47 protein-coding genes, 1 pseudogene and 1 other annotated feature are annotated in these 45,324 nt (G+C 55.8%); of the genes and pseudogenes, 9 read left to right on the forward strand and 39 right to left on the reverse strand.

The window, feature by feature from the left end:
• Positions 1-589 precede the first annotated feature (589 nt).
• A complete protein-coding gene (locus RWM61_RS11225; protein ID WP_314000703.1) occupies positions 590-2,251 on the reverse strand; it encodes an AIPR family protein in 1,662 nt (553 codons plus the stop codon).
• Positions 2,252-2,454: 203 nt separating this feature from the next.
• Between RWM61_RS11225 and RWM61_RS11230 the strand changes: the two are divergent.
• Positions 2,455-2,679, forward strand: a pseudogene (locus RWM61_RS11230) (DDE-type integrase/transposase/recombinase); the annotation flags it as partial.
• Between the two features lie 67 nt (positions 2,680-2,746).
• On the opposite strand, the gene RWM61_RS11235 reads toward RWM61_RS11230, so the two are convergent.
• From RWM61_RS11235 to ilvB, 14 genes are all read right to left on the reverse strand, one after another.
• Complete coding sequence (locus tag RWM61_RS11235) at positions 2,747-3,349, reverse strand: sulfite oxidase-like oxidoreductase (protein ID WP_314000704.1); 603 nt, start codon at positions 3,347-3,349, stop codon at positions 2,747-2,749.
• A complete protein-coding gene (locus tag RWM61_RS11240) occupies positions 3,346-4,659 on the reverse strand; it encodes an MFS transporter (protein ID WP_314000706.1) in 1,314 nt (437 codons plus the stop codon). The genes RWM61_RS11235 and RWM61_RS11240 overlap by 4 nt, the downstream gene beginning before the upstream one ends.
• A gap of 32 nt (positions 4,660-4,691) precedes the next feature.
• Positions 4,692-6,248 carry a leucyl aminopeptidase gene (locus RWM61_RS11245; RefSeq protein ID WP_314000708.1) on the reverse strand — a complete coding sequence of 519 codons (1,557 nt, stop codon included), beginning with the start codon at positions 6,246-6,248 and terminating at the stop codon, positions 4,692-4,694.
• Positions 6,249-6,349: 101 nt separating this feature from the next.
• Entirely contained in the window at positions 6,350-7,723 is a 1,374-nt protein-coding gene (locus RWM61_RS11250; protein WP_314000710.1) for an ATP-binding protein, read from the reverse strand.
• Positions 7,723-8,124 (reverse strand): hypothetical protein, encoded by a 402-nt coding sequence (locus tag RWM61_RS11255; protein ID WP_314000712.1) that lies wholly within the window; start codon positions 8,122-8,124, stop codon positions 7,723-7,725. Before RWM61_RS11255 ends, RWM61_RS11250 begins: the two co-directional genes overlap by 1 nt.
• A gap of 181 nt (positions 8,125-8,305) precedes the next feature.
• Positions 8,306-9,928 carry an anti-sigma factor domain-containing protein gene (locus RWM61_RS11260; protein ID WP_314000714.1) on the reverse strand — a complete coding sequence of 541 codons (1,623 nt, stop codon included), beginning with the start codon at positions 9,926-9,928 and terminating at the stop codon, positions 8,306-8,308.
• Positions 9,925-10,731 (reverse strand): RNA polymerase sigma factor SigI, encoded by an 807-nt coding sequence (sigI, locus tag RWM61_RS11265; protein WP_314000716.1) that lies wholly within the window; start codon positions 10,729-10,731, stop codon positions 9,925-9,927. The genes RWM61_RS11260 and sigI overlap by 4 nt, the downstream gene beginning before the upstream one ends.
• 130 nt (positions 10,732-10,861) lie before the next feature.
• Positions 10,862-11,284: a hypothetical protein gene (locus RWM61_RS11270; protein ID WP_314000718.1), complete on the reverse strand. Its 423-nt coding sequence runs from the start codon at positions 11,282-11,284 to the stop codon at positions 10,862-10,864.
• Between the two features lie 307 nt (positions 11,285-11,591).
• Positions 11,592-12,140 carry a peroxiredoxin gene (locus RWM61_RS11275; RefSeq protein ID WP_314000720.1) on the reverse strand — a complete coding sequence of 183 codons (549 nt, stop codon included), beginning with the start codon at positions 12,138-12,140 and terminating at the stop codon, positions 11,592-11,594.
• Positions 12,141-12,302: 162 nt separating this feature from the next.
• Positions 12,303-13,382 carry a 3-isopropylmalate dehydrogenase gene (gene leuB / locus RWM61_RS11280; RefSeq protein ID WP_314000722.1) on the reverse strand — a complete coding sequence of 360 codons (1,080 nt, stop codon included), beginning with the start codon at positions 13,380-13,382 and terminating at the stop codon, positions 12,303-12,305.
• 21 nt (positions 13,383-13,403) lie between these two features.
• Positions 13,404-14,948, reverse strand: a complete 1,545-nt coding sequence (locus tag RWM61_RS11285; protein ID WP_314000724.1) for a 2-isopropylmalate synthase — start codon at positions 14,946-14,948, stop codon at positions 13,404-13,406.
• A gap of 181 nt (positions 14,949-15,129) precedes the next feature.
• Positions 15,130-16,122 (reverse strand): ketol-acid reductoisomerase, encoded by a 993-nt coding sequence (ilvC, locus tag RWM61_RS11290; RefSeq protein WP_314000726.1) that lies wholly within the window; start codon positions 16,120-16,122, stop codon positions 15,130-15,132.
• A gap of 297 nt (positions 16,123-16,419) precedes the next feature.
• Positions 16,420-16,911 (reverse strand): acetolactate synthase small subunit, encoded by a 492-nt coding sequence (gene ilvN, locus RWM61_RS11295; RefSeq protein ID WP_314000728.1) that lies wholly within the window; start codon positions 16,909-16,911, stop codon positions 16,420-16,422.
• Between the two features lie 2 nt (positions 16,912-16,913).
• Positions 16,914-18,656 (reverse strand): biosynthetic-type acetolactate synthase large subunit, encoded by a 1,743-nt coding sequence (gene ilvB, locus RWM61_RS11300; protein ID WP_314000730.1) that lies wholly within the window; start codon positions 18,654-18,656, stop codon positions 16,914-16,916.
• Positions 18,657-19,340: 684 nt separating this feature from the next.
• Here ilvB and RWM61_RS11305 point away from each other — a divergent pair.
• Positions 19,341-19,820, forward strand: coding sequence for a GNAT family N-acetyltransferase (locus RWM61_RS11305; protein WP_314000732.1), 480 nt, complete (start codon positions 19,341-19,343; stop codon positions 19,818-19,820).
• A gap of 38 nt (positions 19,821-19,858) precedes the next feature.
• On the opposite strand, the gene RWM61_RS11310 is transcribed toward RWM61_RS11305, so the two are convergent.
• The 5 genes from RWM61_RS11310 to RWM61_RS11330 form a co-directional block, all read right to left on the reverse strand.
• Entirely contained in the window at positions 19,859-20,143 is a 285-nt protein-coding gene (locus tag RWM61_RS11310; RefSeq protein ID WP_314000734.1) for a hypothetical protein, read from the reverse strand.
• Between the two features lie 432 nt (positions 20,144-20,575).
• Positions 20,576-20,935 (reverse strand): 50S ribosomal protein L20, encoded by a 360-nt coding sequence (rplT, locus tag RWM61_RS11315; protein ID WP_314000736.1) that lies wholly within the window; start codon positions 20,933-20,935, stop codon positions 20,576-20,578.
• 49 nt (positions 20,936-20,984) lie between these two features.
• Positions 20,985-21,188, reverse strand: coding sequence for a 50S ribosomal protein L35 (gene rpmI, locus RWM61_RS11320; RefSeq protein ID WP_314000738.1), 204 nt, complete (start codon positions 21,186-21,188; stop codon positions 20,985-20,987).
• A gap of 56 nt (positions 21,189-21,244) precedes the next feature.
• The gene (gene infC, locus RWM61_RS11325; RefSeq protein WP_314000787.1) at positions 21,245-21,739 is read right to left on the reverse strand and encodes a translation initiation factor IF-3; all 495 of its coding nucleotides are present in this window, start codon (positions 21,737-21,739) and stop codon (positions 21,245-21,247) included.
• Positions 21,740-21,814: 75 nt separating this feature from the next.
• Positions 21,815-21,964 (reverse strand) — a sequence feature (ribosomal protein L20 leader region).
• A gap of 62 nt (positions 21,965-22,026) precedes the next feature.
• A complete protein-coding gene (locus RWM61_RS11330) occupies positions 22,027-23,265 on the reverse strand; it encodes a glycosyltransferase family 2 protein (RefSeq protein WP_314000740.1) in 1,239 nt (412 codons plus the stop codon).
• Between the two features lie 650 nt (positions 23,266-23,915).
• Here RWM61_RS11330 and RWM61_RS11335 point away from each other — a divergent pair.
• Positions 23,916-24,503, forward strand: coding sequence for a phosphatase PAP2 family protein (locus tag RWM61_RS11335; RefSeq protein WP_314000742.1), 588 nt, complete (start codon positions 23,916-23,918; stop codon positions 24,501-24,503).
• Here RWM61_RS11335 and trmB read toward each other — a convergent pair.
• Complete coding sequence (gene trmB / locus RWM61_RS11340) at positions 24,481-25,245, reverse strand: tRNA (guanosine(46)-N7)-methyltransferase TrmB (protein WP_314000744.1); 765 nt, start codon at positions 25,243-25,245, stop codon at positions 24,481-24,483. The two genes, RWM61_RS11335 and trmB, sit on opposite strands and share 23 nt — an antisense overlap.
• 155 nt (positions 25,246-25,400) lie before the next feature.
• Entirely contained in the window at positions 25,401-25,595 is a 195-nt protein-coding gene (locus tag RWM61_RS11345) for a hypothetical protein (protein WP_314000746.1), read from the reverse strand.
• 467 nt (positions 25,596-26,062) lie between these two features.
• Between RWM61_RS11345 and RWM61_RS11350 the strand changes: the two genes are divergently transcribed.
• From RWM61_RS11350 to RWM61_RS11365, 4 genes are read left to right on the forward strand one after another with little or no spacing between them, the layout of a single operon-like run.
• Complete coding sequence (locus tag RWM61_RS11350) at positions 26,063-27,046, forward strand: TIGR01212 family radical SAM protein (RefSeq protein ID WP_314000789.1); 984 nt, start codon at positions 26,063-26,065, stop codon at positions 27,044-27,046.
• Complete coding sequence (locus RWM61_RS11355; protein ID WP_314000748.1) at positions 27,046-27,639, forward strand: class I SAM-dependent methyltransferase; 594 nt, start codon at positions 27,046-27,048, stop codon at positions 27,637-27,639. The genes RWM61_RS11350 and RWM61_RS11355 overlap by 1 nt, the downstream gene beginning before the upstream one ends.
• An 18-nt stretch (positions 27,640-27,657) precedes the next feature.
• Positions 27,658-28,065 (forward strand): VOC family protein, encoded by a 408-nt coding sequence (locus RWM61_RS11360; RefSeq protein WP_314000750.1) that lies wholly within the window; start codon positions 27,658-27,660, stop codon positions 28,063-28,065.
• 21 nt (positions 28,066-28,086) lie between these two features.
• Entirely contained in the window at positions 28,087-29,052 is a 966-nt protein-coding gene (locus RWM61_RS11365) for a type I phosphomannose isomerase catalytic subunit (RefSeq protein ID WP_314000752.1), read from the forward strand.
• 31 nt (positions 29,053-29,083) lie between these two features.
• On the opposite strand, the gene RWM61_RS11370 is transcribed toward RWM61_RS11365, so the two are convergent.
• Both RWM61_RS11370 and RWM61_RS11375 read right to left on the reverse strand, forming a co-directional pair.
• A complete protein-coding gene (locus RWM61_RS11370; RefSeq protein ID WP_314000754.1) occupies positions 29,084-29,638 on the reverse strand; it encodes an NAD(P)H-dependent oxidoreductase in 555 nt (184 codons plus the stop codon).
• A 242-nt stretch (positions 29,639-29,880) separates the two neighbouring features.
• Positions 29,881-30,213, reverse strand: coding sequence for a hypothetical protein (locus tag RWM61_RS11375; RefSeq protein ID WP_314000756.1), 333 nt, complete (start codon positions 30,211-30,213; stop codon positions 29,881-29,883).
• A gap of 124 nt (positions 30,214-30,337) precedes the next feature.
• On the opposite strand from RWM61_RS11375, the gene RWM61_RS11380 reads away from it, so the two are divergent.
• Entirely contained in the window at positions 30,338-31,159 is an 822-nt protein-coding gene (locus RWM61_RS11380; RefSeq protein WP_314000758.1) for a DUF2935 domain-containing protein, read from the forward strand.
• A gap of 56 nt (positions 31,160-31,215) precedes the next feature.
• Here RWM61_RS11380 and RWM61_RS11385 read toward each other — a convergent pair whose 3' ends face one another.
• The 6 genes from RWM61_RS11385 to msrA all read right to left on the reverse strand — a co-directional run bounded on the left by RWM61_RS11385 (position 31,216) and on the right by msrA (position 37,203).
• Complete coding sequence (locus RWM61_RS11385) at positions 31,216-32,133, reverse strand: NAD(P)-dependent oxidoreductase (RefSeq protein WP_314000760.1); 918 nt, start codon at positions 32,131-32,133, stop codon at positions 31,216-31,218.
• A gap of 35 nt (positions 32,134-32,168) precedes the next feature.
• Complete coding sequence (locus tag RWM61_RS11390; protein ID WP_314000762.1) at positions 32,169-33,104, reverse strand: aldo/keto reductase; 936 nt, start codon at positions 33,102-33,104, stop codon at positions 32,169-32,171.
• 28 nt (positions 33,105-33,132) lie between these two features.
• Entirely contained in the window at positions 33,133-34,056 is a 924-nt protein-coding gene (locus RWM61_RS11395; protein WP_314000764.1) for an aldo/keto reductase, read from the reverse strand.
• A gap of 27 nt (positions 34,057-34,083) precedes the next feature.
• The gene (locus RWM61_RS11400) at positions 34,084-34,824 is read right to left on the reverse strand and encodes a Gfo/Idh/MocA family oxidoreductase (RefSeq protein ID WP_314000766.1); all 741 of its coding nucleotides are present in this window, start codon (positions 34,822-34,824) and stop codon (positions 34,084-34,086) included.
• A 287-nt stretch (positions 34,825-35,111) separates the two neighbouring features.
• Positions 35,112-36,116 carry a LacI family DNA-binding transcriptional regulator gene (locus RWM61_RS11405; protein ID WP_314000768.1) on the reverse strand — a complete coding sequence of 335 codons (1,005 nt, stop codon included), beginning with the start codon at positions 36,114-36,116 and terminating at the stop codon, positions 35,112-35,114.
• A gap of 136 nt (positions 36,117-36,252) precedes the next feature.
• Positions 36,253-37,203 carry a peptide-methionine (S)-S-oxide reductase MsrA gene (msrA, locus tag RWM61_RS11410; protein ID WP_314000770.1) on the reverse strand — a complete coding sequence of 317 codons (951 nt, stop codon included), beginning with the start codon at positions 37,201-37,203 and terminating at the stop codon, positions 36,253-36,255.
• A 162-nt stretch (positions 37,204-37,365) separates the two neighbouring features.
• Here msrA and RWM61_RS11415 point away from each other — a divergent pair, with 162 nt between their 5' ends.
• The gene (locus RWM61_RS11415; protein WP_314000772.1) at positions 37,366-37,698 is read left to right on the forward strand and encodes a LytTR family transcriptional regulator DNA-binding domain-containing protein; all 333 of its coding nucleotides are present in this window, start codon (positions 37,366-37,368) and stop codon (positions 37,696-37,698) included.
• Between the two features lie 180 nt (positions 37,699-37,878).
• Here RWM61_RS11415 and lepB read toward each other — a convergent pair whose 3' ends face one another.
• The 9 genes from lepB to RWM61_RS11455 form a co-directional block, all read right to left on the reverse strand.
• A complete protein-coding gene (gene lepB, locus RWM61_RS20275) occupies positions 37,879-38,130 on the reverse strand; it encodes a signal peptidase I (RefSeq protein WP_399538442.1) in 252 nt (83 codons plus the stop codon).
• Positions 38,131-38,295: 165 nt separating this feature from the next.
• Positions 38,296-38,907 (reverse strand): hypothetical protein, encoded by a 612-nt coding sequence (locus RWM61_RS11420; protein WP_314000774.1) that lies wholly within the window; start codon positions 38,905-38,907, stop codon positions 38,296-38,298.
• A gap of 101 nt (positions 38,908-39,008) precedes the next feature.
• Positions 39,009-39,512 carry a hypothetical protein gene (locus tag RWM61_RS11425; RefSeq protein WP_314000776.1) on the reverse strand — a complete coding sequence of 168 codons (504 nt, stop codon included), beginning with the start codon at positions 39,510-39,512 and terminating at the stop codon, positions 39,009-39,011.
• 581 nt (positions 39,513-40,093) lie between these two features.
• Positions 40,094-41,140: a FecCD family ABC transporter permease gene (locus RWM61_RS11430; protein ID WP_399538444.1), complete on the reverse strand. Its 1,047-nt coding sequence runs from the start codon at positions 41,138-41,140 to the stop codon at positions 40,094-40,096.
• Entirely contained in the window at positions 41,137-42,108 is a 972-nt protein-coding gene (locus RWM61_RS11435) for a FecCD family ABC transporter permease (protein WP_399538446.1), read from the reverse strand. Before RWM61_RS11435 ends, RWM61_RS11430 begins: the two co-directional genes overlap by 4 nt.
• 47 nt (positions 42,109-42,155) lie before the next feature.
• A complete protein-coding gene (locus tag RWM61_RS11440; protein WP_314000780.1) occupies positions 42,156-43,163 on the reverse strand; it encodes an iron-hydroxamate ABC transporter substrate-binding protein in 1,008 nt (335 codons plus the stop codon).
• A 33-nt stretch (positions 43,164-43,196) separates the two neighbouring features.
• Positions 43,197-44,009, reverse strand: a complete 813-nt coding sequence (locus RWM61_RS11445; RefSeq protein WP_314000782.1) for a hypothetical protein — start codon at positions 44,007-44,009, stop codon at positions 43,197-43,199.
• Positions 44,006-44,908 (reverse strand): ABC transporter ATP-binding protein, encoded by a 903-nt coding sequence (locus tag RWM61_RS11450; RefSeq protein ID WP_314000784.1) that lies wholly within the window; start codon positions 44,906-44,908, stop codon positions 44,006-44,008. The genes RWM61_RS11445 and RWM61_RS11450 overlap by 4 nt, the downstream gene beginning before the upstream one ends.
• A 228-nt stretch (positions 44,909-45,136) precedes the next feature.
• Positions 45,137-45,324 (reverse strand): hypothetical protein (locus RWM61_RS11455; RefSeq protein ID WP_314000786.1); only part of this gene is annotated, 188 nt, incomplete at its 5' end.

Genomic DNA, 45,324 nt, shown 5'->3' on the forward strand with positions numbered 1-45,324 from the left:
TCCTTTCGGTAAAGAGAGGGCAGCCGGTCTCCCCAATACCCTCCGCTTCCGTTCACCCTATTTGTTCTCCATTTCTTTGAGCTTCTTGTCCAGCGCTTCCGTTACCTGCTCGGGTGTCACCTTGCCAACGGCGAGATCCTGGATCGACACGACGAACTGTCCTCTAAGTGGGCTGCGAACTGAATCAGCGTCCGCTTCGCTTCCTCCAGGTTAAAGTTAAACCCGCGGGCTGCCTGTTGCATCACTTTATAGCTGGAGGCCGTAACTTCCTCCGTGATAGCCGATGTGGAACCCCGAATCGAGACGACACTAAGCAAATAGAGCAGTAGCAGATTGACGCCGAGATAGGAAAAAAGCATATTCCGGATTATGGTCCGGCTCCACAAATGTCGAAGCATGTATCGGAAAGTCATCGACCGTCCCCCTGACATCGTCTGTTCTTCTGAATGATATAACCGGATGAGATGGCTGTAAAGCCGAAGATTCAGGAAACGCCGGCCGGTCGTTGAGCCGCCGAGCAAGAGAAAAGACGCCTCTGCGAAAGAGACGTCTGTCGATTGAGCTACGTGTCGGTTGTTCTTCCAAACTGCTATAATATCTTTTCTAATAAAAACCCGCTTCTGAAGGTTGATGACAATCGCCTTGGATCGATGTTCTGGTAACCTTGCGGGTACATCTCTGCAAGCGCACCCATAATACTATTATTAGCGCGTGTGTATAATGCTTCTTTGTTGTTTTCAAAACTTGACCTTGCCGCCTCGAAATTCTGATGGTTCAGCTTGGGAAGCTCGATTTTTAGGTCTTCCAACAAAAGTTTACCGATTATAGTGGACATGAAGTAATTGCTGTATGGCAAATGAGGATATTGGGAAACAAGAATATCACGTTTTCTTTGACTGTCGCAATATCTGAATATCAATACGGCAATAACTAATTGCGCGGCATTTAGATCATTGAAAATTTCAGAATAAAATTTGCCGAACAGCTCATTTCGTTTATATTTTGCAATGTGCGGCTGTTTTCTCCATATCGCAAATACTGCTTCTGCAGCTACCGATGATGGAATGGAATCGCCGAATGAAACTCCGCTATCACGCTTTCTTTTATAAGAGTAGCCCAGCTGTTCCACAGCGATCTCCAACTGCTTTTGATGGGTTTCATTTGCCCGCAAATCACGCAGGTCTACAGGGTTTTGACTGTTTGTGGCAAAGGTAATATCGGAAAGCATTTCATCGTGCTCTTCTCCGGGCAATTCGTATAATCTAACCAAAACAAAGCACTGTGAGAAATCGACTTCCGGATATTCCCTTAGAGTATGTAAGATGGTTTTACTTGTCTGTCCTCCATTGATGATTTGAAGGTCTTTGACATTGACAAGTCTGTTTTCTTCCGTGAACTTGTTATAATTAAACTGGCTGCAAACCATGGTTATGCCATTGTTGAAGAAATAAAAATTAGGTTTTTTATCCGACGTTAACGTCTGCTGAATATCCGAGTTCACCCTATTTTTATGTATACCCAAATGTCTTCTAATGTTCTTTTCCAATAGTGCGTCCCCATGTTTGTCCATTAAGTTCGCTATTTCCCGAACATTCATCTTGCCGATAGCGACCCTTTTGAAATTAAAATCTTCAACCACACTTTTGCCGGAAAGCGTGATCGTCTCGTTTATTTGGGTTTTTCGCTGTATTTGATTGACAATGTCCCGATGATTGTAGTGTTCGAAGGAAATTTGATCGTTGGCTATTTCGCTAATATGTTGATTGCCTTCGGCATTCCACTCGATACCGTTATTCATCATCACGCATCTTATATCCGGTATGTATCCATCCATTATTAATGCGCGAATCTCGGTAACCTTTTGCTGTAAAAGGTGATTCATCATCAATTCTTTCGTCGGGTTAAAAATGGACTTGATCGCATTTGTTACTCTCAGCACACTGTTGGCCGGAAAATTGGAATCATTCGCCAGTTCAAATTTATATTTAGCTTGAAATATGACAACCGGAAAGCTAACATTATCGTTGTCCGTATCCCCTATATATACTGCGTCTACTCCCGAATCATTTCCGCCATCTGTAAGTAAGGAATCCGCTTCGGAAGGTTCGATTCCCAAATAAGAGGAAACCCCTAACAGGGTAAAAGCTCTCGATATTTTCTTATTTAAATCATTATCCTCATTGAACCATTCCGGATGTTCAGCTACCATTTTTCGTGCCCACTGGTCCACGATTTGCTTAGCAATGTCCATTGCTTCACCTTCCAAATCCTGTTTGATCTTATGATAATGAAATACCTGACCAAACACAAGAGCTTAGTCGTTCATGAAACCTGCGCACAAGGGATTTAAGCAAAAAAACTTCACAAGGAATGAATTACGGGAAATGCAAAAGCAGATACGTGACCTGCAAGAGGAGAACGAAATCTTAAAAAAGGCCATGCACTTCTTCGCGAAAGGCAACAACGAACTCGAAGCATAGCCTGCCCGTTCAAGACAACGTGTTAAACCAAGACTTTACGGCAAGCAAACCCAATGAGAAATGGGTAACGGACATGACCTATGTCGCGACAGGGGAAGGCTGGCTCTACCTGGCGAGCGTAATGGACTTATACTCCCGTAAGATCGTCGGATGGCACATGAGCGACCGCATGACGAAGGAACTGGTGCTGCAGGCGCTCAAACATTTTAAATCAAATAAAATGAACCCATTCAACTTCTGGCTGAATGGGTTCATCATTTACCTACTCAATCAAAATCATATCTTTGTGATAGCCACGGGTCTCCGTACATATGATATCCGTTCCGCTCCCAGAAGCCCGGCTTGTCCGCCGCCATGAACTCGATGCCGCGCAGCCACTTGGCGCTTTTCCAGAAATACAGATGCGGCACGACCATGCGCACGGGATAGCCGTGCTCCGGCGTCAGCAGCGCACCGTTGTGCCGGATGCCGAGGAACGACGTATCGCGCAGGAAATCCTCGAGCGGCAGATTCGTCGTCCACCCCTGCTCCGCATGCAGCATCACGTACTTCGCCTCCGGCTTCAGCTTCACCTTGTCCATAATGGCCGATACCGGCACGCCCTCCCAGACGTTGTCCAGCTTCGACCACGTCGTGACGCAGTGAATATCGTTGGCGAACTCCTTCATCGGCAGCTTCATGAACTCCGAATATGGGATGCGCGCCTCCTCCTCGACAAGTCCGAACATGCGCAAATCCCATTTGCTCATATCCCTGTAATAAATAACGTCGCCGTAATGGAGCACCGGAAACCCGTCGGTTACCCGCTGGCCCGGCGGCACCCGGTCCGCCCGCGAACGGAAAGGGTTCTCGATAACGTTGTCGCTCATCCTGAAATAACCTCCTTCGATTGGCTTCCCGCGCGTTTCCCGGAACGCGAAAGCACGAACGGCCCTACCGCCAAAGCCAATACCAGCAGCGCCGCGCCTGTAAACAAGGATACCCCATAGCTTTGCACCCAAAACGCGCCGCCCTGGATCCGTTCGTACAGCGCGCCGCCCACCATCGGGCCGATAAACCCGGCAAGGCCGGTCACCCCGGCGAAAAAGCCGATGTACATCGGACGGTCGGCCTTCGGCGTATCGCCGATCAGAAAGTTGAACGTGAGCAGGTTGTAGCCGCCTTGACCGATGCCGAGCGCCATGTGCACCAGGATTAGAACCGGCAGAACAGGCAGCACCTCCAGCCCGATCCAAAGCACGCACGATAAAGCGATAAGCGGCAGGCTCCAGAGCAGCAGCGTAATCGTCGCAAAGCGAGCATTGAGATTACCCCAATAGTAATAGCTGACCATCATCACGATCATCTGCACGGCGGTCACGAGGGTTACCTGCGACTTACTGATCTGCAGCACCTCAAGCATGACGTACGAAAAGAGCGGTACAACGATGTTCTGGAGCAAAATAAACAGCGCGATAAAAGCGGTTGCGAGCGTGAACGAGCGGTCCATGAGCGGCTTGAAAAATTGGCCCATGCCTCCCGGCTCGGCGGACTTCTCGAACGGCGGGTTCGGATAGCGGAAAAGCTCGATCGCATTCCATACGGTGGCCGCCCCTGCAATCACATAAAGAATCACAAAGCCGGCCCCCTCCGAAGGAGCCCATTCGAGAATTTGCCCTGCAGCGAGGAGGCTCACGCCGGCGAAGGCGAAATGGATCGTATTCCGTATCCCGAAATACCGTCCTCTCACCTGTGCCGGCACCATGTCCGAGATTACGGACGACCAGACAACCCCGCCGATGGACGCGTTAAGGAAGGAGAATAAGAAAAGAGCGATAAACACCGGCACCTGCAGCCGGTCCGGCATGAGAAACGGAATAACCCCGGTCGCTACCCAGGTCGACCGGTGCAGAGTCCCGATCAGCGCCATCCAGTACTTGCGGTTTTCCATCCGCTGCATGAGGAACGCCGCCGCGATCTGGACGATATTGGCCAGCGGCGGAATCGCCAGCACCAGTCCGATCTGCTGGGAGGTCGCGCCCATGAACAGCAGATAAGCGGTCAGAATCGGCCCGCCCAGCATGTTGCCGACAAGCGTGGCCGGAATGCCTTCCCATACGGCGAGCCGGAGCGCCTTCCGCTGCTCGGAGCCGGGTCCTTTTCTGGAGCGGGGCCATTTGAAACGTTGCATGAAAGCCATACGATGTTCTCCTCACGATGTCGGTAATGCGATTATACTCCGGGACCGGTGTCTTGGCGCAGCACAAATTCCGCCAGCGTCCTCGTCATGACGCCGGTTGCTCCCTTCGCCTCCCAGCCCCTCTCCTTGTACAGCCAAGCCGTGCCTCCGATGTCCAGATGAACCCAAGGCAGCGATTCGTTAAAAGCGCCGATGAACAGCCCGCCGGTAATCGTGCCGCCATGCCGGCCGCCGCTGTTTTTCAAATCGGCCGCGTCGCTCTCGATCTGTTTCTTGTATTCCGGGAACGAAGGGAGCGGCCAGATGCGTTCGCCGGTTATCTGGCCCGCGAGCACGATCTCCTGCATCAGGGTGTCGTCATTTGTAATGGCGCCTGTCGCGACATCGCCCAAGGCGACCATAACGGCACCCGTCAAGGTGGCTACATCGATCAGCCGGGTGGCGCCGCGCCGGATCGCGGTCGTCAAGCCGTCCGCCAGCACGAGGCGGCCTTCCGCATCCGTATTCACGACCTCAACCGTACGGCCGCTCATCGTGGTCAACACGTCCCCCGGCTTAAGGGCACGGTCGGACGGCATATTTTCCGCCGCGGGAACAACGGCCACCACATTGACCTTCGGCTTCAGCTCGGCGATGATGCGCATCGCGCCCAGCACCGCGGCCGCGCCGCCCATGTCGGAGATCATCTCCTCCATGCCGTCCGCCCGCTTCAGCGAAATGCCGCCCGTATCGAACGTGATGCCCTTGCCGATCAGTCCGATTTTGTCTTTATCGTCCGGCGCGCCCTCATAGTGGATGACGATCATCCGCGGCGGATTGACGCTGCCCTGGCCAACGCCGAGCAGTCCGCCCATTCCCTGCTCGGCGGCGGTCCACTCGTCGATCACCTCGATGTCCAGGCCGAGATGGTTCGCAAGCTGCTCCGCTTCGAGCGCCAGCATCTCGGGCGTCAGCATGTTGCCTGGAAGGTTGGTCAAGTCCCGCGCGAAACAGGTCGCTTGCCCGAACACGAGTCCACGGTGCATGCCTCTCTCCCACTCGGAGACGCTTTCCGCCGGCCCTCCGTTTCCTTCCGCGTCCGGCATCGTAAACGTGACGGCCACATCCGTCTCCTCCGCCGTCTCCTTCCGGCGCGCCTTGCGGGAATGAAGGCCGAGCAGCAGCCCTTCCGTTAAAGCTTGCGCAGCCTGCGCCGTCTTGCATTCCGAAGTGCCGACGAATACATGGCCGTCCACCCAAACAACGACGCTGCCCGCCTTCAGCTTCTTCACGACGCGGGCGGCCGCGGCGCCGGCTTTCCGCAGCGTTTCAGCCGTATGGCTGCCGCCGATCCCGACAAATACGGCATGCTCGGCATCCGTGAGGCCAAGCGTAGGAAGCAGCTGCGTCTCTCCGGCTTCCGCCTTGAACAGCCCCTTCTCCGCATACCGCCTCGCCGCTTCCTCCAATTGGGCAGGGAAGCCTGCGCCGGCGCCCGCAGCGGACGGGGACGTCCCTTGCTTGAATCCGTCGCCCGCAAGCCGCACGATAACCTCCGCGTTCCGCAGCGCCTCGGCTGCGTTTGCCTCCAGTCGAAACCGAACCTCCATCGTGATGACACCCTCCTCACAGGCAACCCGGCGGGCTTCGGCGCCGCCGGGCAATATAGGTAAAATGAAAAAGAATCGGACTCTACCCCGATTCTAATCGTTTAGGATACCGAAGGCAAATGAATCTTGAACTCGGTCCCTTCGCCCGGTGTGCTTTCCACATGAATCGTTCCGCCATGATTGCGGATGATCCGGTAACTGACGGAAAGTCCGAGTCCGGTGCCCGCTTCCTTCGTCGTAAAAAACGGATCGAACAGCCGTCCGAGCGTTCGCCGGTCCATCCCTTTGCCGTTGTCGCGGACCATAATGACGACGTTGCCGTCTTCTCTGTACGTCGCGACATCAATCCGCCCCTTGTACTCCTCGGTCATGTCGCCGATCGCATCCAGCGCGTTTCGCACGAGATTCAGGATCACCTGCTTGATTTGCTTCGTATCGATCGCTACCTGAAGATTCTCTTCGTAGGACTCGTAATGGATCTCGCAGCCCTTCATCAACGCTTCGCTGTCGGACAGCAGCAGAACCTCTCTAAGCAGCGTGTCGATCTCCACCGTCCGGACCATGGGAGCAGAAGGCTTCGAGGAATTCAGAAACTCATAAATAATGTCGTTCGCGCGATCGATCTCGGTGAGGATAATCCGAGCGTACTCTTCCTTGCCGAGTCCCGCCAAATGCGGCCTGAGCAGTTGAATGAAACCGCGTATCGACGTAAGGGGATTGCGGATCTCATGCGCGATCGCCGCCGCGATTTTGCCCAGCATGGCGAGCTTGTCGTTCTGGTAGGCGCTCTGTTCGATCTGCTTGTACTCGGTTACGTCTTTTACGCTGATCAGGTAGTCGCCGTCCAGCTCATCGGCATAAGTGCCCGTCAGAAGCAAATGTCGGCCCGCTTCGTCCTGAATCTCATAATACCGGGAGCGTTGCAGCACCATTTCGCGATAGACGCGCAAAATCGTCCGTTTCGCGCTTCGCTTCAGATCCGGGCGGGACAAAATGTCGCGGAGCGTGCAGCCGACCAGCATTTTCCGGGGAACATCGAGCAACTTCGCCATCTTCAGGTTGATGAACGACAGAATCCCGTCCGCATCGAACAACGCGATCCCGCTGTCCATATGCTGCAGGACGTTCTCGTATTTATTTTTTACATTCTGAAAAGACAAATGCGATTTGAACAGCATCTCCCGCATTTCGGTAAAAATCCGCTCGTTCTGATCGCTGGGCTGGACCCGAATCCGATAAGCGACCATAAGCTCGATCAGGAAAATGAAGGAGCGGTTGTACAGCGCCAGCGCCTCCTCCGACTCCACATTGGCCACAAGCGTCTGCATCGTCTCTTCGTGCAGCGCGATGATCTCTTCCGGATGAATCCCTTGAAGCAGCTTGCCGAGCTGCGTAGCCTCGAACAGCGAAGCTTCGTTGCCTTCCCTTACATACTCGGCTAACGCCGGAAAATAGTGCTTGCGAAGCGCGCCCATCATTCTTCCTCCCCTGCCGCGGTTGCCGGGCAGGGGACACAATCGTCCGATTCCGCCGCCTTCCGCCATTTGCGGAACGTAATGCGGGTTTCGTCGGAACGGTTGCGGTTGACGTCCAAATCATCCACCAACTGGGCGGCCCATTCCGCGTCCACGGACGCCGCATTTCTATGCCGTTCGTACATGCTTACTTCGATTCCCGCCTTTTCCTCTTTCAGAAAATAATCGATAGTCATGCGGCACACATCCGCTATTGCAATAAGCTTTAACGCCATTTCCGAAACTGCGAATGCCAACTTCGTTTGATCCACCAGACCGAAACCGAGACTTTTGGCCATCTCGCGCGCCCGTTCGCGTGCTTGAATCGCATCGGACGGTTTAGTGATGAGGAAGGTTTCCAAATTGCGTTCGCCTCCGCTTGTATAGCGTTATCACTCAATGGTTCCAACCTGTCTTGTCTTTATCATAATTATGTAAAGAATTGGAGTCAACCGGAGACTTTGTCGAAAAATGCGGAATGCCGGGAAACAAAAAACGGTAAAAGCAAAGGCTTTCACCGTTTTTCCGCTTTCGCGACTTCCGCTAATCGTCGTCCCGTTCGTCGCGCTCACCGGTTTTAAGCCGGTCTTGGCCGCCGTCTTCTTTATCCCGCTGACGCTTTACGCTATCGCCGTTACCTCGACCGGCCCGCTTGTTCTCGTCTTCATCGTCATCGCCGCGGTTCACCGTATTGTTCCGCTTATCCCCGGAAACGTAATCGCGGCGGCCGTCGGAAGCTTCTTCGCTTCCATCGCGCCCGCCTTTGCCGGAGCCGGTCGAATCGCCCTTCGCCCTTGTTCCGCCGTCGCTCTTGCTATCGCTGTCGGACTTGCCGGCCGGCCGCCGGTCGTTATTGCCGCCGGACTCATCGCCGCGGCCCGGTTCGTCATCCTCATTGTCTGCTTGTTTGCCGTCCAAGGGCTTATTGATCCACCGCTGATTCGGCTGCTGCATCGGGCCGGAAGACTTGACGGTTCGGTTTGCCCCGTCATCCGAACCGTCGCCTTTTGTCCGCTTGCCGCTATCCCGTTCGCCATCGTTATGATCGTCGTCCCGCCCGCGATCGCGGGCGTCGCCATCGTCGCCGACGTCGTCTTCGCCGCGGTCTCCGCGCTCGTCATTATTCTCGTCATCTTCCCGCTGATCGTCTTCAACAGCATCCTTCTTGGCGCCTTTCCTACCGTCCTTCTTGTCCTCATTCTCCTCGGCGCGATCCTCGTTCCCGCTGCCGCGGCGATCCTTCACGCGCTCGACCCGTTCGATGTTCGTCTCCGTTTTCGGTCGAACCGCCTCATTCCCGGCGTCGTTCGTTTCCTTGACGTTCGCCTTGGCCGCTTCCTTCTCGATCTTCAGAAGCTTTTTCAGCTCCGCTTTAACACCGTCATCGTCCGCCGCCGCGCCGCCGACCAGCGCCTGGACGCCGCCAAGGCTTTTCACCGCGTTATGGATCGACGTTTGCTTCAACGTCTCCAGCTCGAGCGGCGACGCTCCCTCTTTGTTCGCGAGCAGATAAACGGCCATTTTGCCTGGGGAAACCCCTCTTGAGATCGACGCTTCGCGCAGCTCCGCCGGCGCCTTCAGATGGGTGATTTGCACGGGCGCAGCCGTTCCGCTCGCCTTGACGGTTTGCGTCACCGCTTTGTCGACCGCGGCGGCGACTTCATCCTCGAAACCCGCCGAGATGCCGCCGTCGATCAGGATGCTTGTGATGAAAATATCGCCGTCGTTAAGCTCCAGATAACGGGCGTCGTTGACTTTCTCGATAATCCGGGACGTTACTTCCTCAATCGGCTTTCCCTTATAGGCGACACCCGCGATCACCGCGGCGCCGTCGGCGTTCAAAGCCCGCAGCTTCAGCACATCCCGGTCGGCCGCAATGGCGAACTCGATGCTCGGATTGATATCCATCGCCACATACGCCGCCACCTTCGGCCCGCCGAACGGCCATGCGCGGGGAACGGCCAGAGCCAGGAGCAGAATGACCGCCGCCGCGGCGACCGCCGGCATCCATACCGGCCGCCGCAACGGGCCGGTGCTCGCATCCCCGAACTCGATCTCTTCGCCTACCCTGCGATGGCGACCCCCCGGCACCTTCCGGTACGAGCCGTCCGGAGTGAGGACTACGCAAAACCTTCTATGCACTTCCAGCACGATGCCCCTGTTCATAGTCCCGCTCCTTCCACGGTTCGGTCGGTCGTTCCGTCCGGCAGCTCCAGATATGCCTGCAGATGCGGATAATCCCCTTGCATAATGATCGCCGCGGCGATAATGAACTTGCGGTTGCGCTCCAGCGTCTTGCGGGACACCGCGCTAAGCAAGGTCAGCTCCTTGATCGGCAGCTGCCGCTTCACCTCGAGCAGCGCGAACAGCTGGGCGTCCGACGCGAGACGGGCGCCGATCCCGTACAGCATCGCCCGCGAGTCGGCGTGTTTGGGCGATTTGTCGGCCAGCTCCATAAAAGAAATGCCGAACGGCTTCAGCCTCGCCGTAAAGGCTTCGATCTCGTATCTTCGCAGCTCCGATTGCCGCTCCTTGTCATAAACAGCAAGCGCCTCGCCCGTTTCCACCGGATTGACCGGCGTATCCTCGTCGTCCTCCGTATCGAACGCGCTCATCGGCACCGTGTGCGCATGGCGCTGCTCTTTTCGGACATAATCAATCAACCGGCGGCGGATGACGGTTTCGGCAAAGCCGAGAAACGACTTGCCGGCGGTCGGCGAGAATTGGTCGATCGCCTCGTTGAATGCGGAGAGCGCAATGCTGAACTCGTCGTCGCAGGTCGGATCGATATATCGTTTGCAGAACCGGCTGGTCACCTTGGCGATGTACGGCCGGTAAGCCGCGATGAACGTGTCGCGCAAACCGGGCTCGCCCTGGACGATCCGCTCCACGACCGATTCGGGTGACGCTTTCTCCCCGTTCCCGGCTTCGTTTCTGCCGAAAAACCGTTTGATCAATAGGAGTAACAACCGCTCCACCTCTTATGTACATCATTCGTTAACAGGCCGCTCCTTAAGGGGGCAGACCGAATATTTCCCGAAGGACTTTGAACGCAGCAGCAAGAAAAAAAGCCTCCCTCAGGAGGCGGGCGGGTTCACGTCAGCGAGATTCCGAGGGACGGCGTCGACGAAGCTTGTTCCGCCTGCCGTTCAATTTGATCAGCCGTTTCTTGAGCTGCTCTTCCCAATCGGTATCCCCGAGCTGCTTGGCGAAGCTCAGCAGATCGAGCGCCATGTCGATTTGACTCATGACCACGTCCATCGGATCCTCGTTCTCGTGGTTTACGCAGTTTTCGAGCAGCGCGTTACCTTTTTGCTCCACGTAATCGTGGAAATCGACCTCCGAAGCGCCGTCTCCGTGCGCGTATTCGGCCAGTATCTCATATTCGTTCTCTGCCAGGTAATGGATGTCCACCCGGTGGCACACCGGACAGAACAGGATCGGCACGTTATGAATGAGCGTCCGGTAATGTTTTAACGTGCCTTTCGTGCCGATCATACTGGCGCCGCAGCAGAAGCTCATGCCGTCACCCCCATACTTTTACCCATTCGATACCCGCCGCGTTCCCGGCGAATCACATCTTCATTGCCATGTACCCTACCTATTCGCGGCGGACGGGTCGAATTCCTGCACGACGTTTCGACAAATGCCGCCGGCAGCGACCGTCGAGCACCGCCGGCCCAATCCCACGGCCGAAAATGATCGGCACAAAATCATCCCAAGTGAAGCGAAGCTCTGCAGCGTATTCCCATTCCTTTTCGGGGATCCCGCCAACAAAAAAGAACCCGTACCCTGTGGTGAAGGGTAGCGGGTTCTGCTTCCGTGCGGCTTATTTCGCAACCAGGGTCGATTGGCCCGGTTTCCAGTTCATCGGGCACAAGCCGCCCGATTGCAGCGCTTGAAGCACGCGCAGCGTTTCGTCAACGCTGCGTCCCACGTCGTTATGGTTAACGACCTGGTACTTCAACTCGCCTTCCGGATCGATGATGAACAGGCCGCGCAGCGCGATGCCTTCTTCTTCGATCAGGACGCCGTAGTCGCTTGCGACTTTCTTCGTCAGATCGGCTGCCAGCGGGAAGTTCAGTTCGCCGAGGCCGTTGTCGCTGACCGGCGTGTTGATCCATGCGCGATGGCTGTGTTTGCTGTCCGTGCTGACGCCGAGAATTTCCGTGTTCAGCTTCTTGAACTCGTCGGCAGCCAAGCTCAGCGCCGTAATTTCCGTTGGACATACGAACGTGAAGTCCAGCGGATAGAAGAACAGGACGAGCCATTTGCCTTTGAAATCGGAAAGCGAAGCCTTGCCGAAATCTTTGCCGTTACCCAGCGCGGTTTCCATCGTGAAGTCCGGAGCCGGGCGGCCTACCAAACGTTGTGCCATGAGCAGAATCCTCCTTGCGCGTTAGCGTATTTTCTTGGAGCCCGCCGCCTCGCCGGCAGCCTGGCTTACAAGATATGATATTATCACTGGTCAAGAATAAAGTCAACCTTATACTCATTATTTATTTATATTAATTACAAATAAATTTATTATAGAATCCGTTTATTTGCGCATCGCCGCAACGATAAGCTCGCCCATCGCCTGCGTGCCGATCGCTTTGCGCTTGTCCACGGCAATGTCACCGGTCCGGTGGCCGTCGTTCAGCACTTCGGCGACGGCATCCTCGATCGATTTTGCGGCATCCTCGTAGCCGAACGTCAGCCGGAACATGAGCGCCACCGACAGAATCGTCGCGATCGGATTCGCGATGCCTTGGCCTGCAATGTCGGGCGCCGAGCCATGCACGGGCTCGTACAATCCGAACGCGCCTTCGCCCAGCGAAGCGGAGGACAGCATGCCGATCGAGCCGGTCAGCATCGCCGCTTCGTCGCTCAGAATGTCGCCGAACATGTTCTCGGTGACGATGACGTCGAAGCTGGACGGACGGCGGAGCAGCTGCATCGCGCAGTTGTCGACAAGCACATGCTCCAGCTCGACATCCGGATACTCCGGGGCGATCCGGTTGACGACTTCGCGCCACAGGCGCGACGTTTCCAGCACGTTTGCCTTATCGACAGAGGTCAAGAACTTGCGGCGCTTCTGCGCGATTTCAAAAGCCTGGCGAACGATCCGCTCGACTTCGGCTACATTGTATACGCATGTATCCACCGCTTCCTGTCCGTTCTCGCCTTCGCGGCGGAACTTCTCGCCGAAATAGATGCCGCCTGTCAACTCGCGCACGACGATCAGGTCGGTGCCTTCCAGCACCTCCGGCTTCAGCGTCGAAGCTTCCTTCAGGCAATCGAAGATCGTTGCCGGGCGAATATTCGAGAACAGGCCGAGCGCCTTGCGGATGCCGAGCAAGCCGGTTTCCGGACGAAGCTCCTTCGGGTTGTTGTCCCATTTCGGGCCGCCGACGGCTCCGAGCAGAACGGCGTCCGCTCGTTTGCACATGTCGAGCGTGTCCTGCGGCAGCGGCGTTCCTTTCTCGTCGATGGCAATGCCGCCGAACAAGCCGTGCTCGAACGAGAACTTGTAGCCGAACAGCTCCTCGGTTTTATTCATCACTTTAATCGCTTCCGCGACTACCTCCGGTCCGATGCCGTCTCCGGCGATAACCGCGATTTTTTTCACATCAGCCATTATACCCTTACACTCCTTTGATTAAATCAAGCTCATTTTATCTCGGCGGCCCGGCGATTGGCGCTTGTCGATCAGCCGGTTAAGCGCGTCCATGTAGGCGCGGGCGCTTGCTTCGAGAATATCGGTGCTGACGCCGCGGCCTTGGGCGGAAACCTCGCCCTGCTTCAATACGACGTGCACCTCGCCGAGCGCGTCCTTGCCCTGCGTTACGGATTTGATCGAATAGTCCTCGAGTTCGACCGTTTCGTCCGTCAGGCCGTCAATCGCGTTGTAGATCGCGTCGACCGAGCCGTTCCCTTCCGCATTCCGCTCCGAGATGCCTTTGCCGGCAACCCGGATCGACACGGTCGCGTGCGGAACCGATTGGTTGCCGTAGCTGACCTGAAGCTTCTCCAGCGTGTAGACCTCCGGCGTGTCGATCAGCTTCTCTTCCAGCATCGCGCGTATATCTTCATCGCTCACATTCTTTTTGCGGTCGGCCAAATCCTTGAACTTGCCGAACGCCGCGTTCACCGCGTCTTCACCCAGATCGTAGCCGAGATCGATCAACTTCTCGCGGAAGGCGTGGCGCCCCGAATGCTTGCCGAGCACCAGCTTCGATTCGACGAGGCCGATCGTCTCCGGCGAGATGATTTCGTACGTCGTCTTCTCCTTCAGCATGCCGTCCTGGTGGATGCCGGACTCATGCGCGAACGCGTTCGCGCCGACAATCGCCTTGTTGCCCGGAACGACCATGCCGGTCAGCTTGCTGACGAGACGGCTCGTCTTGGCGATTTCCTTCAGGTTCAGCGTCGTTTGGGCGCCGTAGAATTCCGCCCGCGTCGCGAGCGCGAGCGCGACCTCTTCGAGCGCCGTATTGCCGGCGCGCTCCCCGATGCCGTTGATCGTGCCTTCGACCTGGTCGGCACCGTTCTCGATGGCCGCGAGCGCATTGGCGGTCGCCAGGCCGAGATCGTCATGGCAATGCGCGCTCAGTTGAATGTTCTCGATGCCGTTCACATTCTGCTTCAGCGTCTTGAAAATGTTGCCGAATTCCGAAGGCGTCATATAGCCGACCGTATCGGGGATGTTGACCACGGTCGCACCCGCGCGAATCGCCATTTCCGTCACCCGGCACAGAAAATCGAGCTCGGTCCGTCCGGCGTCCTCCGGCGAAAATTCGATCTTGCTGAAATACTGCTTCGCATACCGGATCGCCGCTTCGGCCGCCTCCAGCACCTGCTCCTTCTCCATCCGCAGCTTGTGCTTGCGATGGATCGGAGAAGTCGCCAAAAACAGGTGAATGCACGGATCCTGCGCGTCCTTCAGCGCTTCGCGCACCGCGTCGATGTCCGGCGTGCGAGAACGGGACAGGCCGATGACCGTCGCGTTCTTAACCGCGCGCGCCACCGCATTGACGCCGGCGAGATCGCCGGGCGATGCGGCCGGGAAGCCGGCCTCGATCCGGTCGACGCCCAGCTTCTCCAGCTGCAGCGCGATCTCAACCTTCTCCTTCATGTTCAGGTTGACGCCCGGAGATTGCTCCCCGTCGCGCAATGTCGTATCAAAAATGTAGATTTTACGCATACCGCACCTCCGTGGCGTCTGCCTGCCGGGCAATACGCCGTTTGTCCGTAAGCGCAATATCCCGGCCCGGCGGCGCGGCGAAACCATGCCCCGCTAGGGGCATGGTTTCGCAGTGGTCCGTCCGTTCCGGGATCATTCGCCGACGATTTGTCCGTATCGGATTTCCGTTATATGAGCTGGCTTATTTCTTGATCCAGTGCATCAGCTCGCGCAGCTGGCTGCCCACCTGCTCGATCGGATGCTCGGCCTCGCGGCGGCGGGTAGCCGTCAGCGTCGCCTTGTTAGATTGGTTCTCAAGGATGAAGTCGCGCGCGAAGCGGCCGGACTGGATGTCCTCCAGCACGCGTTTCATTTCTTTCTTCGTCTCTTCCGTCACGATGCGAGGACCGGTGACATAGTCGCCGTACTCAGCCGTGTTGGAGATCGAATCGCGCATCGAAGCCAGGCCGCCTTCGTACATCAGGTCGACGATCAGCTTCAGCTCGTGCAGGCACTCGAAGTAAGCCATCTCAGGCGCATAGCCCGCTTCAACGAGCGTTTCAAAACCGGCTTTGACCAGAGCACTCGTACCGCCGCACAGAACGGCTTGCTCGCCGAACAGGTCGGTTTCGGTTTCTTCGCGGAAAGAAGTCTCGATAACGCCCGCGCGGGTACAGCCGATGCCTTTGGCATAAGCCAGGCCGATTGCCTGCGCGTTGCCGGTTGCGTCCTGCTCGATCGCGATCAGACCGGGAACGCCGAAGCCCTCCACGTACGTGCGGCGAACCATGTGGCCCGGCGATTTCGGCGCAACGAGCAATACATCCGTATGGGCGCTTGGCACGATTTGGCCGAAATGAACGTTGAAGCCGTGGGAGAACATGAGCGCGGCGCCTTTTTTGAGGTTGGGCTCGATCTCTTCTTTATATACGCGGGCTTGCGTTTCGTCCGGCATCAGAATTTGCACGACGTCGGCCAGCTTGGCCGCTTCCGCTACCGGAAGCACCTCAAAGCCGTCATTTTTGGCCTTGTCGGCGGATTTGCCGGCGCGCAGGCCGATGATGACCTTCAGGCCGCTGTCGCGCAGGTTTTGCGCTTGGGCATGGCCCTGGCTGCCGTAGCCGATAACCGCGATCGTTTTGTTCTGCAGAACTGCAAGGTCCGCATCTTTCTCGTGAAACAATTTGACTGCCATGAGAATAAAAGCCTCCTTTGATTTAAACCCTTTTGAACGGGTGCTCGAGGAGGGAGCCGGCGAAGCGGTTCCCCCGCTTGAGCACCCGTTCAAAGCGGGCATGGTTCCATATGTAAGGCCGCTGCCGTTACAGCGGCGGCCCCGCTTCCGCAATGCCGCAAAACAATCCCCAAAAAGTGACGTGATGCTCTGTAGCTTAATCCGGTTACTTTTCGGGGACCCCATTTAGAATAAAGGTACACCCATCCCGCCGGCATTGCAACCTTCCATCCGGCAATTCGCCGAAACGGCGATACTTTACTTCATCGATGCGTTGCCGCGCACCATGGCGGTGACGCCCGTGCGGGAAAGCTCGCGAATGCCGTACGGCTTGAGCAGCTCGGTCATCGCGTCGATTTTGTCGGAATCGCCGACAACCTGCACCATCATCGTGCTGGAGCCGATGTCGACCACCGATGCGCGGAACGTCTCCACCACACCGAGAATCTCGGGACGGGAGGCCGGCTCCGCATTGACCTTGATCAACGCGAGCTCGCGGCCCACCATCGGATTGGCGCTCAGGTCGACGACCTTGATCACGTCGATGATCTTGTACAGCTGCTTGCTGATCTGCTCCAGCGTGTTGTCGTCACCGGTGGTGACGATGACCATCCGGGACAAGCCCGGTTCTTCGCTTGCGCCGACGGTAATGCTCTCGATATTGAAGCCGCGGCGGCCGAACAGGCCGGATACGAGCTGAAGGACCCCGGGCTGGTTATTGACGAGTACGGCGATCGTATGCTTGCTCATTTCTACGCATCCCCCAGTATCATATCATCGATCGTGTTTCCTTGCGTAACCATCGGATACACATTCTCGCCCTTGCGGACGACGAATTCGACGACTGCCGGTCCGTCATGACGGAGCGCTTCCTCCCATGCCCGGCGCGCTTCTTCTTTGTTCGAAGCGCGGAAGCCTTTTACCCCGTACGCTTCGGCCAGCTTGACGAAATCCGGGCTGCCGGCAAGATCGATATGGCTGTAGCGATTGTCGTAAATGATTTCCTGCCACTGGCGGACCATCCCCAGCACGTGGTTGTTGATGATCGCCACCTTGACCGGAATGTTGTTGATCGAGCAGATCGCCAGCTCCTGCGCGCACATTTGCATGCCGCCGTCGCCGTTGATCGACACGACCGTACGGTCCGGATTGGCCATCTGCGCGCCGATCGCGGACGGGAAGCCGAAGCCCATCGTGCCGAGGCCCCCGGAAGTGACCCAGGAACGCGGCCGGTTGAAACGGTAATACTGCGCGGCCCACATCTGATGCTGCCCGACGTCGGTCGTGACGATCGCTTCGCCCTTCGTCGTCTCATGAATCATCTCGATGACCCACTGCGGCTTCAACTCGACATCAGAATCCGTGTAGCTGAGCGGCACTTCCTTCTTCCACCGCGCAACCTGCGCTCGCCATTCGTCGGCCTTGTCGGCCCGTTTGGCGTCCTTGTTCGCGAGCTGGAGCACCGTCTTGATCTCGCCGACGATCGGAATGTCGGTCGGCACGTTTTTGCCGATCTCCGCCGGATCGATGTCCATGTGGACGATTTTCGCGTTCGGCGCAAAGCCCTGCAGCTTCATCGTTACGCGGTCGTCGAAGCGGGCGCCGATGTTGATGAGCAAATCGGATCCTTGAATGGCCTTGTTGGCCGTATAGGTTCCGTGCATGCCCGGCATGCCCATCCACAGCTCGTGGCCGCTCGGGAAACCGCCGAGACCGAGCAGCGTCGTCGTGATCGGAATGTCCGTCTTCGTGACGAATTCGTACAGCTCCTCATGGCCGCCCGAGTAAACGACGCCGCCGCCTGCCAGAATGACCGGACGGGATGCTTCGGCGATCGCCTTGATCAGCTTGTCGACCTGATTTTTGTTCGGCGACACGGTCGGGTTGTAGCCGCGGATGCTGATCTCCTTCGCCGGCTTGAACAGCGTCGCCGCCGCGGACACGTCCTTCGGGATATCGATCAGTACCGGACCTTTCCGGCCGGTGTTCGCGATATGGAACGCCTCATGGATGATGCGGGGCAAGTCCTCCGCCTTGCGAACCAGATAGCTGTGCTTCGTGATCGGCATCGTAATGCCGATAATGTCGGCTTCCTGGAAAGCGTCGGTCCCGATCGCGCTCTGGACGACATTGCCCGTGATCACGACCAGCGGAACCGAATCCATGTACGCGGTGGCGATGCCCGTGACGAGATTCGTCGCTCCCGGACCCGAGGTTGCGATACAGACGCCGACCTTGCCGCTCGCCCTCGCATATCCGTCAGCCGCATGAATGGCCCCTTGCTCATGACGCGTCAGCAGATGGTTGAAATCCGAGAAACCGTGCATCGCGTCGTAAATGTACAGCACCGCGCCGCCCGGATAGCCGAATACGCATTCGACGCCCTCCAGCACCAGGCTCCGAAGCAATATTTCGGAACCCGTAATGACTTCGGGCTTCGACAGCCTTTCCATGATTTCCTCTTTTGACCGAAGCGTCGTATCTTGTGCGCTCATCCTGGTCATCCTCCTTCCGCATAGTCCGAAAATTTGTCCCGAAAAGCAAAAATGGCTGCGGCTTATTCCGCCGACCGGACGGTTAAGTCCGCTCGCATCGAACGTGTACGCCAAACGCGGCGGCTCATCCTCGGCTTGCATCCGTATCGCTTTCGATACGGCCGGCCGGGAGCCCGGGCATAAGACAAATGCTCTAAAACCAAAAAAGCCTTCCGCCCCTAACACGTATTCCGTGTTGAGGGACGAAAGGCATATCTTCCGTGGTACCACCCAGGTTTGTCATACATCTCGCAATGTACAACCTCGATAGGAAAGAAAACGGCGTGCACTCCGATCCTCTTACCTATGGCACTATAACGCGTGCCCCGCGATTTTCCCTAATAAGCGGCGCCTTTCAGGAAAACAGCTCCGAGGTGAGCTCGTAGAAAAGGGATTTTGGCGACGGTCTCAGCATGTTCCGTCCGCTCTCTGAGCAAAAGAGCCCTTAACACTTCGTCCTCATCATTGCCGATGTCGTATTAGCTTATCGTTAATTATATGCACTGCGGAAGCGTTCGTCAAGACTAATCTTCCCCCGGGCGGAAAAGTTATGCGGCGCCGGGCAACCGGCCCTTCTTCCGCATAAGATGCAACCAGCAGCCGCTCCCGCAGCGGCAAACATCCTGAATACGGGAAGGGATCATCATGATCAGATCATACAAGGCACGAACCGACACCGCCCACATCGTCCGGCTGATCCGGGCCGAGCTTGTCCCGCTGTCGCACCATGCGGGCTATGCGGGCCGCCTGTCCGACCGCGACCTGGCGTCCCGTTTGAAATGGGGAGCCACGTTCGTCGCGTCGCGCGAACGGCTCGCGCAGCCGGACGGCTTCATCCATGTCGTCGCCCGAAACGATGTGCTGGTCGTCGATATGCTCGCCGTCCAGCCGAACCGTCGGCGGCGCAGCCTGGGCCGGCGTCTGATGGCCTGCGGCGAAGCATACGGCCGTTCGGCCGGCTGCTCGAGGGCTTGCCTGTTCGTGGACCAAGGCAACGAGCGGGCGCATCGCTTCTACGCCCGGCTCGGTTATGCGACCGTACGCTACCTTCCCCATTACCGCTGCTTCGAGCTCGTCAAGCCGCTAAGCGGAGGCGGGTCGGCGCACCTTGCGGCAATGACCTGAACCGGACGGTCAGGACATTGCCGGCCGGGCTTGGCGGATCAGAACCAGAAACCGCCGCCGTACGGGTAGACGCCCGCTCCATACGGGCCGTAATAACCGCCGTACCCATAGCCGTAAGGCGCCGTTCCGATCGCCAGCAAATCGAACAGCACCAAAGGCAGAATCGCCTTCGTAGCGGCTTTGCCTTTTCCTTCCGCCTGCAGGAACAGCTTACCCGAACGGGCGCGGATCAGTTTGCCTGAAATGACCGCCCCGTCCTTGCGAAGCGCATATACTTTTTTGCCTACCAGCTTGCGTGCTTGCTCCATCGTTACGTCTTGCATGCTTTTCCCTCCCTTATCCGTTCTCCTCCATGCTATTCATACAGGGCGAACGCAACCTGTACCAATGTCCGTGGAGATCCGGAAAAGGGCGCAAATACAAGCTGGTCATCCTCATTCTCACTTTCTCCAAAAAAGAAAAGTAGACCGCCCTCGCCAAGGTGTTCGGTCTACTTTATGGTCCTGACATCGCTGCCGCTCTTCCAGCGGCTGTTGTGCGGGGATCGGTTGCAGCCGGTCCCTTTTCTGCTTCCAGCATACCATTTTTTCGCCGTGCCGACAACGTTGTTCCCTGCCCGCTTCCGGATCGTCCCACGAACGTTCACGCCCCTTCGATCGATCCGGGCGCCGATGGACAATTCCCCTATGACAGATGAAAGCCGCCCTCCGGGGGCGGCCTTGAAACGCCGGATGCGGCCTGACGGCCTACAAATCCTAGGCGTTGATTTTTTGCTTGGCGATGCCCGCAAGCGAGTTGAAGGCATTCGAGTCGTTGACCGCAAGATCGGCCAGCATTTTGCGGTTTACTTCCACGCCGGCCAGCTTCAAGCCGTACATGAATTTGCTGTAGGACAGGCCGTTCTGGCGGGCTGCCGCATTGATCCGCGTGATCCACAGCTTGCGGAAATCGCGCTTCCGCTGACGGCGGTCGCGGTATGCGTAGAGCAGCGACTTCATCACTTGCTCTTTCGCCGTTTTAAACAGTCTGTGCTTGGAACCGAAATAGCCCTTCGCGAGCTTCAAAATCCGTTTGCGACGACGCGTGCGGACGAATCCGCCTTTCACTCTTGCCATGAATAAAACCTCCTGTGGTATCTGCTAAATATATCGTTCGAGCCGTTGATTAACCTTTGATTTGGGACAGGCCTTGTTTCAGGCGAGCCACGTCGCCGGAAGCCATGAGCGGCTGGTTGTTCAGCACGCGCTTCTGGCGGCCGGATTTGCCGGAGAGAAGGTGGTTCTTGTAAGCTTTGTAGCGTTTCACTTTACCGGTGCCGGTAATTTTGAAACGGTCTTTCAAGCTGCTGTGCGTTTTCATCTTTGGCATGGGATGTTTCCTCCATCTTCATTACAAAATAGTCGTGCGCGATGCCGCCGCCGCGCCTAGTTGTTCTTCGGCGCCAAAATCATGATCATGCTCCGGCCTTCCAGCTTCGGCGCGCGCTCAACGACGCAGATGTCCGCCACTTCCTTCTGCAGGCGGTCCAAAATGCGCTGGCCGATGGCGGCGTGCGTAATTTCGCGTCCGCGAAAACGGACCGAAGCCTTGACCTTGTCGCCTTCGCCCAAAAACTTGACGACGTTCTTATACTTCACTTGATAGTCGTGCTCCTCGATGTTGGCGCGGAACCAGACTTCCTTCAGGTCGACGATCTTTTGGTTCTTGCGGGCTTCCTTTTCCTTCTTCTGCTGCTCGTAACGGAATTTACCGTAATCCATGATCCGGCACACCGGCGGCTTCGCCGTCGGCGCCACGTTGACCAGGTCCATGTTGGCGTCAATCGCCATCTGCATCGCTTCGCGAATCGGCTTGATGCCGATCTGCTCGCCATCGGGACCTACCAGGCGAACCTCTCTCGCCCGGATCTCGTCGTTGATCTGATGCTCTCTGCTAATAATCCTTCACCTCCGCCAAATGGTCGCTGATTTTCTATACACAGCCGGCCGCCGCATTCAAACAAAAAAATGCGGGTCGCCGGACCCGCATTCCATAATCGATCATCGAGGCGCTGCCTGTCCGCAATGCACAGGCGGCTTTCCGAATGATAGCGAACCGGCCGGCACAACCGGACAGGTGAGAAGCGGGTGCTTCTTCTTGCGCTAACAGCTATTCAACAAACACTAACAATTACTATAACACGCTGCCGAAGCCGTGTCAACGAATACTACACCTGCTTGCTCTGCACTTCCTCCAGCCGCAGTACGCGCGTATGCTTGGTGTGGCTCCACTGCTTGTTGTTCTGCGTGAAGAACGCATAGAATGTAATCGGCCACCAGGAGAGCAGGAAGAACGGCAGGGTCAACAGGTGGGCATACATTTTCCAGTTGTTGACCCGCTCGAGCGCAAGCGCCGCCGGAAACTGGATGATGCCGAAAAACAACGATACGCCGACTACCCAAACCGGCAAATATTCATAGATCGATACGAAAATATTACCGGCCGGAACGATGTTGTCCGTCCACATCATGACGCTGAGCAGAAACCCGAGCAGAACGTTATACACCGTGACGGAATACAGGGCCGCGTCGAATTTGACGAAGCTGCGTTCCTTGACGCTCTGCCAGAGAAGCGGGAAAAAGTAACGGCGGGCGACGTTGAAATGCCCTTGCATCCAGCGCAGCCTTTGGCGGGCCGACGCCTGGAACGTGATCGGCTTCTCGTCGTACACCTTCGCGTCGTAGTTCAGCACAGGGTGAACGCCGCGCCGGATGCACCTCATCGTGAACTCCAGATCCTCAACAAGGCTTGTGGCGCCCCACCCCATTTCCTTGAGCAGGCCGGACTCGAAGCACATGCCGGTTCCGCCGAGGAAATTCGCCATGCCGAGATTCGTGCGGGACTGCTGCCACAACCGGTTGCAGAACCAGTACGTGATGCCGTAAGCGGCCGTAACCCAGGAATCGTCCGGGTTTTTCGTGTCCAGATAAGCCTGGACGACCTTGTGGCCTTCGCAAAGATCGTTGTTCATGTGGATCAGGAAATCCGGATTGACGAGATTGTCCGCGTCGAACATGACGACCGCGTCATACGGCTTCGGCATGGCCCACAGCTCTTTGAGCATCCATTCGATCGCATGCCCTTTGCCGCGCAAATGCGGGTTCTGACGCTCGCACGCCCGGACGCCGTAGCTGCGGACGACGTCGGCCGTACCGTCCGAGCAGTTGTCGCAAATAACGAATATATCATACAGCTCTTTCGGATAATCGAGTTTTTTCAGATTTTCGAGCAGCGCGCCGACGACCTGCTCCTCATTGTGCGCAGCCACCAGAACGGCGAACGACTTGCGCGGCGCGTGCATGTTGCGCGACTTGCGCTTCATGACGCCGAACACCGAAATGACGAACTGATACACGCCGACAACCGCAACGACGATTTGCGCAAAAATCAGCAACACGTTGAACATATTTGATTGTGCCCCCTTAAGACCCCTTTTTTTCATACTCTCTCTTTACTTGCTATCGGCTTCTACGACGGCGCCGAGCTCTCTTTTTGGTTGCCGGCGCCGTCCGGCAAACTGCGTTTCCCATTTTCCACGGAATATCGCGGTTTGTCAAAAGCCGGATGGCCGCCGAACGTCCAGCTTGGAGACGAAAGCGGCAGGTTTACCGGCGCGCATCCCGGAAAAAAAGGGAATTTGGACCACGGCCCCCTTTTTCGGCCTCTTCTGTTCGTTCGACAGCCCGGGAGCCTGAAGGCGGCGCCATTACGCTATAACGTTTCCCGCGCACGCCCAAAACATCCCGGTCCTCTCGCGCGTAAACGGAAAAGCCGGTTTTTTTTCCTTACCCTGTATAGACGATTACGAACCCCGATCCGTTGCTTTGCCATGTGACAAAATGATGAACGTTCGATGCCTTTGCAACACGGGAGCCGCGACTACCGTAACAGCATTGCCAACTCATGCTATTTGTAAAACGGCGGTAACGAACGATAGCAGTGTGGTAAGATGCTATTAAGGACGACCGCTTGGCGAGATAAAGAAACGCCGCGACACTTTCTTATTCAAACGATAACATAACGAAAACAATCGGCGATTATGCTGGGGAGGTATCCATGAATAAAAACGACGGAGGGATGATCATGGAACGAATCCGCCGCTGGCTGCATGTGGGTGAGCATCGGATGCTGTTTTGGGCAAACCGCCGGTCTCTTAACGCTTCGATTAACCGTTGGCTGGGACGTTGGCTCGGCCTCGTTACCCATTTGGGCGGCGCGACGTTTACGATCGCCACATCGCTACTGATCGGGCTGCTCGCGCCGCAGCCGTGGAGCACCGCGGGCTGGCAAAGCCTCGTCGCGGTGGCGCTCAGCCACATTCCGGTCGCGATCGTGAAGCGCAAATTCAAACGTCTCCGGCCTTACCAGGCACTGGAGAAGGTCAATATAGGCCGAAAGCCGCTGGTGGATCCCTCGTTTCCATCGGGCCACACAACGGCTTTTTTTGCCTGGATGATGCCTTTATTCATGGCGGAAGCCGCACTGATTCCTTTACTGACGCCGTTCGCCGTCGCCTTCGGGATGTCCGTCGCCTGGTCCCGCATGTACCTGGGGCTGCATTATCCGTCGGACGTCATCGCGGGCGGACTGCTGGGATCGCTCACCGCCTTCGGCGTCTCGTTCATCGGATGGCTGGAAATTTAATCTCCGGCCCGCCGGCCGCATCCTTGCCTTTATCGGCGAGCGCGGCTTTTTTCGCTTGGCGGTGGGCGGCGAGCACTTTATCCCCGATGACGGCTTCCAGCCGGAAAATGTTTTTGCCTTTGGCGACGAACTTCGACTCGTACTCGGTCAGGACGAGATCGTCGCGCAAGCCGTCCTTATGCAAATCGAGCGCGATGTTGCGCAGCGGGATTTCCATGTCCGCGAAGCTGTTCAGAGAGAACTCAAACAGCGATTGCGAGTCCGTCTTGAAATGGATTTCACCGTTCGCGTTCAGCAACTCCCGATATTTCGCCAGAAAACGCGGGTGCGTCAGCCGCCGGCGCGCATGCTTGCTTTTCGGCCACGGATCGCTGAAATTGAGAAAAATCCGTTCGATCTCGCCGGGCTCGAACATCGTGTCGATCCCTTCGATGTTGGCGCGCAGCAGCGCAAGGTTCGGCGGCCGGTCATAGCCTTTCGGCTCCCAAACGGTCTTGGCCTTCTCGGCGGCCCGGCGGATCAGCTCGTCGTACATGTCGACGCCGATAAAGTTGATATCCGGGTTGCGGCCGCTCATTTCGCTGATGAATTTGCCTTTGCCCATCCCGAGCTCGACATGAATCGGCCGGTCGTTGCCGAAAAACGCCCGCCATTTCCCTTTATGCGGCGCCGCGTCAAGCACGATCGTATCCGGCTGCCGTTCAAGCTCCTCCCGGATACCTTTTCTCCCACGTAAACGCATAGTCATTCGTCCTCCATTGTAAGCTAGAACTATTGTGCCCAAGTTCGGCGCGAATGTAAAGGCAAAGGGGCCGTCCGCCGGGCACGAACCGTGCGCGCGTCTGCCGGCGGCCCGGCCAAAAGAAAAAGCCGGATCGCCTGGATCCGGCCGTGCGTTCAGTTCAGCCACTGGGCCTCGTTGTCTTTCTCAAGGTGGTAAGTATCCTCGAGCACCTCGTTCAGCTTCTTGCGCGCCGCCACCTCGACCTTGTGGTTCTCGTGGAAACGGACGCCCGTCAAAGCCATCAGTTCTTTGACCGTCAACTCTACCTTAACCTTGGCATCGCCCTGCGGAATTTTCACCGAATTCATTACGCATCACCTCATGAGAATAATTGTGCTTGATTCCCAGAAATCAACCGGCCGAAAATCCACTGTGAAAAAACGTAAATGTAAGGTTTTTTTATTGATTTCCCGCACTTTTAATATAACATATGGTGTAAGGTACCGCAAGCCTAAAAGCGTTTTCCGGCTAAATAAAATTTCCAACCCGCCGATTCCCGAATAGTATGCCCGAGCTCTTGACTGAACATGCGGAATTCGATACGGCCCCTCTCGTTTTCCGCGCTGCCGGCGGCCGGATCATTCAGGTTTTCCGCCTCGGCGCAAATGGCCCGAACAAGTTGGCACCCGCATCCTTTTCCGATATAATAATGGGGATTAGAGACGGCTCGCAAGCCGCAAAGGAGAGCACAGCCATGTCCACGATCTTCCCGTCGGCGCGCAACGAAGAGCCAGCCGAACCGGCGGCGGCGGAACCTATATTAACGGAACCTATAATGGAAGAAGGCATATCGGGGGATCGCCGTTACCGCGCGGAGGGCGCGGAACGGCCGCTCCTGTGGGACGATAAACGGTTCCATACGTGGAACCACGAAATGCGCCGCCGATTCGGCGGCAAAGTGTTCAAGGTCATGCTGGACGCAGGCTTCACCTGTCCCAACCGCGACGGCTCGATCGCCAAGGGCGGCTGCACGTTCTGCAGCGCGCGGGGCTCCGGCGATTTCGCCGGAAGCCGCCGCGACGATCTGGTCGTCCAATTCCGCAAAATCCGCGACCTGCAGCATCAGAAATGGCCGAATGCCTCCTACATCGGCTACTTTCAGGCATATACGAACACGTACGCGCCGGTCGACGAGCTGCGTGAATATTATGAAGTCATTCTGCAGCAGCCGGGCGTTGTCGGCCTGTCGATCGCAACCCGGCCCGACTGCCTGCCGGACGATGTCGTCGACTATCTTGCCGAACTGAACGAGCGGACCTATCTCTGGGTCGAGATGGGACTCCAGACGGTGCATGAGTCGACGTCGGAGCTTATCAACCGGGCGCATGACACCGCCTGCTATCTGGATGCGGTTGCGCGGCTGCGCGCACGGGGCATCCGCGTTTGCGCCCACATCATTTACGGGCTGCCGCAGGAGTCGCACGGGATGATGCTGGACACCGGCAGGGCGGTCGCCGCAATGGACGTGCAGGGGATCAAGATCCACCTGCTGCATCTCATGCGCAAAACGCCGATGGTGCGCCAATACGAAGCGGGCCTGCTTCGCTTCCTGGAGCGGGACGAATACGTCAAGCTGGTCGTGGACACGCTGGAGCTGCTGCCGCCCAGGATGATCGTTCACCGCTTGACCGGCGACGCTCCCCGCGACCTGCTGATCGGGCCAATGTGGAGCCTGAAGAAATGGGAAGTGCTCAATGCGATCGACGCCGAGCTGAAATCCCGCAATACGTGGCAAGGCCGTTTATGGAGCCTCGGCTGATGGGGTTTCAGTCCGTCCTGTCGATGGCGCATCGCCTGGTCGGCGAGCGGCTTTCATCCGGCGGCATCGCCGTCGACGCGACAACGGGCAACGGCATCGACACCGCTTTCCTAGCGAAAACCGTCGGTCCGAAAGGCACCGTCTACGGCTTTGACATCCAGAAGGCCGCTTTGGAGGCGACGCGCCGGCGGGTTGAGGGCGAATGCGGCGCAGGTCAGGTGCCCGGCCTGACGTTATGGCTCGCAAGCCACGAGCGAATGAAGGAGCTCATTCCGGCGGAGTCGCACGGCAGCGTATCGGCCGTCATGTTCAATCTCGGCTACTTGCCCGGCGCCGAAGCGGAAAACGCGCGAGCCGTCACCACCCGGACGGACTCGACGCTTGCGGCTTTGGAAGCGGCGATGGAGCTTCTCAAGCCGAAGGGCGCTCTAACGGTTGTCGTGTATCCCGGCCATGCGGGCGGAGACGCCGAGGCCGAAGCGGTGGCCGAGTGGGCGGAGCGCCTACCGGCGTCCCTCGGCCAGGCGGTCTATTACCGGATGGCGCAGAAGAAGGCCGGGCCTTATTTAATCGCGGTCGAGAAAAAATCATAGCTGAAGGAGCGATCCCGTATGGCGGTCAAAAAAATCGAGCATGTCGGCCTGATGGTGAAGGAAATCGAAAGATCGGTCCGTTTTTACACCGAGACGCTCGGAATGAAGCACTTGCGGACGATGACGCACACCAACGGTGTTATCCGTCTCGCGTTTCTGGCCTTTCCAGGGGCGGACGAAACGGTGCTGGAGCTGATCGAAGGCTACAACGCGGAGCTGCCGGCGGAAGGCAAGGTGCATCACATCGCCTTTACGGTCGACGGACTCGACGCGGAGGTAGAGCGGATCCGTTCCTTGCATGTGCCGCTGAGAGACAGCGAGATCACGCCGCTGCCGGACGGCAGCCGTTATTTCTTCTTCTATGGTCCCGACGGAGAGCTGCTGGAGCTTTTCGAGCCGGGCGATCAATCGAACCTGAACCTGTAGAGAGATGGAGTGAATGTTGGAATGAAACCGTACCCGCTGCAATTCAGACCTGAAATGAAGCACCGCATTTGGGGCGGCCGCGCGCTCGAGCGTTTCGGCCTGGAGCTGCCCGAAGGCTCGATCGGCGAAGGCTGGATGATCGGCGATCATCCGAACGGCACGACGAAGGTGATGAACGGGGAGCTTGCCGGCAGAGGACTGAACGAAATCCGCGAGCTCTACGGCAAGGAATTTTTCGGCAGCAAGGGCTTTTCGGAACGGAACGGCCGCTTTCCCCTGCTGATCAAGCTGCTCGATTGCAACGACGACCTTTCGGTCCAGGTGCATCCGACCGACGATTACGAGGGACTGCCGCCCGGCGAGCTCGGCAAAACCGAAATGTGGTATGTGCTGGACGCCAAGCCCGGCGCGAAAATCATTTATGGACTGAAGGAAGGCGTCGACCGCGAGACGCTGGCCGCCGCCATCCGGGAAGGCCGCATTATGGATACACTGCAGGAGGTGCCCGTCGAGGCGGGCGACGCGTTCTACATACCGGCCGGGACGGTTCACGCCTTGTGCGCCGGCGTCGTTGTGGCCGAAATTCAGCAGAACTCCGACACTACCTATCGGTTGTACGATTATAACCGCCCGGGCTTGGACGGCAAGCTGCGCGAGCTGCATATTGAGGATTCCCTCAACGTCATTGCCTATAACGACTCCGGCGCCACCCGGATGAAAACGGACGGCGTATGTCCGGGCGAATGGCTGCCGATCGCGAAGTCACCGTATTTTTTCGTCGAAAAAGGGTTGATTGACGCCCGCTGCAGCCTGTCCACCACGCCGGAAAGCTTCGTCATTCTGGTCATTGCCGACGGCCGGGGATTCTTGAAGTGGGACGGCGGCGAGCAACATGTGAATTCCGGCGAATGCTTTCTCCTCCCCGCCAACCTTGGTCCTTATGAGCTGGACGGCAAACTGACGGTCATCCGCAGCGTCGTAGCGTGAGGCTCTTTTTTCAAGACCATTTGCAGATCGTCTACCGCAAAGTCTTCATGGCGCCGCTCCAGGCAATGACCTGATCAAGCATGTTGTTTACCGACGTCTCGTGGTGGCTGGCCGGCTTGAAAACGCTGAAGTTCTCAAAATCGGTGAACAGCGAAAGCGCGACTTGAGCGCGCACGTCGGCAATCTGCAGCTCGGCCATGATCTGCCGGAGCTGCTCGACAGCGCGCGTACCGCCGGCGCTGCCGTATCCTACAAATCCCGCGGCCTTGTTGTTCCATTCTTTATACAAGAAATCGATCGCGTTCTTAAGCGCGCCGGAAGGAGCGTGATTGTACTCCGGCGTTACAAACACATATCCGTCGAAAGAAGCAATTTTCTCAGACCAAGCACGGGTATGCGGCTTCGAGTACTGGCCCATGGACGGAGGTACCGGCTCGTCGAGTAGAGGAAGATCGAAGGCGGCGATGTCAACAAGCTCGAACTCCGCATCATTGCGCTTCTGCGCGATTTCGTACACCCATTTGGCGACCGCTTCGCCGTTACGGCCTGGACGCGTGCTGCCGATGATGATCGCTATTTTGTTCATCGTTATTTTCCTTTCTTGTCGGAATTTCAAACCATCCGAATCCGGAGGTTCAATAATTTAATTAAAGCCCATCTAAATATTTGAAACATTCGTCAGTGAAATCACGTTATTTCACGAACGGTATAATTCTCTCCAACACATCCGGTTTTATGTAACAAAGGCCACCGGTAACGGCGGCCTTTCTGCTTATTGACGATTGATTATCGCAATTCACCGCTTATTCTAGTCCGATCAGACGTTTCTCATTCAAACAATACGGGGTCGATCAGCTCATCCGGATTAATCGAGGCATCCACCAGCTTCAAACCAACGAAAAATTCGGAAAATTCTCGAATCGTCTGTTTCGTTCTTTCAACATTTGTGACCAGAATTTCTTTTGCCTCCGCCTTTGTGAGCAGTTTGACGCCTTGCGCCATCGTGGCTACTTGTTCAACCGGCGTATCCATTGCCTTAGCGGCGATTTCAGCCCCTTCGTCAGGGTACTCATGGAAATAGTCTGTACCGGATTCAATCGCATCTACGATTTTACGCAGCTCTTCCGGATATTCGTCGATCATACGCTGCGTCGTCACCATGCCGTCTATGATCAACTCGGGCTTGCGAAAACCGATTCATTTTTTGCCTCTCTTGGGCGAATGACCAAAACCGCAACTCCCGCATATGGTAAAAGATCATTTTGTGCAGGAGGTTATTCAGAGTATGGCCGATGCTTTTGTGGTTCGCTCTCTTGACGAAATTCGGTTCTGGTCACGAATTATGAAGGAACATGCTCTTTTTCTTAAACTCGGCTTCCGCTGCGAGGATACGCAATTAATCGCCGAAGCCAATCAGTTTTACGCCTTGTTTGAATCGATCGAGAATCGGTCGAATGCCTTAACCGCCGACACCGACCCTCAGCAGATTCGACGGTTCAATCAGGAAGTTCACAGCGCGGTCTCTTACATTTGGGCGTTCAAAAGAAAAGTGCTGGGCCTTATTCTGTCCTGCCAAATGCCGGGCGCCAGCAATTTCCCTTTGTTGGTCGACCATACGAGCAGGGAAGCCAATTACTTTAGAAACCGGCTGGAAGAGCTGAATTTGGGTAGATTGGAACCGCTGCCCGACGCCATTATCGACGAGAACGTGTTTTTCCTGCGCATCATGGCCGACCATGCCAAGTTTATCGGGCATCTGCTCGATCCCTCCGAACGCCCGCTTGTTGAGAAGTCGCGGGAATTCAGCGATCAATTCGATACATTATTGTTCCAGGCCCGGGAAATCGACTCCATGCGGCCGCAATCGCAAACCGTTCCTCTGCTGGATCAATTTTTGGATCAGAACCGGGTATCGGTTAAATCGTTAAGGGACTTCAAAAAGACGGCCCGGGATTTGATTGAGGCGTGCCGGATCAAAAGCATTATCCATCCGCTGCTCGCCGATCATGTTTTCCGCGAAGCGGAACGCTTCCTGACCATCATCGACATGTTCGATCAACACCTGACCGGTATCGCTCCTCTCATGCCGGAGCAGCCTGCCCATTGACGGCCAAACAAAAGGCCGGGCCGAAAGGCAGCTTCAAGGCGCGGCCTTTTGTCATTTCATATCCCCCACCAAGGAAGATTGGCGTAGGGGTAATGACCTTCGTTGTCTGTCCGCAGCGCTTCATAGAACTCCCCGAAATTATATTGCGGCCGGTAACCCAGCATGTCCTTCGCCCGATCGATCGGCCAGTAGATGTGCACCCACATGGCCAGGAGCTCGTCGAGGTTCCCGCCTTTGGCGCGAACCAGACCGGCGAGGCCCGGATAACGCTCCTCGAGAAACGCCGCCGGCTCCGATCTCCACCTGGCAAATTCGTCCGGGGAAAAAGGCACCTCGGCCATAATATTGAAAGCCTCGTACGATATCGTCGTATTTTCCAGTCCGAGCAGAAACGACTGTGCCACATCCCGGTCATCCACACCGCCTTTCAACAGGCGGAAACCGTAGCGCAAAAAGTCTTCAGGGACGAACATGCCCAGCCGGTAGGCAATCGTCGAGATGCCGTGGGCGCGGCTGTAAAATTGCGCGAGCTCCTCGCACAGCTTTTTGCTCAGCCCGTAAAAATCGCCCGGCAGCGCCGGCAGCTCCTCCGAAACGATGCCGTAGCCCGCTTCAGGCTCCTTTACGCTTGCTCCATAAACGCCCATCGTGCTGCACAGCAAAATTTTGTTCACGTTGAACTGCTTCGCCGCTTCGTAAACATGATAAGTGCCTTCCACGTTTAACTTCCAATAGTCATCCCGCGGATAAGCGGACAGGTGAATGCCATGCAAAGCCGCAGCATGGACAACCGCATCCACCCCTTCCACCGCGCGGAACACATCCTCCTTGTTCGTGACATCGCCCTTGATGAACGGGAATGGCGCATCCATCTCCCGATAATCCATCATGACGGGCTCATAGCCTTTGTCGGCCAGCGCCGGAGCCAGCACGCGCCCAAGGTTGCCGCCGGCCCCCGTGATCAAAACCTTCATACAGATCCCCTCCGCTGGAATGGATAATACGCTGCTTATAACGGCGAAACCTCGCGGATCAGCTGCAGATCGTTATCCGAGAGCAGCGGCCGCACGGATGCGGATGCGTTGGACTCCGCCTGGACGGCCGTCTTGGCGCCCGGAATGGCCGACGATACGGCCGGATGGCTCAGCACATAACGGAGCGCAATCCGACTCAAGGAGCGTTCGCCCCCCTCCAATGCCCGCAAGCGGTCCACTTTATCCAGGCTGTCCTTAAACCACTGCTCGGACGGCCAGTTTTTGCGGATATCGCCCTCCGGGAAGACGATGTCCCGGGTGAATTTGCCGCTCAGAATCCCCATCTTGAGCGGCCCCCTCACAACCGCTCCGATTCCGTTGTCCTGCAGGTACGGAAGCACTTCCTTTTCCGGCGAGCGGTTCAGGATGCTGTAATCCAGCTGAACGGCATCCAACGCGCCTTCGCGGTTGAAATGCTTGATATAATCGATGCTTTCGGTGGATACGCCGACGCTTCTTACTTTTCCGTCTCTCTTCAGCGTGTCGAAAGCGCGCATGAACGCTTCCGTCTCCTCTTCTTTATCCCACCAGAGATGGCAGAAATAAATGTCCACATAATCCGTCTCGAGGCGGCGCAGGCTGGCGTCGCAAGCTTCGATCACCTTCTCCGGCGTATCGTAGACGGGCGCCCCTTGCGGGTCGCGGTGGTGCCCCCACAACCCGCCTTTCGTCGAAACGACGATTTTGTCCCTTCTTCCCTTGATCACCTTGGCGACGAGCGTTTCACTGTGGCCGCTGCCGTAAACGTCCGCCGTATCGATGAAGTTGACGCCGAGCTCCAGGGCCCGGTTCATCGCTTCGATGGACTGATTGTCGACCACCGGGCCCCACGCGTCTCCGCCGATCGCCCAAGCGCCGAAACCGATTTCGGAAATTTCAATACCCGTTCTGCCGAGTTTGCGATAATTCATGGTTGTCGTCCTCCTGCACCTGATAGGATTAATTGCTGACGTCTTGCGGATGGCCGGCGTCGATCAAATCGGCCGCAGCCGCATTCGAGATGACGTGCTCGACATTTTTGCAGCCCGGGATGACGGCCGTCACCGCGGGATGCTTCAGGCACCAGGCGAGCGACCAGGCGGCCAGGGACACGCCTTCCGGCAGCTCGGTGCGCTCGATCTCCTGCACCCGCTTCAATTGCTCGGCGGCGGCATCGGTATTTTTGCCGCGCGAGCGCCAGTCGTTCGCCGCAAACACGGCGCCCGGCTTGTATTTGCCGCCGAGGAAGCCGTTTGCCAACGGCTCGCGGGCCAGCACGCCGAGATCCTGCCGCTGGCAAGCAGGCAACACCTGCCGCTCCGGCTTTTGATCCAACCGGTTATAGACCAGCTGAATCACCTCGGATTTGATCCTTGTCGAGGCTTCGGTTTGATGGATGTTTTCATTGGAGCCGAGGGAGACGCCAAGATGACGGATTTTGCCCGCCTGCACTTGTTTATCCAACGCGGTCCATAAATCATCGTTATCGAAATACTCGTCGCCGCCCGAATGGAATTGGTAAATATCCACATAATCGGTTGCCAGCGCTTTCAGGGAATCGTCGAGCTGCTTCAGCACTTCCTGCGCGCCCCAATGATCCGTCCGGTCGACAAAGCCGTGGTAATGATGACCGAATTTCGTGGCCAGTATCCAATCCTCGCGCTTATCCTTCCGCAAATAATTGCCGATCAGCGATTCGGAGAGATGGTCCCCGTAGCATTCCGCCGTATCGATCAGATTGATGCCCAGTTCCTTCGCTTTGCTTAAAATGGCATCGGCCTCATCCTGCGCATACGTCTTGCCCCACTCCCCGCCGAACTGCCAAGTGCCTACGCCGATCACCGACACATTCAGGCCGGTGCTTCCAAGTCTGCGATACTTCATTAGCCGGCTTCATCCTTTCGACGACTCTTATTTAGTAAGCTTCATTTCTTCAATCACGCTATCTTCGTAAGCGTGTTTCTCCCCGCTGAGTATGTCCCGGACTTTCACGGGAACGCCGATCGTCGCAGACTCAAGCGCGGCAAAAACGACGCCGAGCGCTTCCAGCCCTTTGTCGGCGCTCGAGATCGGCGGCTTGCCGTCGGCAATCGCCTCCCATAACTCCACATAGGACTGCGCGAATGGATCGTGAGGCACGTCCGGCGCATACTGCTTTACCAATTGCTCCATCGTCAGGACGGCTCCGCCGTCGAGCGCCGCGTGCTTGCCGGGACGCAGACAGCCTTTGCTGCCGTAAAACCAGGTGCCCCAAGCGCGTTCGCCGTGCGCCGAGCTGGCGCACATCCAGTGGCCGAGCGCGCCGTTCTCGAAACGAAACACGGTCACCGCCGTGTCTTCGCCGGTCGGCTCAATCGTGACATGACCGTGGCTCAACGTTTTATGAAAAATGTCCGTGTAGGCGAACACTTCCCCGATCGAACCGATCACTTCCGTAAACATGTGCGCGTGATGGACGCCATGGTCGTTGATCCACCCCGCCCCGGCTCGGCCCTTCATGTGTCTCCACGGCGTGCCGCCGAAAAATCCGCGCTCCACGACCTCCGTCGTGGCCGTATAATCAATCGTCAGATACGGCCGGCCGATCACGCCGTCCTTCACAGCCCCCGCTGCGGCCGCCGCCTGCGCGCCCAGCACGATCGGCTCCGACACGGTGAGCACACGGCTAAAGCGGCTTCAAGGTGAACACCCCCTTCTCCATGTATGATCCGCTTCGGCCTTCGATGCGGAATCGATTCCGCATCCGGCGCAAAATACCATTTTTTTCGCGGCAAGCCTGATGGTTTAACACTTATCCTTTCGTATTAAACCACAGGATTATCACTCAAAGCAACGCCGGGGAATCGATTCCATTTGCTTTTAAGCTGTCTTTTTCTCGTTTTTGCACCCGTATTTCTTTCATTTTTATATTTTTTAGAATTGTATTCCGAGGCAGCCGATCACTCACTTGCGGTGCTTGACTCTCTTATATATAACTTCGTTTCGAATAGGATACGCCGGAATTTCACCTTGTCCCGTCCGATATCCAGACATTTGATGAGAAGCTTCACCGCTTCCGCTCCCATCAAATGAGTCGGCTGCTCTACGGTTGTCAGATTCGGTTCGATCACGGTGGAGAACGGATTGTTATCGAACCCCGCTACCATCACTTGCCTTGGGACCTGCAATCCCTGTCGACGCAGCGCCTTTATCACGCCTACGGCGATCGTGTCGTTTGCGGCGAAAATCGCCGTCGGGGGATCTGCCAGTTCAAAAAGCTGCTGGGTACAGCGGAAACCGCCCTCAGTTGTATAATCGCATTCTCTCATCAGCTGGTCATCAACCGGAAGTCCGATTGATTCAAGCGCTTTGCGATAGCCCGCTTTCCTGTCGCGGCAAATGATTATGTGCTCCGGTCCGTTAATAAAGGCAATGCGGCGGTGTCCGAGCGCAATAAGATGCCGCACTACCATAGCGGCCGAAGCCGTATTGTCGATGGCTACGGATGGAATGCAGTCGCCGTCCACATATTCATTGACAAACACGATTGGCCCGAATTGCATGTACGGAACCAGCGAATCGATCGGATTGCGCAAAGCGGTCAAAATGATGCCGTCCACCTGCCTGCTCTCGAGCATGCGAATATACTGCATTTCCCGCTCCTTACGGTCGCCGGTAATGCACAGCAAGATTTTATATCCGCGTTCCAGGGCAACCTCCTCCATCCCTTCAAGCAAACGTGAAAAGAAGGGGTTCGATATGTCCGGCACTAAAACGGCAATCAGTCTAGTCTCCTGTTTTCGCAAATGACGGGCAAAATGACTCGGCTCGTAATTTAATTGCTCGATGGCCGCCAGCACCTTTTTCCGGGTTTGCTCGTCCACTCTCGGCTTATCGTTCAGTACCCGGGAAACCGTCGTTCTCGAGACTCCCGCCAGTTTGGCGACATCCATTATCGTTGGCATTTCTCACCTCGTGTATGAAAGAAAAATCCTGTAGTATGCGGCAATGACCATTTTACTATACCATAAACCAGTCGAGAGGGATCAACATAATCGAGTTGATCATGCCTGCGGCTGTCATTGCAAATCCGCCGACACACTATTCCGTAAACAAAGACAGGTACTCCGCGTATCCTTCTTTCTCCAGATCCTTCTTGGGTATGAAACGAATGGCCGCCGAGTTGATGCAATACCGCAGGCCGTTCGGACCCGGACCGTCGTTGAACACATGGCCCAAATGAGAGTCCGCTTGCACGCTTCGCACCTCGGTGCGCACCATGCCGTGCGTCAAATCCACCTCTTCTTTCACCGCTGAGTCGGCCAATGGCTTGGTAAAGCTGGGCCAACCGCAGCCGGAATCAAATTTATCCTTGGAACTGAACAACGGTTCTCCCGATACGATATCGACATATAAGCCTTCACCCTTATGGCCCCAATATTCGTTGCGAAACGGCGGCTCGGTCGCATTGTTTTGCGTCACCTCGTATTGAAGCGAAGTTAACCGCTGTCTGAGGCTCGCCTGATCTTTTTTCATCCCCCAATGTTCCCGGATAAAGGCGTCGCGCCCCGAACCTTTCCTGTACATCTTGTAGCGCAATGGATTTTTCTTGTAGTAATCCTGGTGATAATCTTCCGCGGCATAAAACTCGCCGGCCGGTACGATTGCGGTCACGATCGGCTTATTGAATCGTCCGCTTGCCTGTAAAGCGGCTTTTGACGCTTCCGCTGCTTTCTTTTGTGCATCGGAATGATAAAAAATCGCCGTACGGTACGATTCGCCCTTGTCAAAAAACTGCCCCTCGCTGTCGGTAGGATCGATTTGCTGCCAAAAGATACCGAGCAGCTTCTCATACGAAATAACACTAGAATCGAATTCGATCCGGACCGCTTCCGCATGACCCGTGGTTTCCGAACAAACCTCCTCATAGGTCGGGTTCTCCACATGACCTCCCGTATAACCCGAGGTCACCTTTTTCACACCGGGCATTTGATCGAACGGGGTTACCATGCACCAGAAGCATCCCCCTGCAAAGGCAGCCAGTTCAGTCATTTGTATTTCCTCCATTCGTTTTCGAATTAATTTACGCAAAACCATCCGCGACTATAGGCTTCGATTGACCGTTTATCAGCTATTATAAATTATGGTTTCAATCGACTGCAAAAGGTGCTATAATGAAAGCGCTAACAAATCATTTCTTTAGGGGGGCCGCGAATGATGAGTGTAGCGCTGGAGGTTCGTAATCCGTACGAGCAGTTGGAGATCGAAGAGGACGTCCTTTTTTTCAAGCTTGGGGCGCCGGGCCTGGTTTGCTTCCATGGTCGCAACTATAATATGAAGAGAAGAATGACCGCGGAGCAGATTGAGCGGCTGACGGCGGAACCCGCCTTCTACCGGATCGGGCAAGGCTGCTATGTCAACGTGAACAAAATCAGCTCGATCGAGAACGACCGGCTTTATTTCGGCGACAAAGGACCGGACTCGAAAGTAATCCTCGTATCCAAGCGCCACCAGGCGGCGATTCGGAGCATGTTGGTACATGCGTGAGGGCAATCGATAAGGCATTGGAGTTGAAAAGCTTGCAAGCAAACAAGACACCGGACATTAGCTCCGGTGTCTTGTTTGCGTTTCGTCGGGAAGAAAGCCAGAGCTTCACCATCATTTTCAGTTCACAATGAAAGTAACTTCCCCTTTATTTCTTCTTCCCCTATAAAGCCCATGATACGGCTAATCCATACTGTGTGATCGATTATCCCCCATTACAAAATATGAATTTTCCGTTATTCTGTTTTGAAATGTAACTTCCTCTAAACGAAAATCATTAGTCTTAGTTCTTGAAAAAACACTTTCATGAATTCTTTCATTATTTATATAGAGTTGATTTCTCCGATACTCAATATTCTCACCAGGTAGTCCGATGATCCGTTTGACATAGAGACGATCTTCTTTTTCAACCGAATCACCCAGTTTCCACGTCACTTCTTCAGAAGTTCTACACTGATTTGATCTTCTGGATTACGGCGATTGATCTGTCCAAGACCGCTTCCTCGTACGCTCCGGATATTCCCCGAAAACCAAAGGCCGCAAGCCTCGTGAGAATACCGTTGAATGAACAGTCAACTCCTCGACAAGTTGGCTGCACACTCACTCTCCAGTCACATTGTTAAAAATCCTCTCAACAATCTTATTTTGATCATAAATCGGAATAAAGGAACTAATTGGTTGATAATGAAATGATACAAAATCGATTTGAACTTGTGAAGGCGGCGTGTCGAATATTATTAAGATATCGTACTTTATTGTGACGGAATTATCGGGGCTTTTAATTATTTTCTTTTCAAGTTCATTCCAAATTTGCTCTAATCTCCAGTCAGATATTTTTTCTAACACAATCTTCCCTCCAACGTATTCAGACCACCACCACGATAAGAATAATTCCCATATTTCCTTAAAACGTTCTTGCCCCTCAATACTATCCATAAACAACTGATTGAATTTTTGATAAAAAAGCTGCTCGATATCAAATACGGGAAATTCTCTGCGTTGATTTATTTTAGAATATTGCGAACTGAATTCGTTCCAGAGTTCTTCGAAGCTTTTCTGAAATTCTTTATTAGATAAAAATCCGCCACTTTGTTGAAAATAATAAGGAAATTTCTTATTCTCCTCCCACAAATTATCATAAAAATTTTTTGTGAATAACAGAAAATTTGGTGTTAAAGAAACAACATTACACAATTCGAAGTACTGAAACATCGTTGCAATTCTCCTCACACCATCCGTTTTCTCCATGATACAAAATCAAAAGGTAAATGGCTAGGCATGATTTGTGATATTCGTCGCCTAGCCAGTGTATATTAAACGTAATAAATATTAATACTACAATATGCCACGTATTCTAGACCTGATGCATCTTGGGCTGTTCCCGTTAGAGTTGCCTGGTAAGAAGTGTATTTAGCTCCAATAAAGGACTCAGTGCCCCCACAACTCCCGCCGAAAACGTCCCAACAACTTACTGGAATTGTGTCAACTATTTTGCCGCCTGAAGTTATGGTTATTTGGCCACTAAAGTTGTAAATCGTTGACCATCTAGGATCAACACTCCAAGCAAAATTTCTAGCATCTGCTAACCAATCGATACGGGATACACCGCCGCTACCAGTACATGTCGCATTTGGCATAACGACTCCGCCCGATGGGCTTGCTTCCGCGAGCAACTCCGACTGAAAAGCATCTGTGCACCCCTCGAGAACTCCATCAGTAGGTTCACCATTAAGCGTATCCGGGCTTTCAGAGTTCGCTAAAGCTGTTGATGGCAGGAGCAACACAACAACCAAGAGAAGAAACAACGCTTTCTTCATATTAATACCTCCAGTTTAGTTTTGATAACTTGATAAGACTAAAATTCCAACATATTGCTCACACCTTTTATATTGAATGCTGGCCAGCATTTCAATCACTCTTGATTTTTTTCTATATATGCTCAAATAACGTAAGGCTACCTCTTTGAACATCATAGAAGTCTGGCTACCGAATCGGTATCTGTGGCGACCCTGCAAACCATGTTTTTGAATGTCAATATTATTTAATTTTCTAAGTTTATATTGACAACCTCAATATGCATCTATTTTAAAAATATGCCAAGATCTATTTTTTGCTGTTAACTCGTCTTTTTTTGTCGGATATTTAAGACGAGCCTATTCAATGGTGATAGGCCCGTTTCATAGGTATGTCTACTTTGCACTTTATTCACTTTGATTCGAAGAACGAGAAATCCCAATAATACGATGCGGGTAATGGTTCGTCTCTGTCCAACGCTTATTGACGGAAATGAACTCATCAGACTTTCATGACAGCTTTTAGTCCTATCTCTTGACAGCCTGTAGTCCTCTTACCTAGGACAAGAGATTTATATCTAGCGATAAGAGCATGTCCAGCGATCCTACGAAGATGTCCTTAGCTTGACCAGCAGATAGATGAAATACGGGGCGCCGATCACCGCGACCACGATGCCCGTCGGAATTTCTTCAGGCTGCAGAATCGATCGCCCGATCGTGTCCGCCGCAAGCAGCAATAAGCCGCCGAGCAGCGCCGATATCGGCAGCAGCGCGCCATGCCTCGGGCCGACAAGCCTTCTTGCCAGATGCGGCGCGACCAGTCCGATGAAGGCAATGTTGCCGCCCAAGGCGACGCACGCCCCGGCCAGCGCGACCGCCGCGCCGAGCACGATGAATCGCTCGCGCGATATGCTCGCGCCAAGTCCGACCGCCGTTTCGTCGCTTGTCGTGAGCACATCCAGCGTGCGGGCTTTGATTAACAGGAGCGGAACAAGCACCGCCAGCCACGGCAGCAGCGCCTTGACGAACGTCCAGCTTGTGCCCCATATCGTGCCGGCCAGCCATAAGGAGACGAATTGATATTCGTTCGGATCCAGACGGATCGTCAGCACCAGCATGGCCGCCCCGATCCCCGCGGAAATGCCGACTCCCGACAAAATGAGCTGGGTCGTGGAGAGCCCTTTTCCCCTTATGTAGGAAAGCGCAAAAATAACGGCCGCGGCTGCGCCTGCCCCCGCAAAAGCAAGCAGCGGCAAAGCATATACGGGTATCGACTCATTGCCTGGGAAATACGCGACGACCAGCACGACCATCAGTCCGGCGCCGGCATTTATGCCGAGGATGCCGGGATCGGCCAGCGCATTGCGGGACACGCTCTGCAAAATACTGCCGGCCAGCGCAAGCCCGGCGCCCGCCAGAATCGAAAGGACGATGCGCGGAAGCCGGAATTCGAACAGGATCAAAGTCTGCTGCTCCGTACCGGCGCCGAGCAGCGTCCGGAGCACGTCAACCGGCGAAAGCCGGATGAATCCGGTGTTCAGGCTTATCAGCGTCGTCATCGCAATCATTACGGCGGCTGCGGCCATGACCGCAACGGGCCGGCCGATCCCGGGACGACCGCCCCCGACATAGGTTCCGTTCGGACGCTTCATTCCATTCTCCTCCTGTGGCGCCGGGTCAGATAGAGGAAAAACGGAACACCGATCAACGCAATAACGGCGCCGACCGGCGTTTCGAAATTCGGATTGACCAGGCGCGCGCCCATATCCGCCACAACCATCAACAGGCTGCCCAATACGGCGGAGCAGGGAATGATGAACCGGTAATCGGCGCCGACAAGGGAGCGGGCCATGTGCGGAATGATAAGCCCGACAAAACCGACGACCCCGACGGCGGACACGGCCGCTCCGGCTAATACAAGCACGACGATGGAGCAGGCGAATTTGACGAGCCCGCTGCGCTGGCCGAGGCCGGCCGCCACTTCTTCGCCCATGCCGAGTATCGTCAACGAGCGCGAAAGCAGGAGCGATACGAGCAGCCCCGCCGCCGTCCAAGGCGCAAGCAGTTGAACGTGCTGCCATTTCATCCCTGAGAGTCCCCCGGCGAACCAGAAATCCAGCTCTTGTCCGACCCGAAAATATAGAGCGACCCCCTGGCTCAGCGCCGTCAATAAAGCCGTGACCGACGCCCCCGCCAATACGAGGCGGAGAGGCGACATGCCGCCCCTCGCAAGCGCGCCGATTCCGAAGACGAGCCCCGTCCCCAAAGCCGCTCCGAGGAAGGAGAACCCCATCAATTGCTGGTAAGACAAGCCCGGCAGAAAAGAAAAGCTTAACGCGAGAGCGAACCCGGCTCCCGCATTGATCCCGAGCAGCCCGGGATCGGCCAACGGATTGCGGGTCATGCCTTGCATGACGGCGCCCGCAACCGCAAAACAGGCGCCCGTCAGGGCGCCTGCCAACGCGCGCGGAAGCCGCAGCTCCTGAATAATCTGATGCTGCTGCAGCGCCTTGTTATACTGAAACACGGCCTCCCATACGGTCAGGAAGTCAATATCGGCCGCGCCGACGGACACCGAAGACACAAGCGCAAGGAGCAGCCCCGCGATTCCGGCGAGCATGACGGCACCGAACGCCAGCGGGCGACTCCCCTTTTTATTGGCCTCAATCATTGGGTCAGACTGGATACGATAAACGCCAGCTGTCCCTCCATCGAAATCGGATCGTTGAAATAATAGCCGATCGGGTGGATGTTGAACACACGGTTTTGCTTGACGGCAGGGAGGCTTTTCCAAATCGCGCTGTCATACGTTGCGCTGCCGTCGCTGTCCATCGTCCATGTGCTTGTAAAAATATAATCGCCCGCAAACTCCGGCAGCTTCTCAAGCGAAATGTTCGTATAGCCCGGACCTGCATCGATCGTTTCTTTCTTGGTGAGTTCCGTCGCTTTAAGGCCCAGCTCGCCGTAAATGATTTCGCCGCCGCGGCCGAATTTGTCGCCGAATACGTAAATGTTTTTCGCATCGGTCTGCATGATCGAGACCGTCCGGTCGCCGACCGCCTGTTGCACCTTCGGTTTCACTTCGGCAAGCTTCGCCTCCCAGGAGGCGATCCACGCTTCCGCTTTATCAACCGTGCCGGTCATTCTGCCGAACTCACGCAGCTGGTCCTTATAGTTCAGCTTGCCGTATTCGATCACGACGGTAGGCGCGATTTTCCCAAGCTGCTCGGCCGCCTTGGCGTCCCACGCCAATATCAGATCGGGCTGAAGCGCCAGGATGCTCTCCATGTTCCGGCCGTCGCCGATGTTCTGGACCCCGTCAAGCTTGCCCTCATAGAACGGGTTTTGGAACGTATAGTTCGACACGCCGACAGGCTTGATGCCGAGCGTCAGAAAGTAGCCATAGTAGTCCGCAACGAGCACGATCCGCTTCGGCTGCTTCGGAATGGCGATATCTCCGTTCGCCGCTTTGTATGTCACCGTGTCGCTGTCCTGCGACGTTCCGCCTGCTCCATTGTTTCCTGCCGCGGGCGATTCGCCGGTTGTGTTTGCCGCGTTCGGTTCGTCAGCAGGCGCTTTGGGGTTTGAGCCGGTACCGCCGCCGCACGCCGTGACCGCGACGGCGAACAGCATGATGACAACAATGAAGCTGATTTTGCGCATGTGTTTGTTCATGATGTATCCTCTTTTCGATAAGTTGACAGCTAATCAAACTTTGGCCGTTTGTGCTCTTTGCTCGGCCGCCGCTTGTCTTCTCCGTTGCCGCTCCGCCTCGCTTATGCGGGGACAGGTGTAGCAGTAGCCGTGTTTGCCCCCGGTTTTGAACGCCAGGCAGCACGCCGCTTTTTGGCGCAAATCGTTTCCCGGTCGATTGGGATCCTCCACATAGCGGTACTCGATGTCCAGCGGATTGAGCTCCCTTCCGAACACGGCCGGGGGGAGACCTTTATACAGCAGGTTAAAATGGCGGCGAATTCGCCCCTTCTCCTGCTCGCCGGCTTGCCCGACAAACTGCTCTTCCACATATTTAAGCCGGGTGGCGAGCAGCCTCCACAGATCAAGCTCGCGTACATCGCCTGTGAATGCCGCCGTTTCGATCACGGGCCGGATGGCATCGCCGTAGAACCGCTCCATCGCTTCCTTCACGTTTGCGGTCCGATCCCCGCCGGTGCCGGCAAGCGAGCGCTTGGCAGCAGGAGATATAACGAGCAGCATAGGCGGTCGCGGCGGCCCGCCGAACAGCTGCAGCAGCGCGCCGCCAAGCCCCGGCGAGAGCTCCGCATTGTCATGAAACAGCATATAATGAAACCCGGCACTCAAGCTGCCGAGCAGCGAAGCGAAATAGGTGGCGGCCGCATCGCGCTCCTCCGCGCCGAGCACGCCCCGGTAGGCGTCCAGAAACCGGGCGGCCATTGCGGGCCGGCTCATCTCGTTCCAGTCGAGCTCCAGCAGCGCGCCTTTCCGTCTCGATTCGACGATATAGAAGAGCGATTCCCGGGAAGCGGCGTCCAGCTCCGTCATGCCCCTACACTCCGTTCGCGTTCCGCATGGACCGGCTTTGCGATGGACCGGCTTTCCGCCGGTTTGCGCGGGCCCGCCTCCGATTCCGAATGAGCGGCCCCATCGGCGTAAGATTCTCTCGCAAGCGCGAAGGGAAGGCACACCGGAAGGCCTGATCGCGGATCGGTCACGATCTCCGCCTCCACGCCGAACACCTCGCGAAGCATGCTGGGCGTGATGACGGACTCGGGAGTCCCCTGCGCGGCGATACGGCCGTTCTTAATGGCAACGACATGTCCCGCATACTGGGCGGCATGATTGAGATCGTGCACGACCATCACGATCGTGCGCCCTTCCTCGCGGTTCAACCGACGAAGCAGGTGCAGCACTTCCAACTGATGCGCCATATCCAGGAAGGTCGTCGGCTCGTCGAGGAACAGAATGCCGGTGTCCTGCGCGATCGCCATCGCAATCCATGCGCGCTGGCGCTGTCCGCCGGATAACTGGTCGACCGGTCGTTCGGCGAACTCCGCCATGCCCGTCACTTCAAGCGCCCAGCGGATGGCGGCGCGATCGTCGTTGCCGAGCGAGCCCAGTCCCCGCTGATGCGGAAAACGGCCGAAAGAGACAAGCTCCGCCACGGTCAGCCCTTCGGGCGCTACCGGATTTTGCGGCAGAATCGCCAGTTGCTTCGCGACCTCTCTCGTTGAATGGCGGAGGATCGATTTGCCGTCGAGAAACACATGCCCCGCGCCCGGCTTAAGAATGCGCGCCATCGCCTTGAGAATCGTCGATTTGCCGCTGCCGTTCGCGCCCACCAATGCCGTTATTTCCCCATCCGGAATTTGCAGGTTGAGATTCTCCACGATCGTCCGGTCGCCGTAACCTATATGTAGCTGCTCCGTGAACAGTCTGCTCATGCGGCTGCACTCCTTCAATACATATTGAGTTTCCATATGTTTGATAACAATTCTCATTAATTACTACAAGAATGATAATGGTTCTCAGTTTATTTGTCAACAATGCTAGCTTTAATTGGAATCGTTATTGTATTGTAATTATAATGGGTTTTCTCGCCAGCCGCTCACTTTGAGTTTATCGTTGTATTATTATATTCGGGAATGTATTATTAATATATCCGTTATTGTTTAGAGATTCCAGGAGGGGTAAGCTGAATACAAAATAATTGCTTCTTCGCTGTGACGAAGTTCAAAAGCAGGAAACGATCCAAACCGGCGTTTTACAGCAGATATGACCGATTCAAAGTAGAAGGAAGCGCCGTCTATCCTGAAAATAAATCTCAGTTGCAATAAAAAGACAATAGCAAACAAACCCG

Origin of the sequence: uncultured Paenibacillus sp., from assembly GCF_963515335.1 — a bacterium.
Classification (GTDB): Bacteria; Bacillota; Bacilli; order Paenibacillales; family Paenibacillaceae; genus Paenibacillus_I.

Coding starts and splice junctions, on each gene's coding strand:
- RWM61_RS11225 (WP_314000703.1), bottom strand. CDS start 2,251: ATGGACATTGCTAAGCAAATCGTGGACCAGTGGGCACGAAAAATGGTA.
- RWM61_RS11235 (WP_314000704.1), bottom strand. CDS start 3,349: ATGAGCGACAACGTTATCGAGAACCCTTTCCGTTCGCGGGCGGACCGG.
- RWM61_RS11240 (WP_314000706.1), bottom strand. CDS start 4,659: ATGGCTTTCATGCAACGTTTCAAATGGCCCCGCTCCAGAAAAGGACCC.
- RWM61_RS11245 (WP_314000708.1), bottom strand. CDS start 6,248: ATGGAGGTTCGGTTTCGACTGGAGGCAAACGCAGCCGAGGCGCTGCGG.
- RWM61_RS11250 (WP_314000710.1), bottom strand. CDS start 7,723: ATGGGCGCGCTTCGCAAGCACTATTTTCCGGCGTTAGCCGAGTATGTA.
- RWM61_RS11260 (WP_314000714.1), bottom strand. CDS start 9,928: ATGAACAGGGGCATCGTGCTGGAAGTGCATAGAAGGTTTTGCGTAGTC.
- RWM61_RS11270 (WP_314000718.1), bottom strand. CDS start 11,284: ATGAGCTTCTGCTGCGGCGCCAGTATGATCGGCACGAAAGGCACGTTA.
- RWM61_RS11275 (WP_314000720.1), bottom strand. CDS start 12,140: ATGGCACAACGTTTGGTAGGCCGCCCGGCTCCGGACTTCACGATGGAA.
- leuB (WP_314000722.1), bottom strand. CDS start 13,382: ATGGCTGATGTGAAAAAAATCGCGGTTATCGCCGGAGACGGCATCGGA.
- RWM61_RS11285 (WP_314000724.1), bottom strand. CDS start 14,948: ATGCGTAAAATCTACATTTTTGATACGACATTGCGCGACGGGGAGCAA.
- ilvC (WP_314000726.1), bottom strand. CDS start 16,122: ATGGCAGTCAAATTGTTTCACGAGAAAGATGCGGACCTTGCAGTTCTG.
- ilvN (WP_314000728.1), bottom strand. CDS start 16,911: ATGAGCAAGCATACGATCGCCGTACTCGTCAATAACCAGCCCGGGGTC.
- ilvB (WP_314000730.1), bottom strand. CDS start 18,656: ATGAGCGCACAAGATACGACGCTTCGGTCAAAAGAGGAAATCATGGAA.
- RWM61_RS11305 (WP_314000732.1), top strand. CDS start 19,341: ATGATCAGATCATACAAGGCACGAACCGACACCGCCCACATCGTCCGG.
- RWM61_RS11310 (WP_314000734.1), bottom strand. CDS start 20,143: ATGCAAGACGTAACGATGGAGCAAGCACGCAAGCTGGTAGGCAAAAAA.
- rplT (WP_314000736.1), bottom strand. CDS start 20,935: ATGGCAAGAGTGAAAGGCGGATTCGTCCGCACGCGTCGTCGCAAACGG.
- rpmI (WP_314000738.1), bottom strand. CDS start 21,188: ATGCCAAAGATGAAAACGCACAGCAGCTTGAAAGACCGTTTCAAAATT.
- RWM61_RS11330 (WP_314000740.1), bottom strand. CDS start 23,265: ATGTTCAACGTGTTGCTGATTTTTGCGCAAATCGTCGTTGCGGTTGTC.
- RWM61_RS11335 (WP_314000742.1), top strand. CDS start 23,916: ATGAATAAAAACGACGGAGGGATGATCATGGAACGAATCCGCCGCTGG.
- trmB (WP_314000744.1), bottom strand. CDS start 25,245: ATGCGTTTACGTGGGAGAAAAGGTATCCGGGAGGAGCTTGAACGGCAG.
- RWM61_RS11345 (WP_314000746.1), bottom strand. CDS start 25,595: ATGAATTCGGTGAAAATTCCGCAGGGCGATGCCAAGGTTAAGGTAGAG.
- RWM61_RS11350 (WP_314000789.1), top strand. CDS start 26,063: ATGGAAGAAGGCATATCGGGGGATCGCCGTTACCGCGCGGAGGGCGCG.
- RWM61_RS11355 (WP_314000748.1), top strand. CDS start 27,046: ATGGGGTTTCAGTCCGTCCTGTCGATGGCGCATCGCCTGGTCGGCGAG.
- RWM61_RS11360 (WP_314000750.1), top strand. CDS start 27,658: ATGGCGGTCAAAAAAATCGAGCATGTCGGCCTGATGGTGAAGGAAATC.
- RWM61_RS11365 (WP_314000752.1), top strand. CDS start 28,087: ATGAAACCGTACCCGCTGCAATTCAGACCTGAAATGAAGCACCGCATT.
- RWM61_RS11370 (WP_314000754.1), bottom strand. CDS start 29,638: ATGAACAAAATAGCGATCATCATCGGCAGCACGCGTCCAGGCCGTAAC.
- RWM61_RS11375 (WP_314000756.1), bottom strand. CDS start 30,213: ATGGTGACGACGCAGCGTATGATCGACGAATATCCGGAAGAGCTGCGT.
- RWM61_RS11380 (WP_314000758.1), top strand. CDS start 30,338: ATGGCCGATGCTTTTGTGGTTCGCTCTCTTGACGAAATTCGGTTCTGG.
- RWM61_RS11385 (WP_314000760.1), bottom strand. CDS start 32,133: ATGAAGGTTTTGATCACGGGGGCCGGCGGCAACCTTGGGCGCGTGCTG.
- RWM61_RS11390 (WP_314000762.1), bottom strand. CDS start 33,104: ATGAATTATCGCAAACTCGGCAGAACGGGTATTGAAATTTCCGAAATC.
- RWM61_RS11395 (WP_314000764.1), bottom strand. CDS start 34,056: ATGAAGTATCGCAGACTTGGAAGCACCGGCCTGAATGTGTCGGTGATC.
- RWM61_RS11405 (WP_314000768.1), bottom strand. CDS start 36,116: ATGCCAACGATAATGGATGTCGCCAAACTGGCGGGAGTCTCGAGAACG.
- msrA (WP_314000770.1), bottom strand. CDS start 37,203: ATGACTGAACTGGCTGCCTTTGCAGGGGGATGCTTCTGGTGCATGGTA.
- RWM61_RS11415 (WP_314000772.1), top strand. CDS start 37,366: ATGATGAGTGTAGCGCTGGAGGTTCGTAATCCGTACGAGCAGTTGGAG.
- RWM61_RS11420 (WP_314000774.1), bottom strand. CDS start 38,907: ATGTTTCAGTACTTCGAATTGTGTAATGTTGTTTCTTTAACACCAAAT.
- RWM61_RS11425 (WP_314000776.1), bottom strand. CDS start 39,512: ATGAAGAAAGCGTTGTTTCTTCTCTTGGTTGTTGTGTTGCTCCTGCCA.
- RWM61_RS11430 (WP_399538444.1), bottom strand. CDS start 41,140: ATGAAGCGTCCGAACGGAACCTATGTCGGGGGCGGTCGTCCCGGGATC.
- RWM61_RS11435 (WP_399538446.1), bottom strand. CDS start 42,108: ATGCTCGCCGGAATCGCGGGGCTGCTCCTTGCGCTTGTGTCTTCGGTG.
- RWM61_RS11440 (WP_314000780.1), bottom strand. CDS start 43,163: ATGAACAAACACATGCGCAAAATCAGCTTCATTGTTGTCATCATGCTG.
- RWM61_RS11445 (WP_314000782.1), bottom strand. CDS start 44,009: ATGACGGAGCTGGACGCCGCTTCCCGGGAATCGCTCTTCTATATCGTC.
- RWM61_RS11450 (WP_314000784.1), bottom strand. CDS start 44,908: ATGAGCAGACTGTTCACGGAGCAGCTACATATAGGTTACGGCGACCGG.